Here is a 51,085-nt window from a genome sequence, read left to right as displayed (position 1 = left end):
CCCCCAGCCACCAGTCCGGGCGTGCGAGCCTGCCGTCCTCCAGATAGGATTTCCAGTCCGCCATATGCATGAACAGGCTGAAAAACGTCAGCGTCTCGTCGGCGGGCTGCGGTGCGGTGTGACCCGGTGGCGGAGGCAATGTCATCCGGTGACGCACCAGCACGAAGCCGGTCGAGTACAGCGCCCAGCGCGAGTCCTGTCTGAACTGCAGGTGCGGATAGCGCCCGTCGATCCGGTACGCGACGATCTCGCCATCCGCGTGCAGCCGCACGCCACCTGACTGATCGACGCACGCTGCGGACATCGCGCCAAAATGCACGCCGCCGTGCGGAAAGCCGTTCACGCCAAGCGGAAAGAAGCCATCGGTCATCTGCCCGAGCGCGTGATAGAAGACCTGCGGATCGGTGACTTCGCCGCCGCCTTTGCGCGGGAAGGGATAGCACCACTTCAACGCAGGCGGTGGCGCAACGACGTGTGCCGGCGCAGTGGACGAATGAGCTTGGTGTTTTGTTTGAGTAGTCATGCTTATTATCAGAAAGAACTAACCGGAAAATTTCGAACCGTGGCTTGCGAGATCGGACAGGTCATGCGTGTAAGGCAATGCGTCGCGTGTGAGCTTGCCGTCCGGGTCCAGCCGGCTCCAGGACGCTGCCCGCTCGATGTAATCGCCAGGCGTCGCGTGGGTAATAGCGTTTGGCGTAATGCGGTAGTACGAGTGACCGCAGCGCAACAGAATCTCCTTGTCGGCGTCGATCACCACGCGCCCGTCTGTACTCCGCAGATGCATGTCACGTTGCGATGCCATCGCGAGCTCATCGGTTTGAGCCTGGATCTGCACCGGGCCTCGCGCCGCAACCAGCTTGATGCCAAGGCTCTGCGCGAACAGCGATAACGCTTTACCCGCCGCAAGCACGATGTCCTTCATCGCACTGACAGCGAACCGGGACGACGTCGCGACACTCGCGTCTCCGCGCGCCGAAACCATCACCCGACCATCGGTGGCCATGCCGATCCCATGCGGAGCAGACAACGCGATCACGGCCTGCTTCAGGTCTTCCAGTTCTTCTTTCAGCCATCGGTTTTCCGCCTTGACGTCCGTGACTTCGGCTTTGGCTTCTGTTGCCACATCAGCCAGCGCTTGTGCCTGAGCCTGGGTCAACTCGAAGCGCAAGGTCGCCTGCTGCATGTCGGTCTGCTCGCCAATCGCCCCGGCCTGCCTGTCGGCGGACATATGCAGTCCACCACCGCCCCGCACGTTCCCTTTCATGTCGGTTCGGAGTTCGAATCCTTCACCACGGGTGTTGCCATTGCGATCGACTGTGTAGCCGAGATTGAGCTGCGTCTTGCCATGCTCGGTCGCAATCTTGATGTGCTCGCTTGCCTCACGGTCTTCGAGTTCGATCGTATTGTTCGAGCGCGTGCGGATCGTATTGCGTGTCTGCCACGGCGAGCCCGCGACGATTGGATCGGTTTCCTGCACCGTATGCAGCACCTGGCTGATATACGGCAGATCCGGATTGCCCCACATGAAGGCCACCGTCACCACCGTCCCCTCCACCAGCCCGAAATGGAACCCGCTCTGCCCCGCGCCCGCGAACGGCTTCGCGAGCCGCATCGGGCAGCTGTTCAGCCCCGGCGTGCGCGTATCCCGATCAAGATGCAGGTCGACGATATAGCGCCCCTGTTCGTCGAGATACGGGTCCCTGCACCCGCCTGTCGACGCAATCCGCCCGGTCACGACACCCTGCACGCGCGGCCATTCATGCTCCAGTAGCGGCAGCCGGTAGAGCCGGTCCGACGGCATCGCGCTGAACGTCACGCGATAGCCCCGGTTGCGCGCGGCGCTACAGGTCATGCGCACCACGAGCAGTCCGTGCTTCGCATCCGGCAGCTCCCGGTTCGACAGCTTCACCACGCAGCCCGGCGCGATATCCAGCATGTCGCACGTGCCGCGGTATCCGATCTGCGCGGCCCGTGCCGCCTCCGCGCGCAGCTGCGCTTCCTCGCGCGCCTCCTGCGGGCTCAGGTACGGCGCCCCCCACGCATACACTTCGCCTGCCGTCGTGGCGTCGTCACGGATCTCGTACGTGCCGTCAACCGGCCGGTCCAGCTCGCTCTCGGCGCTGAATGTGCGTACCGTGTAGCGCGTCGGGATCGTCTTCGTATGCATCTGGAGCGTGTCGACCGACTCCACCCCGCCGCTCTCCAGCCCGCTGTGCGGGCGGTACGCCACCGTCAGCGCCGGGCTGCGCCGGTAGTGCGTGAGGTCATCGCCAAAGCGCACCTTCTCGCAGCGCCGCCCTTCCTCGCAGACGTACCAGATGCCCGAGCGCCGGCACAGGCGCGTGACAAACGCGAGATCGTCCTCGTGCCACTGCATGACGAACTCGCGCTTGCGATAGGTGCGGTACAGCGTGAATTCAAACTCCGCGAGCAGCCGGTCGAAGCCGTTCTCGCGCAGGATCTGCGCGATGATGTCGGGGTCGTTCATGCCGAGGAAAAACCGGCACTTCGGGTTATTGCGCAGCAGCCCCATGCGCGATTCCAGCACCACTTCATACCGGGATTCGTCGACACTGCTGTCCAGCAGCGCGAAAGCGGTCGTCACGCCCGACACGCGCCGCGCGGGCTCGGGCTCGCCCCACTGCGGCGGCGGCTGGATGATGAACGTGGCCGGTTTGTTCAGGTATTCGCTACGCGACAGGTCGTGCCGCGGATGCGTAAAGCGGATCACGTAGCGCGTCGGTTCGCCGATCGCGCGTTCGCCGTCAAACGAAAGCACCTCGGCCTGCGCCGAACTGCGTGCCTGCGGGATATCGATGCGGTAGGGCTGCGGGTGGGGGTCGCCCGTGCGCGCCAGCGCGTCGGGCGAGGCCGGTGCCGGACTCACGGGTCTCTCTCCTCTTCAATCGCATCAGGCTAGATATCGCCTGACTGGTTGAAGCGGATGATAAGGGCCGGGCAAACGGAACGGATCGTTGTGGACACAATTTGACATCCGCCCTAAGACTGTCTGATAGGGCGGTGCGATCGACCCGCAGAACTTCAGAAAAGACCAGACGGCGATGCGCAACATGCAACGCACGTGCATCGATGAGCGGCAACATCGGCGCGGCACGGATCGAAACCCGTCGCGCCGTGTTATCAACAGAATCGCTTGATAAGGATGTGCATAACCTGCGCATGACATGCGCAAGTGCTTGATGTATCTCGGATTCGCTGCCGTGCTCGCAATACGGCAACGCCTGTTCGCCGACGCTTCGCGTTATCCACAGTTCCAGCGGACAAGCCTGTGGACATCCTGCGTAGGACTATGCCAAGTGCTTGAAGCGATTGATATTCAGGTTCTGCGCTGCAAACCGTGCAGACACGGCGCAGGTCGTCGCGCTGGTTGCTCAGACAACGTTCTTCTCGACAAATGGCCGGTTCTCGAGCACGCGATCAAAACCGAGCATCGACAGGTCGAGCGTCATGTATCGCCCGTGCAAGATAAGTTCGCTAACCCCTCGCCCGGTCGCCGGCCCTTGCTGCAACCCATGCCCGCTGAACCCATTCGCAAAAATGCAGTTCTCGACGTCGGGATGCAAACCGATAATCGCGTTCTGATCGAACACGTTGTACTCGTAGTACCCGGACCACGCATGGAGCACGCGCAGCGCTTCAAACTGCGGTACGCGATGCGCGAGCGTCGGCCAGATCACGTCGTCGAAGAGCGCATGGTCCACCTGGTCGAGCGGCAAGTCGTCGGGGTCGTTGTCCGCACCCGGCGACGTGCCGCAAATATACGTTTGCCCTTCCGGCCGGAAATACACGCCGCTCGGATCGATCAGCAGCGGACACTGTTCGAGCCGCGCCGGCGAACTGACATTGAAGATGCTGCGGCGGCGCGCGAACACCGGCAGTTCGATATCCAGCATCGCCGCGACGCGGCGTGACCACGCGCCCGCCGCATTGACCAGCACATCGCACGGATACACCGTTGCGCTCGCCGTCGTGACTTGCGTCACGCGCCGGCCATCGCGTATCAACGCGGTCATGTCATCAGCGACGTAACGCGCACCGAGTGCTTGAGCCTTTTTGCGCAATGCCTGCACGAGCCCGTAGCCGTCGAACCAGCCCTCACCGCTTTCGCCTAATGCGCCCGCCGCAAGGTCTTCGACGTTGAGCCACGGAAAACGCTTCATCAGCGCACCCGGTTCGAGCAAACGAATATCGGCGCCGAGCCGCGTTTGCAATGCGTGATTGTCGCGTAGTGTCGTAACACCGGCCGGCGTCGCGAGAAACAGGTAGCCGCCTTCATGCAGATCGATCGACGGCCTGGCGCCGTCGACTGCAAGACGCTCTCCAATCGCGCGCAGAAACTCGATGCCGAACAGCGACATCTGCACCGACAGCGGCGTCGAGAACTGCTGGCGGATCGACGCGGCCGATAACGCCGATGACGAACGCGCATAGCTCGGATCGCGCTCGATCACGGTGACCTCAACCGTCGGGTCGGCCGCTCGCAGAAAATACGCAACCGAACTGCCGATCACGCCCCCGCCGACGATGACAACTTTCTCCCTCACCTGTCCCGCTCCAACGATGACAGCAATGTCAATAACGACGACAACAGCGCGCCGCGGTTTTCAGCCCTGTTTTTCAGCCATGCTAATCAGCCGAGATTGAAGTCAATACCCTGCGCGAGCGGCAGCGCCGACGAATAGTTGACGGTATTCGTCGCGCGCCGCATATACGCTTTCCACGCATCGGAGCCGGACTCACGGCCGCCGCCGGTTTCTTTTTCGCCGCCGAACGCGCCGCCGATCTCCGCGCCGCTCGGCCCGATGTTCACATTCGCAATGCCGCAATCGCTGCCGGACGCGGACAGAAAGCGCTCCGCTTCGCGCAGGTCGGTGGTGAACGCGCACGACGACAGCCCATGCGATGCCGCATTATTCGCGTCGATGGCCGCGTCGAAATCTTTATAGCGCAGCACGTAAAGAATCGGCGCGAATGTCTCTTTCAGCACGACCGCGCTCTGCGACGGCATTTCGACGAGCGCCGGGCGCACGTAATAGCCGCCTTCATATCCTTTGACTTCAACGCGCGCTCCGCCGGTCACCTTGCCGCCTTCCGCTCGCGCCTGCTCAAGTGCGCGCTGCATCCGCTCAAACGCTGGCTTGTCGATCAGCGGCCCCATTAGCGTGCCCTTCTCGAGCGGATTGCCGATCGGCACCTTCGCATAGAGCTGCTTCAGGTTTTCGACCGTTTGCTCATACACGCTCTCGTGAACGAACAGGCGACGCAGCGACGTGCAACGTTGCCCCGCGGTGCCGACCGCCGAGAACAGGATCGCGCGCAACGCGAGTTCGCGGTCCGCGCTCGGCGCGACGATGCCCGCGTTATTGCCGCCCAGTTCGAGCAGCGACCGGCCGAAGCGCTTCGCGACTTCGGCGCCGACCGTGCGGCCCATCTCGGTGCTGCCGGTCGCGCTGACGATCGATGCGCGCGGATCGGCGACCAGCTTCGCGCCCACGTCGCGGCCACCGGTGACAAGCGCGGTCAGCCCGGCCGGCGCATCGCCGAATTCGCGTAACGCGTCGTGCAGAATACGGTCGACCGCGATCGCGGTGAGCGGGGTTTTCTCCGAAGGCTTCCACACCACCGCGTTGCCGCAGACGAGCGCAAGCGCCGCGTTCCACGACCACACGGCAACCGGAAAGTTGAACGCCGAAATCACGACGCAGGTGCCAAGCGGATGCCACGATTCCGCCATCCGATGGCCGGGACGCTCGGACGCGATCGTGAGGCCGTACAGCTGCCGCGACAGGCCAACCGCGAAGTCGCAAATGTCGATCATTTCCTGCACTTCGCCGAGCCCTTCCTGCAGGATCTTGCCGGTTTCGAGCGAAACGAGGCTGCCAAGCGCCTGCTTTTTCTCGCGCAGCCGGTTGCCGAGCAGGCGCACGAGTTCGCCGCGGCGCGGCGCGGGTACATTGCGCCACACGGCAAAAGCCTGTGTCGCGGCGGCGAGCGCCGCATCGACTTGCGCGGCCGAGCGGTTCGGCGCACGGCCGATCAGCTCACCGGTAATTGGCGAATGGACGGCGATGTCGCCTGCTTGCACCGCGTCGGCAATGCCGAGTTCGGCGAGGATGGTCGAGGCGTTCATCTTGGCTCCCTTTAAATTTCCAATACGAAACAAAAGACGGTTCGGAGACTATACACGCCGGGTTTTCTGGCGACAAGGTGGTCGTCGGCGTACTGGCGTGACAACCGTAACATGCCGTAAATAAGCGGAATCGAGGGTTTTCCCGGGTATCCCGGTCGACGCGGACATGGGCTGCGCAGCGACCGCACGGCATCGACCGAATGTGTTTCTTATAGGAAATTAACAGGGAGCGGCCCGCACCGGTCAGGCACGGGGAAAGCGCAGTTCAAAGCGCACGACGCTTGGCGCCGGACACGACACCGACGCGCTGCCGCCGTGCAGATTCATGATCGCCTTGACGATCGCCAGGCCGAGGCCGCTCGACTCGGTAAAGCTGCTGCGCGCGGTATCCGCGCGATAGAAGCGATCGAACAGACGCGCCATCAGGTCCGACTGAATCTCGCCGTCGTTCTCGACGACGACCGTCGAGCCGCGCTCGTCTTCCTCGCCCGTCAGCCTCACGACCGAATCGTTCGCGCCATAGCGCACCGCATTCACCACGAGATTGTTGATCGCGCGCCGGCACAGCATCGGGTTTGCCCACAGCGCGCCTCGTGCATCGACGGCAAAACGCATGCCGCGTTCGTCCGCAATGCCTTCGAAATACTCGGCGATCTTGTTCAGTTCGTCGGCAAGCGTGACCGGTTCGCATTCGATCGCGAGCGCCGCATGATCCGCGTGCGCAAGAAACAGCATGTTTTCCGCGAGATGGCTAAGGCGGTTCAATTCTTCGAGATTCGATTCGAGCGTCTGCTGATACTCATCGACGTCGCGCGTTTGCGCGAGCGTCACCTGCGTCTGGCCAATTAGCACGTTGACCGGCGTGCGGATTTCGTGCGCGAGATCCGCGGAAAACTGCGACAGGCGCTGATAGCCTTCGGCCAGACGATCGAGCATCGCGTTGAACGCTTCGGTGAGCTGCCGCAGTTCGGCCGGCGCCTGGCGGCTGTCGAGGCGCATTGACAGGCTCGTCGGACTAATCTGCGCGGCGCGCATCGCAATTTCGTGGACCGGCCGGAACCCGCGCCGCAACACGCCGTATGCAAGCAGCGTCGCGGCCAGCGCGCCGGCCAGCGTCGCCGCAATGATCCGGACGCGATACTCGGCAAGAATGCGCACCTCGCTGGTCATCGGATGACCCGCGATCACGGTGACCGGCTGGCCGTCCTCGCGCGCGACGGTGGTCGCGTACGTCCAGTGCACGCGTACGCCGTTCGGTAGCGACGTCTCGGTAATGCCGGCCGGGCCCGGCTCACGCGCGCGCGCGTCCCCGAGATCGGGCACCGGCACGTGATCGGGATTCACGTCGATAAACGGCGGCTCGCCCGGCCGGCGAAAAATCAGCACGTCCTGTTCGGCGCCGAGCATCGATTCGAACAGCAGCGGCCGCGCTTTCAATTCGTTGACGGTGTACAACTGCCGGACCAGCCGGCTGAAGTGCTCGGCACGGCTCATCAGCGCGATGTCCGCGCGATGTTCAAGCGCGATACGCTCCGAATGATAGAAGTAGGCCCCCAGCGCGGCGATCACCGTGCAGGCGATCACCGCGAAAAAGACCGTCGTCCGGACGGTCAACGAACGGGCTGCCCAGAATTTCATGTCCCGTCGTCAAGCGTGTAGCCGATGCTGCGCACCGTATGAATCAGCTTCTTTTCGAACGGGTGATCGATCTTCGCACGCAGCCGCTTGACGGCGACGTCAACCACATTGGTGTCGCTGTCGAAGTTCATGTCCCACACTTCCGACGCGATCTGCGAGCGCGATAGCGCCTCGCCCTGGCGGCGCACCAGCAGATGCAGCAGCATGAACTCCTTGTTGGTCAGCGGAATCTCGACGCCTTCGCGCGTGGCCTTGCGGCGCAACACATCGAGCTTCAGGTCGGCGACCTCGAACACGTTACTGTCACGAATCACACCACGACGCAGCAAAGTGCGCACGCGCAGCACCAGTTCGGTGAAGGAAAACGGCTTGACCAGATAGTCGTCCGCGCCCAGTTCGAGCCCGCGAATCCGGTCGCTGACATGATCGCGCGCGGTCAGGAAAATCACCCGCACGTCGCGCTTCGCGCGTAGCGTGCGCATGATCTCCCAGCCATCGATGCCGGGCAGCATCACATCCAGCACCACGAGGTCGTACGGGTGCTCGAGCGCCATATGCAGGCCGTCAGTGCCGGTGCGCGCGAGATCGACCGCATAGCCGCTCTCGCGCAGCCCCTTCTTCAGATAGTCGCCGGTCTTCGGATCGTCTTCGATCACGAGAATGCTCATGTCGCTCGCTGTCATCTAATTGACTTCCCCGATTTTATGCTCCGCACACATAACGTTCATGACGTTTTTGTCATCCACCGGTCACCCTGAAGAGCGTTTGCGGCCGTTACGCTGGGCGAATCCTCAATCACAGACAAGGCAACCGATGAAGCTCGTTTCTGGCGGTTTTATGCGCAGTATCGTCGCGCCGGCCATCGCGGCCAGCGCACTGCTCGCGGCAGGCACCGCCGCGTATGCGCAGAATGCCCAGCCGACCGGCGTGCGCGGCACGATCACGTCGTTCACGGGCGATGACCTGAAGGTGCATACCCGCGATGGCAAGGATCTCGACGTCAAGGTCCCGCAAGACACGGCGGTGCGCGGCGTCACGCTCGCGAAAATCAACGAGATCAAGCCGAACAGCTACATCGGCACCGCCGCGATTCCGCAGGCGAACGGCACGCTGAAGGCGCTCGAAGTGCACGTGTTCCCTGAAAGCATGCGCGGCACCGGCGACGGCCACCGTCCGTGGGATCTCGGCGCCAATAGCTCGATGACCAATGGCACGGTCGGCAATGTGGTGGTCAGCAACGGCCGCACGATCACGGTCAACTACAAGGGCGGCGAAAAGAAAATCTACGTGCCGGAAGACGTGCCCATCGTCGCTCTCGAACCGGGCGACAAGTCATTGCTGGTGCCGGGTGCGAAGGTCGTCCTGTTCGCGCACAAGGAAGCTGACGGTTCGCTGACGGCCAATTTCATTTCCGCTGGAAAGAATGGCGTCACGCCGCCGATGTAAGCAGCGGCACGGTCGCAGCACCGGGTAGCTGACCCAGCAGGCGAGACGGAACGCCGGCCACCGGACCCGCGATGGGAACGGCCGCCGGCTTCGCCATTTCGCCATTCCATTTCGCAATTCGATTGCAGCGGGAATCACTCGATGGCAGAAAAAGCGCTCAATGGCACGCGCACGCAACGCGTTATCGTCCATTCGCTGATCGTGCGCGTCACGCACTGGGTCAACGCATTCGCGATGGTCTGCATGGTGATGAGCGGCTGGGCGATCTACAACGCGTCGCCACTCTTCCCGTTCCGCTTCCCCGCATGGGCGACGGTCGGCGGCTGGCTCGGCGGCTCGATCGCGTGGCATTTCGCGGCGATGTGGCTGCTGGTCGCAAACGGCCTCGTCTATCTCGCGCACGGCTTTGCGACGCGGCATTTCCGCAAGCATTTCCTGCCGGTCCGTCCGCGCGACGTGTTGCACGACGCGCGGCTTGCGCTGACGCTCCGTCTGCCGCACGAAACGGGCGTGTACAACGCGGTCCAGCGGCTGCTCTATATCGTCGTGCTGCTGTTCGGCGTACTGCTCGTCGCGTCGGGACTGTCGATCTGGAAGCCGGTGCAACTCGCATGGCTCACCGGCCTGTTCGGCGGCTACGAGTTCGCGCGGCGCGTGCATTTTGCTGCGATGGCGGGCGTGGCCGGTTTTGTCGTCGTGCATCTCGCCCTTGTCATGCTTGTCCCGCGCACGCTGCCATCCATGATTACCGGCCGCGCGCGGCGCGTCGTTCACGGAGTCACCGACGCATGAGCCAACCGCGCAAACCGATGGATACACCCGATACCGACGCGCGCGATTCGCGTGCGCAACCGCTACGCGAGCGCATTGTGCTCGCCGATCACAAGCCGCAGCTGGAGCGCGTGCAGCGGCGTCTGTTTCTGCGCTCATCGCTATCGCTCGGCGCGCTCGCGATGCTGTCCGGCTGCAACATGCAGGACGGCGATTCGGTCGACAAGGTGTTGTGGGCCATGTCGCGCTGGAATGACCGCGTGCAGGGCTGGCTTTTCAACCCGAACCGGCTTGCGCCGACCTACGCGGCAAGCCAGATCACCAAGCCGTTTCCGTTCAACGCGTTCTACCCTGAGTACAACGTGCCGGAGATCGACGGCTCCGATTACGCGCTCGAAGTTTCCGGCCTCGTCGCCGACAAGACCGACTGGAATCTCGCGCGGCTGCGCTCGTTGCCGCAAACATCGCAGATCACGCGGCACATTTGTATTGAAGGCTGGAGCGCGATCGGCGAATGGCGCGGCGTGCCGTTTCACACATTTCTCAAGCGAATCGGCGCGGATACGTCGGCGCGCTACGTCGGCTTCAAGTGCGCCGATCACTATTACACCAGCCTCGACATGGCCACCGCGCTGCATCCGCAGACCCTGCTCACGCTCGACTTCGGCAGTGAACCGCTGCCGCCGAAGTACGGCTATCCGCTCAAGCTGCGCGTACCGACCAAGCTCGGCTTCAAGAACCCGAAGCATATCGCGGCGATCTTCGTGACCAACGACTACCCGGGCGGCTACTGGGAAGACCAGGGCTACAACTGGTTCAGCGGCTCCTGACCCATCGCGTGATATGGGTGTGTCGTTCGTCCCGCGCGAATCGCACTGTGTGAGGAAGAAACGATAAAGTGCGCTCCGTCATGAGTTGCGCGGCCTGCGCGATAGCTGTCGCTCGACGGCGCGACAGCTATCGCGCTCGGCAACCGCGACCTATTCGGCCTGGAATAACGCCGGGTTGATGGCTGTTTAGATAGACGACTCTCCTGTCAAGGATCCACGCGTCGCGGTCAATCGTCATACTTCGCAGGGTGCGGGTGCGATACAGGACCACGTTTACCGTTTCTTGAAGTTCAGCGAATTCACCATGTCCGATGTTCTGAACAAAATCATTGCCGTCAAGCGCGAAGAAATCGCCGCGAACCGCCAGGCAAAGCCCATCGAGGTCCTGCAACGCGACGGACAAGCGCAGCCGGTACGCGATTTTGTCGGCGCGCTGCGCGCAAAGCACGCGAGCGGCCTGCCTGCCGTGATCGCGGAAGCGAAGAAAGCGAGCCCATCCAAAGGCTTGATTCGCGATCCTTTCGAACCGGCGCACATTGCGGCGTCGTATCAACGGCACGGCGCGGCCTGCATGTCGGTGCTGACCGACCGCAACTTCTTTCAAGGCTCCGCCGCAGACTTGAGCGCAGCGCGCAACGCGTGCGCGCTGCCGGTGCTGCGTAAGGACTTCATGGTCGACCCGTATCAGATTCACGAAGCGCGCGCGATGGGCGCCGACTGCATTCTGCTGATCGCGGCCGCTCTCGAGCCTGCACAGATGCGTGACTTCGAAGCGCTTGCGCACTCGCTGAACATGGCCGTGCTCGTCGAAGTCCATTCGCGCGAAGAACTCAATATCGCGCTAACACTAAAAACACCGCTGGTCGGCATCAATAACCGCAATCTGCGTACTTTCGAAGTCACGCTCGACACGACCCTCGGCATGCTGAGCGATATCCCGGACGATCGGATCGTCGTCACCGAGTCGGGCATTCTGCGCCGCGCCGACGTCGAACGGATGCGCGACGCGGGCGTCGACACATTCCTCGTCGGCGAGGCATTCATGCGCGCGTCAGATCCGGGCGCGGAACTCGCGCGACTCTTCTTCGACGCGTGAGCATCGTGGCCGCACGCCGCAGTGCGGCCACGACAGGTCTGGCACGCGTCTGGCACGCGTCACGTTACTAAACACGCGTGCCGCGTCACTAAACAAACAGGAGAAAATCGAACACGTCGGGTGCAAAACTCAAAGGCGCCTGAGCATCCTTAAGGACCTCATTCGTTTGCCGTCCATCGCGTTCGAACACTTCGATTCCAGCCCTAATTGAATGCGCCGCCGCCGCTGCAGCAATGGCAGCGCTCGGCTATACTGCCCCGCTTGGTTGCGCACTTGCGGCGCCCATCCGCGTCACAAGCGCGGGCTAGCAATTAGAGGGCGTTCCGTGTCCGCCAGGGTTGACTCAACGGGTCAACTCAGCGGCCGACCGGAACACTGAAGGCCGAGCCAGGCTGGATATCCTTGATGGCGAAAACGTTCGACTACCTGAACAAACTGCTGCGCTCAGGGTGGGCCTATCCATCGCTCCTGCTGCGCTACGCGATCATCGCTGTGGCGATCGGCGGGATATCGTTCGCATACGCCTTTTCCGCGGGCTGGGTTGGCTGGCCCGTGCACCGTGCTCCGCTTTCGGCCACCCGCGTCGTCAATGCCTTCGAAGCGACCACCGGCTTGCACCCAGGTTTTCGCCGCAACCACGCCAAAGGGATCTGTGTGATCGGGCACTTCGAAAGCAATGGCGCGGGTGCCAGGTTGTCGCGTGCTCGTGTGTTCGCGCGTGGCGTGGTCCCGGTGGTCGGACGCTTCTCGGTGCCCGGCACCAATCCGGCGGTTGCCGACGGCGAATCGCGGCTGCGCAGTCTCGCACTTCGCTTCGCGGTGCCGGACGGCGGGGAATGGCGTACCGCGATGAATTCGGCGCCCATCTTTTCCGTCAGGACGCCCGATGACTTTGTCGCGGAACTCGCGGCGCACCGTGTGGACAAAGCAACCGGGAAACCCGACCCCGCGCGCATTGCCGCGTTCGAGGAACAGCATCCCGAAGCACGCGCATTTCGTGAATGGACGCGACAGCATCCGGCATCGTCGGACTTCGACAATGCCGCTTACTACAGCGTCAGTGCATTCCGCTTCGTCAGCGCGGACGGCACTTCGCGATACGTGCGTTGGAGCATGGTGCCCGATTCAGTCTACCGGCCGGTCACCGCATCGGAACGACGCGATCCGGATTTTCTCGCGCATCGACTGGTCAAGACGCTTGCGCAGGGGCCGCTGCGCTGGCATCTGATACTCGCGGTCGCGCAGCCGGGCGACGCGATCACCGATGCGACGCGAGTCTGGCCTCAAACGCCTGATCGCGAACGCGTCGATGCGGGCACGCTGGTCATCGACAGTGCGCAGCCGCAAATCGACGGGCCGTGCCGCAATATCGATTTCGACCCGCTGGTTTTGCCGGCGGGCATTGAACCGTCCGCGGATCCGCTATTGGCCGCGCGTTCAGCCACGTACATGGAATCGTTTTACCGGCGTATGTCGGAAGAAGTTCGTTTCGCAAGCAAACGTTAGCCTCAGAACAAGCAATGCTCAGCAGACTTTATTACGAGAAGTTAAACTCGTGTGTTACCGTGTGCCGCCAGCCGCGGTTGACTCAAGCGTCGCCTTGGACGACGCGCTTCGATTACTACAAGGGACAAACAAGGAACTCCGTCGATGACCGACGCAGACTTACCCAGCCTCCTGCCGGGCATGCTGCCGCGCCTGTGGGCGTTCGCGCTGCGCATTACCGGTGATCAGCACGATGCGGAGGATCTTGTACAGCGCGCGTGTGTTCGCGCTCTCGAGCGTGCTCATCAGTTAAGGCCCGGCACCGCCCCCCTTAGCTGGATGTTTTCGATTGTGCATTCGACCTGGATCAACGAATTGCGAGCGCGTAGCGTGCGCAGCCGTTCCAGCATGCAATGGGACGACGCATTGCTCGAAACCGTTGCTGATCCGGCCGCACGTTCGCCTGAAGATCATGTGATGAACGGACAGATTATCGATGCGGTCTCACGCTTGCCGGAAGCACAACGCGTCGTTATGCTTTTGGTAGCGGTGGAAGGCCTGAGTTATAGCGAGGCGGCAGAAGTCCTCGAAGTGCCAGTCGGAACGGTCATGAGCCGTTTGTCGCGGGCACGCCAGGCCATAGGCGCGCATTTCGGCGTGCGGGAAGGCCAGAAAATGAAGAATCCGGTTAAGAGCAAGGGCGAAGTCTCATGAAATTGGACGACATGCTATTGATGGCGTATGTCGACGGTGAGCTATCGCCTCTCGAACGCCAGGAAATCGAAAAAGAGATTGCGACGTCGCCCGAAACGGCGGAACGTGTCGCGCTCTTCTCCGCGTCACGTCTGCCATACGGCGACGCGTTCGCCGACCAGAAGCTGCCCCCCGTCCCGGAAAGCCTGGCGAAAAAAATCGAAGCGCTCTCGCGTGCGCATGCGGCGCAGCCCGCCGCCACGTCGAGCGAACCCGGCGCGAACGACGCGCATATCGAACATGACGCGCAGATGCCGCCATCAGCGCCGGTGCGCTCGCGTGTGCGTGTCGCGCCCGCGTGGCTCGCCGTTGCGTTTGTCGCGGGCGCGTTCTGCGTCGGCGCGGTGATGCGTCTCGCACCGGGGAGCCTCAATCCGGTGTCAGGCGCGTTCACGACGGCATCGAACGGTCCGTCTCCGTGGATACGCGCGGTGGTCGACTATCAGAAGCTGTATTCGCGCGAGACCGTCGCGTTCAGCACGGTCAGTACCGACGAGTCCGCGCAAACGGTCGCACAAATTCGTCAAGACGACCAACTGTCGTTGCGTGTCCCTGATCTAAGCGCCGCGGGGCTTACGTTCAAACGCGTGACGCGTCTGCGCTTCCAGGGCAAACCGCTTGTGCAAATCGAATACCTGCCGCCCGAAGGTCCACCGATCGCGTTGTGCGTGATGAAGGATATGCGCCCCGACCAGGCAGTGGCCGCGTCACAGGTGGCCGATATGAATGTGGTCACGTGGCGGCAGGATGAACTGCATTACGCGCTGGTCGGCGCCGACAACAAGAACATCGACCTGATGTCGCTCGGTAAGCAGATCTCCGGACAGGGTGTCGACCAGTTGTTCGGCAAGGTCGGCTCAGCTCCCACCCCCCACCACACCATCAGCTAGCCTATCGCGTGCCTCTTCGCACGCGCGCGCTTCAGCGGCCCAGCGCAACGCCCTCGTCGGGCGTTGCATGCGGACACCGGTCGTCCGTGCTGCGAATTTCGTTATCTTTATCGCTTTGCGCGCGGTTCGCAGTGTTCTCGCTTCGGCATGTCCGCGTCAGCGCTCGCGGCCTTTTGAGCCATTTATTTCGTCAATCGAATCGATTAATTTGCTTAAGCCGCAAAAAAGAAGGTGACGGCACTCATGCACCGTCACCTCAGGCATCCCGGTCCAGCCTCAAGCCAATTGCCGGCTAGCGGTTCAACGTATCGGAAGGCGCTTCGTTGAACTCGCGGCGATAGCTGTTGACAAGCGTCGAGCGGTTGCTGACACCCCACTTGTTCGCGGTCGCAAGAATGCCGTTCTCGTGCGCGCCTTCGGACGTCTGCAGCTCGGCGCGAATGCGCTCCATCCGCAGCCGGCGCACGATCTCGCTCGGCGTCGAACCGAGGCTGCTCTTGAACGCGCTTTGCAGCGCACGCTCGGTGACGCCGATTTCACTGGCGATCTCGCGAATCGACAAGTCCTTGCGGTCGAGGTTATCGACCAGATACCGGTACGCGCGACGATAACGCGCCGGCAGCCGTGCGCCGATATCGTCCAGTTGCTCCGGCACGCGCACCGTGCGCTGCGCGTAGCGAGCAAGTGCGCCCGCTTCGTCGCGGATGCAGCGCATCGCCGTGAGCGCGTAACGCGTATACACGCGCAGCGACTCCGCGTTGCGCTCCTGCTGATGGCGCAGCTTCGCAAAACAATACAGATATTCGAGCTGCCGATGGCTTTGCGGCATCCGTACTTCCGCGTTCAGCAGCGTGAGGATCGACTCGGCGAGCGCCGGCGCGCCACCCGCGAGGCTCGCGAGCACGATCTCGATGCGCACCGCGCCCTGGTAGCTCGCGATGCCCTGCTTGCCTGCCCAGTCCGCATGCGCACCGAGCACATGGCCGACATCGCGCTGGCCGTTCGCTAGTTGCATCAGTTGCTTCAGGTAATCGGTGCGCGCGCGCAGCAGCGGAGTCTGCACCGTGTACGTGCTGACCCGCGGCGTCGTGCCCTGCATCGGTGCAATGCGTGGCGCGCCTTCACCGGCGAGACCCGACTGCCAGTACACGTGATCGCTCAGTTCCGGGTGCGAGCGCAGTTCGCTTTGCGTCGCGACGTCGAAACGAACGGCGGTCAGCAGTTCGCGCCAGCCGCGCGCAGTCGTCAGCGTCGTGCTCGAGTCGTCGATCAGGTCATCGAGCGCGTCGAGCACACCGTCCGCGTCACGCAGCCGGCCAAGGCCGAACAACACGCCGAACATGCCGAAGTAGCCTTCGAGACGCAGCGACAATTCGCTGCCCGGCTGGTCGACGAGGCGCATGAAACACGACATCGCGGTGCCGTAGCGGCAGCGGAACAGTGCCTGCCAGCCGGCGTTGCGGCACGACGCGAAGCGCACCTGCTCCTTGGACGCGCGCATCAGCTTTTGCGCTTCTCGATACGACTCTTCGGCATCGACGTCCATGCCGACCGCCATTTGCAGATCACCGTGCAACTGCAGCAGGCCGGGAAGCAGATCCGGATCGCAGGTATCAACGTGTCGCGACGCCTGGGCGGCGGCCGCCTGAATCCGGCCCTCGGAAATCAGTTCGGTCAACGCGGGTGGGACCGACGTCGACGTCAACATCGACACGTAGGGGAAATAGAAAGTGGCAAGCATGGCGGGCTCCGTTGGCGATCCGGTGCGAACGCGTGACGCGTCCGGGGTGCCCGGGGGGAAACCCGAACACCGCAACGGAACCCAATGTAGCCAAATCGTCGACCAGGATTCTCAATAATCCTGGAACGTTAATTGAACTTGAGCATTGTTGAGAATTTGCGTCCGCAAATTTCGCTTCACGGCATTTTCTTTCATTTCTTCTACGTTTGCCGAATATCGTTAGCCTTTTCCTGAAAATTGGGAATTTGCATCACTTCAGTACGTGTTTCGGATGCGAAGTGGGAATACGCCCCCTCTATTACGTGTTGTGTTGGACAGAGCACGATGCGACGACTGCTCATAGCCAACGAACAAGGACCAGGGACCTGACGGGGTGAATTGCGCTTCACGATGAAGCGCGGCGATCGTTACGGAGAAATCATGCAGATTGCCTTTTACACACAAAACGACCATCTGTTTCGCGAGATCGACAAGGCATTCGAAGAGGACGGCAATTACCGCTGTATCCGCTTTTCCAGCGAGCTTCCGCTGATCCGCTTTCTCGAGCGCCATGACGCGGCGCTCGTGTTGTTCGACGCGGGCCGCAGCTGCGCGGCTGGCCGCGGCGTGCTGTCGTGGCGCGCCTGTCACTTCCGCCGCGACTTGCCGGTGATGATGATCGGCCAGTCGTGGGACACCGACAGCATCATCGAAGCGCTCGACGCCGGCGTCGACGAGATCGCGGTGGGTACGCCCTGCGCGAAGGAAGTGCTTGCGCGTGCGCGCCGCACGATCACGAAAAGCGGCGGCAGCGCGAACTCCGATAGCCGCATTACGCTCGGCGAATACACGATCGACCGCTCGACCAGCGCCATCAGCGTCAACGGCCAGCATATCAAGCTGACCGCGCGCGAACTCACGCTCGCGTGGCTGCTGTTCGCCAATGCCGGCACCCTCCTTACCCGCGAACAGATTGCGCGCGCGGTGTGGGGCAAGGAGGCCGTGATTGCGAGCCGTTCGATCGAGCAACATATCTATAAGCTCCGCAGCAAACTGTCGCTCGGTGAACACAGCAATCTCCAGCTTAAGACCGTCTATTCGATCGGCTACGTTTTCGACCTGGTCAGGACGCGGCCGGCAACGACCGCGGCTGCGAGGCTAAGCGAGCCCGTCGCGGCATACCCGTTTTAATTGCACGTCACGCCAGATTTGGTGTCGAGTCCCGCCAGGTTCCGGCACCAAACTGTCACAGGTGCATTTTTAGCCTATCAGTCGGGTACGCTCTGGCACAGTCGCGAAGGAGCGCGCGTCGACGCGAACCTGCGAGCCTCAATCCGGTCACGCCGCGGAATAGTCAGGCTAGTTGCCTGTTGGTAGGGCGGGTCGTGGGGCGGGCCATCGCCCGCCGAACATGTCAGTCATATGACGGCTGGGCGGGCGTCATGGCCGTCCACCGGTATTTCCGATGAGAAACGGACAACGCATCGCATCTCTCATGTAGAGACAACGTGCATCGGATGCTCGCCATCGGAATGTTATGATCGGAAACAGCTATTTCGCGCGCCTGCCGCACGCCGCCGCACACTTTCCCGCTGTTACGCCACGCCATGGATGCCACTTCAGCCAAACCCGCCGAGTCGTCGACCTCTGATCTCGGCCGGCGCGTCCGCGCCGCGCGGGTCGGGCTCGACCTGACGCTGGAGAACGCGAGCCGGCTATGCGGCGTGTCCCGCTCGACGCTGTCGAAAGTGGAAAACGGCCTGATGTCGCCGACCTTCGACGTGCTGCAAAAGATCGTGCTCGGCTTGCAGATCGATCTCGCCGATCTGTTCGGCGCCACACCGAAACCCACCGCGGGCGGCCGCCGCGCGCTGACGCGCAAAGATGCGGGGCAGCGTCACGCTTACCGCGGCTATCAGATGGAGTTGCTCGCGACGGACCTCGCGCACAAGGCGATGCTGCCGTTTCGCATCCGCATTACAGCGCACACGCTCGACGCGTTCGATGACTGGGGGCGCCACGAGGGCGAAGAGTTTCTCTATGTGATCAGCGGCAGCGTGTGCCTGTATTCGGAGCTTTATGCGCCGACGCATCTGAACGCCGGCGACAGCCTCTACTTCGACAGTCGCACCGGCCACGCGGCGGTATCGACCAGCGAAGCAGACGCCGAAGTGCTGTGGATGGCGACCGGCGGCGATCCGACACAGCCCGGCGCGGACCCGCCTAAAAAGTAGGCACGACGCGTCTGGCCATTTCAGTGATGAACCTCTGCGGAACCCGCCTCGCGCCGCGTTCCACCGTCGCTGGCAGTCGTACCCGCTTCCTGCGCGGTGCCGTCGTGCGACGCCCCCGCCGCTAACGCCCGCTGCGCGAGTTGCGCAATATGCAGCGCGTGCCGGCCCGTGCCGTGTTCGATCTGCTCACGGCAGCTAAAACCGTTGGTCAACACAATCGTTGGCAGTGACACGGCGCGCACAGCCGGGAACAGCTTGTCTTCGCCGATCTTCTCCGACATCGCATAGTGCGCTTCGTTAAAGCCGAACGAACCAGCCATTCCGCAACAGCCCGTGTCGAGCAGTTTCCACTGCACGCCAAGGCGCTCGAGCAGCGCGGTGTCCCCTTGCATGCCGAACAGCGCCTTCTGATGGCAGTGGCCGTGCACGACCACCTGCGCATCGAGTTTCGGCCACTCGAATGGCTGCCGCGCGACGAAATCGGAGAACAACCAGGTTTGCGCGGACAGGCGCCGCGCCGCGTCGCTATCGGGCAACTGCTTGAGCAACTCGTCCTTGAACACCGACAGGCATCCCGGTTCGAGCCCGACGAGCGGCACGCCCGCGGCGATGTCCTCGGCGAGATCGTCGAGCACATTCACCAGCAGTTCGCGCGCGCGCTCGATAAGACCATAGTCGTAGAGCGGCCGCCCGCAGCAGAGGCGCCTTTTCGGCAACACGACGTGAAAGCCCAGTCGCGTCAGCACATCAGCCGCGGCTGCGGCGACCTCCGGCGAGAAATGATCGTTGAACGTGTCGACCCACAGAATCACTTTCTGCGCCGATGCGTCACGCGCATCGCGCGTCCCCCGCGCATGGTCCGCGCGCTGCTCGTGCTGCGCGATCTGCCGATACGTGCGGCGCGCGAATGCAGGTAGCTTGCGCTTCTGCGCAATGCCCGCAACCCATTTGCCGAGCGTGCCGACGAGCGGCGCCTGGGTCATCAGATTCGCGAGCGGCGCGAAGCGCGCGGCAAGCGGCGCCCATTCGCCGATGCGCCCCATGAAGAGCGCCTGTCGCGGCCGGCGGTGCGTCTCATAGTAATGCGACAGGAATTCGGCCTTGTACGACGCCATGTCGGTATGCGTCGGACAGTCGGATTTGCAGCCCTTGCAGGCCAAACACGTGTCGAGCGCATCCCTGATTTCTTCGCTTTGCCAGCCGCCTTTGATGGTCTCGCCTTGCAGCATCTCCCAGAACAGATGCGCGCGGCCGCGCGTCGAATACGCCTCTTCGCGCGACGCCCGATAGCTCGGGCACATCGTGCCGCCTTCGAGCGAGCGGCATTTGCCCATGCCGATGCAGCGCTCGACCGCGCGCTGGAAGCCATCGCCTTCACGGCTCCTGAACGTAAGCTTCGTTTGCAGCGTGACCGGCCGGTAGGCCGGCCCCATCCGCAGGTTTTCATCGACGCGATACGGATGCACGACTTTGCCCGGATTCATCCGGTGCCGCGGATCCCAGATTGCCTTGAACTGTTCCATCGCCTGCATCAGTTCCGCGCCGTACATCACCGGCAGAAATTCGGCCTTTGCCTGGCCATCGCCGTGCTCGCCCGATAGCGAACCGCCGAACTCGACCACCAGATGCGCGGCTTCGCGCAGGAACTTGCGCCATGTGCCGATGCTTTCCGGCGTACGCAAGTCGAACGTGATGCGCGCATGCACGCAGCCATCGCCGAAGTGACCGTACAGCGACGTCTGGTAACCGTAGCGATCGACCAATGCCTGAAACGCGCGCAGATAATCGCCGAGCCGCATCGGGTCGACCGCCGCATCTTCCCAGCCGACCACCGGATCAGGGCTGCCGGGCTCGATCGTCAAGGCGACCGCCGATGCGCCGGTCTCGCGAATCGACCATACCTTGTTTTGCAGCGCGCGCGCTTCGACCCGCTTCGTCGATACGTTCGGCCCGGCTTCGCCCGCTTCGAAATAGCGCGCCGCTGCTTGCGCCATCTGTACCGCTGCTTCCTGTGTATCGGCGCCGAACTCGAGCACGACCCATGCGTCGCCCGCCGGCAGCAATGCGATTTCCTCGGCCTTCAGACCGCGCGCCTGCAGACCGCGAATCATCACGCGGTCGAGGCCTTCGATCGCGATCGGCTTGAAGCGCATGAAATGCGGCACGGCGTCGGCCGCGACGTAAATATTGTCGAAGCCGACCACCAGCAGCACGCGTTGCGCCGGGCTGTGGACGAGGCGTACCTTCGCCTGTAGCGTCACCGCGCAGGTTCCTTCGGTGCCAACCAGTGCGCGTGCGACGTTAAAACCGTTTTCAGGCAGCAACTGATCGAGATTGAAACCCGACACGCGGCGTTTGATCTGCGGGAATTTCGCGCGGATCTGCTCGGCGTAGCGATCGCGCAGCGCCTTCAACGCCGCGTAAATTTCGCCTTGACGGCCGCCCGCCGCGATGATGCGCGCGAGCTCTTCGTCGGAGGTCGGACCGACCCAGAAGCGCGCGCCATCATAGGTCAACACTTCGAGCGCTTCGATATTTTCGACCGTCTTGCCGGCCATCACCGAATGTGCGCCGCACGAGTTGTTGCCGATCATGCCGCCCAATGTGCAGCGGCTGTGCGTCGCCGGGTCCGGCGCGAACGTCAGGCCATGCTGCTCGGCCGCGTCACGCAGCGTATCGCAGACGACACCCGGCTCGACGATCGCGGTTTGCGCCGCCGGGTCGACTGACACGATGCGGTTCACGAACTTGCTTGCGTCCGCAACGACCGCGACGTTCACGCATTGGCCGCTTTGCGACGTGCCGCCGCCGCGCGGCAGCACCGGGACATCGTTGCGCTGGCACGCAGCGAGCGTTGCGACCAGATCGTCGACATCGCGCGGCACGACGACCGCGATCGGCACTTGCCGGTAGTTCGACGCATCGGCCGCATAGAGCGCCTTCGCGCCCGGGTCGAAGCGCACTGCGCCGCGCACGTTCCGCCGCAAATCGGCTTCGAGCCGCTGCAGCACCGCGTCACTGCCGTTAAACGGCGCGCCCGAGCGCGCGTGTGCGGCACGTTGCGTGTCGTCGATCGTCTGTTCTTCGATGGGATTCACACTGTCCTCTCTGACGCGCTCTGCGCTGTGGGCTGCTGCGCCGTCATCCTGAAGATGCCCTGCGCGTTGCCCGCATCGAATCGCAAATCGGTTTCCCAGCGGCGCGTCGCCTGATCGAAGTGACGCTTGCGCGTAATGAACTCATAAAACGAGCCGGGCACTTCGCGCGTGACGACGCCGCCGTTCGCGGTGCGGAATTCGCGCACCACGGTGTCGGCGCGGTACGCCGTCTGGAACACGCGCCCCGAGCGCGAGCATTCGACGTCGACCTTCATCGGACGTCCCTTTGCCTTTTCGGCTTCGGCCAGCTTGAACACATCGGCAACGCGATCGGTCGCGTGATTGAATGCATTGCCTTCGGTGGCGATCCAGGCCATTTCCGGCGATTCCTTTAGCAGCGTCTCGTAGTCCGCCTCGTCCGGCACGTCGTGGTGCCGCGCGAACGCGCCGACCAGCCCCGGCAGCAACCGCTGTGCGCCTTCAAGCGGCAGCACGCCGTCGCGTTCCAGTTCCCACAACTGCGCGAGCGCAGCGGGCGTCAGCGGATCGCGCGATGCCCCGACCACGTTCGTCACCGCCTGCTGGAACGGATCGGAAAAGCGCTCCGGATGCAATTCGCTGACGAAGAACTGCGCGATTTCATCGGGTGCGTCGTCGTGCGCCCACGCGCGGCCCGTCATGCCGAGCCGGTCGAGCGGGTAGCGTCCGGCGATCCGAAACCCCAATGCACGAAGGATACGCGCAAATGCCGCTTCGCCCGCTGGCAGCGCGCCGTTATGCGGCCAGCGCACGGTGCGCAACGCGCCATGATCGAAATGGACGCTGCCGCCCGCCGCAAGCGCGTCCTGCGTGTAGGCACGGCCGTTCGGCGAGCGCGCGAGCAAGCCTTCGAAAAGTGCCATGTTCAGCGCCTGCGCGAGTTCCGCGCGCGTAACGACGCCCTCTTCCCATTCGTTCAATAGCGCCGGGTGGTTCAGTGTCGCGAACAGCAGCGCGGTGCGGGATTCGCCGAAGAGCGTGTGCAGCAGGTGTTCGACATTCGCATTCAGCATCGTTCGCATGGTGATTGTCCGGCTCGCGGCGGAGGGCATCGGCATCGCTCCGCCGCATTGATAGCGGGAAGAAAATCGCATTATTCAAAATTCTTAACCCATGGTAAAGCGAGTTAATATCCAAACTTGATGCGTTTTTGGAATCAACATGCGCAAATTCAAACTGCCCAACATGGGCGCGCTGCTCGCGTTCGAAGCGGCCGCGCGTCATGAAAGCTTTACGCATGCGGCGCGCGAGCTGTTCCTCACGGAAAGCGCAGTGTCACGGCAAATCAATGCGCTGGAAAGCAATCTCGGCGTGCAATTGTTCGTACGCGTGAAGCAGCGGGTCGTGCTGACGAAGGCGGGCAAGGTGTATGGCGCGCAGGTGCGCCGCGCGCTCGAAGAGCTCGATCGCGATACGCTGTCGATCATCGCGCACGGCAGCGGCGGCGGCTTTCTCGAGCTCGCCGTGTTGCCGACGTTCGCATCGCAATGGCTGATTCCGCGGATGCCGGACTTCAACGCGCGCTTTTCCGACGTGCGCGTGAACATGGGGGTGCGCACGGGCACGTTCCCGATTGCCGACAGTCATTTTGAAGCGGCGATTCACTACGGCAAGCCGACGTGGCCCGGCACATCGGCCGACTTTCTGTTTCGCGAAGAAGTGGTGCCGGTGTGTTCGGCAACGCTGTTGTCACGGCCGCTCAGACAAGCGGCGGACCTGCTCGACTACCCACTGCTGCATTCGACCACCCGCCCCGAAAGCTGGTCGGTGTGGTTCGCGAATCTCGGCATCCACGATCCGCGCTCGATGCAAGGCGTACGCTACGAATTGCATACGATGCTGATCAGCGCCGCCGCAGCCGGCCTCGGCATTGCGATGGTGCCGCGCTTTTTTCTCGCGGGCCTGTTCGAGCCGCTCAAGCTGATGATTCCATTCGACGCGCCGATGATCGCCGACGCCGCGTACTATCTCGTCTACCCGACCGAGCTCAGTCACGGCAAACCGCTTGCGCGGTTTCGCGAATGGCTGCTCGACCAGGCGGCGCTGTATCAGCAGCAAAACCCGGCGCTCGTGGGCGACGATCGTGCTTCGTAAGCACATGGCGCGCGACGGCCTCGGGCTAAGGGTTCGCTTGTGCGCGCATTCATTGCGTGTTTGCGCGACGCGCCGGGTCTGATCCACATCGTTGCAGGCAGCGGAAGAGTCACGTAGCTTTCACAATGCCATTGTAAAGTCTCGCTGCGAGTTATCTCGCAACGAAACTCCTAGCAGTTCTTGAGGCCCGCCTACGCGGGCTTTTTTTCGTCTTGCCCATTCTGTGCACGGTTTTCGCGCATGGCAGTGGCCATCATTGCGTGATTGCCACCCGTGCATCAGCTGCGGTAATCGGAGCCGGCAGTATCGATTAGCCGCAGCGCGGCCTGCCAGGCGAGCGCGGCGATCCCTTCCGAGTCATCGCGCTGGAACTGCGCCGCGGTCCGTTCGCAGACAGCCGCCGGTGGAATCACGAGCTCCGCATTGCCGGCAAGCGCCTGCACCTGAATCTGACACGCGCGTTCGAGAAAATGAATTTCCTCGAACGCGGTCGCAGCGGATGGTCCGCCGACGAGCAGGCCATGATTGCGCAGAATCATCGCATTGCGGTTGCCCAGATCGGCAACCAGTCTCTCGCGTTCCCCGATATCGAGCGCAATGCCTTCATAGTCGTGGTAGGCGAGGTGCCCATAAAACTTCAGCGCGTGCTGGCTGATCGGCAGCAGCCCCTGCTTTTGCGCGGACACCGCGGCGCCGGCGGCCGTATGCGTATGAATGACGAAGCACAAATCCGGACGCGCAAGATGAACGGCGGAATGAATCGTAAAGCCGGCGGCATTCACACGATAGCGCTCAGGATGACGCGCCACCTGCTCGGGCGCTTCGACCAAGCGGCCATCACAATCGATTTTCACGAGATCCGACGCGCGCATTTCGTTGAACAGCACCCCGTATCGATTGATCAGAAAATGATGCTCGGGCCCCGGCACACGCGCGGTAATGTGCGTATCGATCAAATCCGTCATGCGAAAGTGCGCGACAAGCCGGTAGAGCGCGGCGAGGTCGCAGCGGATGGCCCGTTCTGCTTCGCTACAAGAGCGTGCGACCGTATCGGACACGGCGTTTGTCTCCTTTACCCGGCGTTGTGCAGCGCGTCGACCAGCGTTAGCGCGTTAACGCTTACGCATATCCGATGCGCCATTGCGCGCAATGGCCTATTAAGCAGCGTCGGCAATGCACGCGGCAAGTTCAGCGGTCAGCAGCGGAAGTGCTCGATATTCTGCCCGGCGTTGATCGCGCGCGTGAGCCAGTCCGGGCGCTCGCCCTTGCCGTCCCACGTATTGCCGTAGGCGTCGCGGTATTTTGGTGTGGCCGCGTCTTCAGTCAACGCGGCCGCTAGCGCTTCGATCGAGATGCCGTACTCTTCCATACGGCGCCTGATCCAGACGATCAGCCGCTCGCGCGCCTCACCATCGGAGTCGAACAATCGATGTTCCTCTCGCTCTTTCATAAAGTATCGATATCGCGGCCGGAATGACGCGCGTTATAAAAACACAAAGGCTTCGCCATTTCAGCGAAGTCTTTATACGAACCTGATGGACACGACAAGCCGCCCCAATAGTGCCGGAATAGCAGCCATACCCAACCAGTCTGATTGACGGCAAATGCCCGCCCGCGATCGGCCTCGAGCGTCAGATGAGCGGTGTGTGTGAGTCATGTGCCGAAGTGAGTCATGTGCCGAATGGCCGTTGCGAGCCTTCGCTGATAGAACCCTGGTGCATTGCGGGTTGCTTCTCTGATTTGCATGCGATTCTACACTCATTTTACGCAGCACCAGGTATGCGGCCGTCGTGCGGCGCGACGCCGGGAGGCGCACCGGCTCGACGTTTGCGGGCAGCAAGCCGCTTTTGCCCACGATGTTCTCTACAAATCAAAACGCAATGACAGTGCTTGGGCACAGCATTGGAGCCATTGGCGATTGCGCTCGTGCTATCGTGCGACTCTTCCCGCCGCATCCTGAGGAGAACCTCGCCATGACAGCCCAAGCCGCCATCGCCGCCATTCTTGGCGCGCTGCTAATCGGTGCAATGAGTCCCGGACCCAGCTTTCTCGTCGTTGCACGCAATGCAATTGGCCTGTCGCGCCGCGACGGTCTCGCCACTGCGCTAGGCATGGGCTTTGGCGGAGTCTTCTTTAGCGGCATCGCGCTTTTAGGCCTCTATACGGTGCTCGCCGCAGTCGAATGGCTTTATGTGAGCCTTAAGATTGCAGGCGGCCTGTACCTCATTTATATCGCGTCGAAGATCTGGCGCGGCGCGGCTGCGCCGCTGTCGTTCGACGGCATTCAGACCGGTGCGGGTGGCGACGCGCGCCGCTCGTTCTGGGTCGGTTTATCGACGCAATTAAGTAATCCGAAAACGGCGATTTTCTACGGCAGTATCTTTGCCGCGCTGTTGCCGCAGCACCCGCCGGCATGGTGCTACGCAGTCCTGCCGCCCGCGGTGTTCGCGATCGAAGCGGGCTGGTACACGGTCGTCGCGGTGTTCTTTTCGAGTCGGCACGCGCGCGAGTTCTATGTAAAAGCAAAGAAAGCGATCGATCGTCTCGCCGCGACGGCGATTGCGGCACTCGGTCTGCGGCTGATTTTCACTGCGCATCGGGTGGGACTGTGACAAAGTCGATTGCCTGTGCCGATTTGACGCGCGCACGTAGTTCGAATTTCTGAATCTTGCCGGTGGAGGTCTTCGGCAATTCGCCGAAGACCACGGCCTTGGGCACCTTGTAGCCGGCAAGCAACGCGCGACAGTGCGCGACGATCTCATCGGCCGTCACTTGCGCGCCGTCCTTCAACTCGACGAACGCGCACGGCACTTCGCCCCACTTCGGGTCGGGCATCGCAACGACCGCTGCGACCGACACCGCCGGATGCCGGTATAGCGCGTCTTCCACTTCGATACTCGAGATATTCTCACCCCCTGAAATGATGATGTCCTTGCTGCGGTCCGTGATGCGGAAGTAGCCGTCCGACATGAGCACCGCGATATCACCGGTATGAAACCAGCCGCCGCGGAACGCCTCTGCAGTCGCCTGTTCGTTCTTCAAATAGCCCTTCATGCAGATATTGCCGCGGAACATCACTTCGCCGAGCGTCGCGCCATCGGACGGAACCGGCTCGAGCGTGGCCGGATCAAGCACCGCCGCGGCCGCCTGCAGGTGATATCGCACCCCTTGGCGCGCGTTCATCCGCGCGCAGTCGTCATCGCACAGCGCGTCCCAACTCTGTTGCTTCGCGCACACGGATGCCGGCCCATACACTTCGGTCAAGCCGTATACATGCGTGAGATCGAAGCCGATTGCCTTCATCCGCGCGATCACGGCAGGCGACGGCGGCGCGCCCGCGACCATCGTCGACACCTGATGCGTGATCCCTTCGCGCCATTGCTCAGGCGCATTGGCGAGCGCGCTCTGCACGATCGGCGCACCGCAGTAGTGAGTGACGCGTTCACGGCGGATCAGGTCGAATACCGTCTTCGCGTCGAACCTGCGTAGGCATACGTTGACACCCGCGCGCGCCGCGATCGTCCACGGAAAACACCAGCCGTTGCAGTGAAACAGCGGCAGCGTCCACAGATACACCGCGTGCTTGGGTAAATCCCACTCCAATATGTTGCTCAGCGCATTCAGATACGCGCCACGATGGTGATAAACGACGCCTTTCGGGTCGCCCGTCGTACCTGACGTGTAGTTCAGCGCGATCGCATCCCATTCGTCAGCGGGCGGCGTCCAGGCAAACCGCGGATCACCATTGAGCAGGAATGCTTCGTAATCGGTTGCACGCGAAAACGCATGGGGATCGGCTGGCATCGCATCGCTGACACTGACAATGCGCAGCGCCGGTATCTCCAGCGCGGCGCGTTGCGCGAGTTCGGCAAATTCGGTGTCGACAATCAGCAGCTTGGCCTCGCCATGACGCAGCATAAACAGGATCGACGCGATATCGAGCCGTGTGTTGATCGTGTTGAGCACGGCGCCAGCCATCGGCACACCGAAATGCGCTTCGATCATCGCGGGAATATTGGGGAGCAGCACAGCCACTGTGTCGCCACGGCCGATGCCCTCCTGCTCGAGTGCGCTGGCGAGGCGGCATACGCGCTCATAGGTTTCGCGCCAGTTGCGCCGGACGTCGCCGTAAACCATCGCGGCGCGTTCGCCGTAGATTTCCGCGGCGCGCGCGATGAAATCGATTGGTGTGAGCGGCACGTAGTTCGCGTCGCGGCGGCTCAGACCTTCGTCGAACATCTGCGTCATCGCGTCTCTCCTTGAACGCTCGCACCGTTGCGTCGCAACGCTTGCATCCGGCTGTGCGACGCAATGCGCGCTTGTGTCAAACGACGGCGGAGCACCGCATCGGCGGCGGAACGCTCCGTTGCGCACCGCAATACAGGTAACAGGAGAGTCAGACGCGAGGTAGATCGTCGATAAATTTCTCGACGTGGCCGTCGGGAATGTCGGTGTCGATGCCGTCGAGGCCGTCGGTATGCGAAACCGTTTTGATCTTGGGCCCGAGCAGTTTCATCCCGCCTAGTGTAAATAGCGACCAGACCGCGTTCCCCGTGCGGATTGCGTGAACCACGTCCGCGATCTCGACGATTTCGTGCGGCGACATCCACTCGTTCGTTTTTGGGTTGACGAGCGCCCAGCGAACGTGGGTGACGCGGTCAGTCGTGGGGTTAATGCGCACGGCATCGATAGCATAGGTAGCCATTTCCACCTCCATCATCGTCGTCAGGGCATCGTAGCACTTCTGCGATGCGGAACGAACACCCCAACATTCACGGTGGATCGGCGAATACCTCATCCCGTCCGCATTTCTAAGGATGACGGAGATATCGGCGCACCGGCGCGTCGCCCGCGCTCAGAACAGCATCGCAGGCCGTATCGCCGCGACACGCGTGCCGCTGTCGGACAGCGCCGTCAGTTGCTCGCGTGCTGCGCCTGCCGCCTGCGCAAGCGCAAACCGCTGCGCGGGCGTAAGCGGCGGGGTGAAAACACGCTCGGTCAACGTAAGCGGGTCAACCGGCTGTTCGTTGATCCGCACTTCGTAATGCAGGTGCGGCCCGGTCGCGACACCACTACGGCCGACCGAACCGATGCGCTGCCCCTCGGCGACCTGCATGCCTGCGCGCAAACCGGGCGCGAAAGCGGACAGATGCGCGTAGCAGGTTGTATAACCGTTACCGTGGTCGATCACGATGTGCCGGCCGTAGCCGCTGCGCACACCGACAAACTCCACGGTGCCGGCCGCCGCCGACAACACCGGCGCACCGATGTGCGCGGTCAGATCAACGCCGGTGTGAAAGCGTTCTTCGCCCGACACCGGGTGCATCCGTTCACCGAACGGAGAACTGACCCGATCGTAATTCACCGGCATCGCAAACGGTTCGGCGGGCAGCAGGCTACCGTCGAACGTGTAGTACTCGCCATGCGTGCTGCCGGGTGCGATAAACCAGAGCGCCGTGTACGTGCGATCGCCAAGCCGGACTTCCACTGCGGTGATGCGCGGATGGCGCGACACCGCATCGGTCGGATCGCTGCGTTCATAAATGAGGCGAAATCCATCACTGGGCGCGGACGCCACGACCGGATCAAGACGCCCCGCAAACAGATGTTCGACTTGCGCGACGAGGTCAGCCGGCAAATCGGCTTGCGTCAGCGCGTCACTCAAATCGTGCTCGATGTGGCCCGTGCGTGCGATCGAGCGCGCGTCGTAGCCTGCGTCGGACAACGACCACGGCGACGCGCCTGCGAGCGGCGAGCGGGTTGCGTCACTTTCATTGTTCAAACCGGTAGGGTCATTCGCGTCGCTCGACGCGCTTGTGTTCAGTGCGTCGGAAGCATCGCGAGCCGCGTAAAGATACTCATCCGGTACGCACAGGGCAGGCGCCGCGGCGCACATCGACGCGAGAATGGGCGCGCCGTAGCGCAACGTCGTATCCGACTGTGAGGGGGTTTCGCCGTGGCTCGCCCACAGCGAGTCGACCGGGTCGCGCGGCGTATCGTCGGTGTCGGAGAATTCAGCAGACTGCTGCGCGCGAGATGCGCTATTCGCGGACGCATAGTACGGTGCCTGCTGCGCGGCGCGATCTGCGGCAATGAGCGCGGGTGCGCCCGATGCCGCGGGCAACCCGCAAGCGGCCGCGATACCGATCAGAAACGCCGCACGCGCGGCGGCAGTAAGAAGCGAATGGAATGCATAACGCGCCGGAAGCGCTGCGTCGCCAGACGTGCGCTGCCCGTGCGCGAGAAAAGAACGTCGGCGTACCGTCACGTAGATATCTCGCAGTCGAATCAGAAGGCTGCGGGCGTGAGCGGCAGTGCGGATACAACACGCACGGCATCAGCGCGACGTACTACGAATGAAGTGAACGGGATTCAACCCCACGAATATGATCGTATGAATTTCACCTCTTCACGTCGCGCAGCCCGGCAAAGGAAGTCGATATTCTAGGGGCATACGGCTGCTTCGGGAATAGGATAAAGCCTGGGTTTTCATACACATATGCTCCGAACCTGTGCAAACGCGGTGGAAACAGCGATGACTGCCTCTACAATTGAGGCCTACTGCACAGTTTTATTCTGTGCACGCGCTTTCACCGTGCAAAGTGCGCACGCGATGGCCTCCTCAATCCCTAACCGAAACACACGGTCATCATGTCTTTCACTGCCTGGCTCTTTTTTCTGCCCGCGTGCTTCGCGATCAACATGGCCCCCGGACCGAACAATCTGCTGTCGATCAACGTCGCGGCGCGTCACGGGTTCACGATCGCGTTCGTCGCGGGCATGGGCCGCCTGGTTGCATTCGCGCTGATGCTAGTGCTCGCGGCCACGGGACTCGCGGTGGTGCTGCGAGCCTCCGAACTAATTTTTTTCGCGATCAAGCTCGCTGGCGCCGCCTATTTGATCTGGCTCGCAATTCAGCTGTGGCGTAGCGACGCCGCGCCGTTGAACGCGCAGCACGAAGAAGACGACGCTTCCTTGCTTCGCATTGCGCGTCAGGAGTGCCTGGTCGCCGCGGGTAATCCGAAAGCAATCCTCGTCTTCACTGCGTTCCTGCCGCAGTTCGTCGATATCGCAAAACCGATGCTCCCGCAGTTCGCGGTGCTCGGCGCAAGCTTTCTGGTACTCGAGTGGCTTGCGATCGCCCTCTACTCCGGCGCCGGAATGTACCTCGGAAAATGGCTTACGCGCGCCGGCGTGCGGCGCTGGTTCAACCGCTGCTGCGGCGTGTTCCTCGGCGCAATCGGCATGAGCTTTCTGCTCGTGCGGCGCGCACAAGGTTGATCGGCCGCGCGGCACGTGACTTGCAAATCACACAATGCATGGGGGAAGGTTGCAGGGGTCGTCGGCATACATAAACAATTGCTAATGCAATTCGAGAGAAACTTTAACTGTCCTCAATCGTTGCCGCCCCCTATGCTCACCCTATCGCCCGTTACGGTTGCGTGACGTTGTTTGCGCGCTATCGCGCACGCGACACACGCCGCACGATGTCGGCATCGGCACGAACTATTACGCCGGCACGGCGGGCAAGCGGGTTTTCAATGTCATCAGGGCGAACATCATGAAGATCTGTGTTTTCGGAGCAGGGGCAATTGGAGCGCTGATGGGCGTGCAGCTCGCGCGGGCGGGCGCGGACGTCAGCTTTGTTGCGCGCGGCCCGCATCTTGCGGCAATGCGCGAGCACGGCGTGCGTGTGTTGATGGACGGCGACGAGGTTTCCGCCCGTGTGCGCTGCACGTCCGATCCAAGCGAACTGGGCGTGCAGGACTATGTGCTCATCACGCTGAAGGCCCATTCGGTGCCGGGTGTCGTCGACGCGATGCAACCGCTGCTCGGCAAGCACACCGCCGTTATCACCGGGGTGAATGGCATTCCTTACTGGTACTTCTATCAGCATGGCGGCAAGTTCGCCGGCACGCGGCTCGCGAGTATCGACCCCGACGGCACGCAGTGGGCCAAACTGGGACCAGAGCGCGCGATCGGCTGCGTGCTGTATCCGGCGGCCGAAATCATCGAACCCGGCGTGATCAAGCATGTGTACGGCAAAAAATTTCCGATCGGCGAACCGAGCGGCGAGCGCACGCCACGCATCCAGGCGCTCCATGAAATGATGACGGCGGCGGGCTTCGATGCACCGATCCGTGACAACATCCGCGACGAAATCTGGCTGAAGCTGTGGGGCAATCTATGCTTCAATCCGATCAGCGCGCTCACCCATGCGACGCTCGATCTGCTCGCGAGCGACCCCGGCACACGCGACGTCTGCCGCACGATGATGGCTGAAGCAAAGCGGATCGCGGAGCCGCTCGGCGTGCATTTTCGCGTCGATATCGAGCGGCGCATCGACGGCGCCGGTGCGGTCGGTGCGCACAAAACATCGACGCTCGTCGATCTCGAGCACCGGCGGCCGATGGAAATCGATCCGCTGCTGACCGTCGTGCAGGAAATGGGCCGACTCGTCGGCGAACCCACGCCGACCATCGATGTCGTGCTCGCACTCGTCAAGATGCGCGAGAGAATGGCACTGCGCAACGATTGATCGGCCTGCGCAAATCAAAGAGGATCGAGTGCGCGATGCGTTCGATCCTCTTTTTTTCACGTGCCACCACCGTCAGTGATCGAGCGCGAGCCAGATCGCCTTGGGCTCAGTGAAGTTTTCGATCGCCACATCACCGTGTTCGCGGCCGAAGCCGGAATCGCCCGCGCCACCCCACGGCAGACGCACATCGGTATAACCATAGGTGTTGATCCATACGGTGCCCGCTTTGAGCGCATGCGCAACCCGATGCACACGGCCGATATCCGCGCTCCAGACCCCCGCTGCGAGGCTATATGGCGTGCCGTTGGCAATGCGTATCGCGTCCGCCTCGTCGTCGAAGCGAATCACGCTAGCAACCGGGCCGAAAATCTCTTCCTGCGAAATGCGCATCTCATGTGCGACGTTCGCGAACACGGTCGGCTCGACGAAAAAGCCGCGCTCGCCGATCCTCGCGCCGCCTGTCACGAGCGACGCTCCTTCGTTCCTGCCGATGTCGATATAGCCAAGCACCGTCTTCATCTGCGCGGCCGAAATCAACGGCCCCATGCCCGTTTCGCGCTGGGTCGGATCGCCCACCTTGATCGACTTCGCGCGTGCCGCGAGCCGCTCGACGACGTCGTCGTAAACATCGCGATGCGCGAGAATCCGCGAACCCGCCGAACACACCTGGCCCGTATTGAAGAACACGCCGGAGGCCGCGGCGCGCACTGCGCTGTCGAGGTTCGCATCGGGAAAAATCAGGTTCGCCGATTTGCCGCCGAGCTCGAGCGTGACGCGCTTGAAGTTGCTTGCGGCGCCCTGCAGAATGCCGCGGCCAACCGACGGCGACCCGGTAAACGTCACCTTGTCGATGCCCGGATGCGCGACGAGCGCGTCACCGACCACACTGCCCTTGCCCGTCACGACGTTGAACACGCCCGGCGGCACGCCCGCTTCGAGCGCGAGTTCGGCAACGCGCAGCGCGGACAGCGGCGTGACTTCCGCAGGCTTCACGATCAGCGTGCAGCCACACGCGAGCGCCGGCGCGATCTTCCACATGCCGATCATCAGCGGGAAATTCCACGGCACGATCGCGGCGACCACGCCGACCGGCTCGCGCACCGTATACGTCAGCGCATCGGGCCGTACCGGCACCACCTGGCCGTTGATCTTGTCGCACCAGCCCGCGTAGTACGCGAGCGTGTCGATCGCAGCGGGCACATCCTGACGCAGCGCGGACGAGATAGGCTTACCGGCATCGAGGCTTTCGAGCCCGGCGATCTGCTGCTCGTTCGCGCGCAGCAAGTCGGCGAAGCGCATGAGGATGCGTCCGCGCTCGCCGGCACGTATGCGGTTCCATACCGTCAGCGCGGCGCGTGCGGCGCGCACCGCGGCATCGACATCGGTGGCATCGCCGCGCGCAACCTGTGCAATCGGCTGTTCGGTAGCGGGGTCGATATCGACTGAGTATTCGCCGCTGCCGGGCGGCACGCGTTCACCGTCGATCAGCAGGTCATGGCGTCGAAGGTCCGATTCAGTGCCCATGGCGGTACTCCTTGCAAAGAGAGGTCCCGGGCCTACCGAAGCATCGCACCACACGGTGCTCGATCGCCCGCGTCCGGTCACGATTCAGGCCGCGTTTCAAGCCTGTCTGGACGCGAGCAACTGCGCTGCGCCTGCTGGCGCGGCGGGCATAGGTCCGGGCGACACGTGCTCGTCCGCGGGCGCCGTATCGGACATGCGGCCTGACGCGCGGCCGCGGTCGGAGAAAAGTGACCACACGGCCTCGGCATTGGGCCGCAACGTCCGGTTGCGGTGTCGCACGAGCATCGTCGTGAACGATACTTCGGGCAGCAAGGGACGCGCCACGAGCCGGGCGGAGAGTGCCGGCCAAGGCGCGCCGATCGGCAGTACGCCGATCCCCAGCCCTAACTCGATCATACGCATCACCGCGGCGACGTGCCCGCATTCCTGCATGCGACGCGCGTGCACGCGATGCGCACGCATCGCGCGTTCGACCGCGGCGCGGCTGCCGGCATCGGCATTGAGCGTGACGAGCGCACTATCGCCAAGCGCGCTCCACATCAGCGTCGTGCCGCGTGCAAGCGAATGCTTGTCCGGTAGGACCGCGCAGAGCGGCGTGGAGAATAACGGTTGCGTGAGCAACGTATCGGCGTCGTGCGTGTCGAGATCGGACACGACGCCAAAATCGACATCGCCGTGCACGACGCTTGCGAGCACCGCTTCTTGCGGCTGATCCTTTACGTCGACCGTCAGGCCGGGGAAAACCACCGCGCAGCGGGCGATGCAATCCGGCACCCAGCTGGACGACAACACCGGGTTGCTCGCGAGCGTCACCACGCCCGTATGGCCATGGTGCGCGGCGCGCTCTTCACGCAGCGTCAGATCGATTTCATCGAGCAGTTGCCCGATGCGGCGCGCGAGGCTCGCGCCGGCTGGCGTCAGTTCGACCTGGCGTGTGGTCCGGTCGAACAGTCGCAGCGAGATCGCTTCTTCGAGTTCGCGCACGCAACGGCTCACGGCCGACTGCGTCAGATCGAACTCGCGTGCCGCGCGCGTAAAGCTGCGCTGGCGCGCGACAGCGACGAACACCTTCAGTTGCTGCAATGAAACATTCATGTGTCCGCCACTATGCTCCAGGTCAGGCTATCGGGTTACTCGCCGGTTTGCTCCGGCCACGTGCTCAGTCGCGACGGAGTGCCGCTTTTGCCGGCGTCGCGCAGCAGCGGATCGCTCGCCTCGATCCAGCGAGCACGCATCGGCGCAAGCACGAACTTCGCCGAGACACCAGCCGCGATCGTGACGACTGCCGACACGACGAACACGAGGTTCCAGCCGCCCGTGACCGCGAGGACCGATGCGATCGGCACCAGCAGCGATGCGGTGCCCTTTGCGGTGTACAGCGTGCCCGCGTTGGACGCGGCGTACTTGCTGCCGAACGTGTCCGCGCAAATGGCCGGGAAGATCGAAAAGATCTCGCCCCAGAACAGGAAGATCAGCGCGGCGAACGTCATGAACGCATACGGATTAGTGCCGTATTGCATCAACCCGAGGAGCGCCAGGCCTTCACCGATGAAAATCGCGAACATCGTGTTTTCACGGCCGATCTTGTCCGAAATGAAACCGCACAGCGGACGCGTGAAGCCATTGCAGATGTTGTCGATCGACAGCGTCATCGTGAGCAGCGGCAGCGTTGCGCCGAATACCGTCATCGGAATCTTCGCGATGCCGAAGTCCTTCGCGATCACGCCGAGTTGCGCGGTGGCCATCAGGCCGCCCGCCGCCACCGCGACGAAGCACAGATAGATCACCCAGAACACCGGCGCCTTGATCATCTGGCGAGGCGTGTAGTCGGTCTTCGCGGTGGCGAACTTGCTCTTGATCCGCACCGCCTTGTGGGGTTCAGGCTTTCTCATGAACATCGCGAGGACGAGGATCACCACGCCTTGCAAAATGCCAAAGAACAGAAACGTGTGCTCGTAGCCTTGAGCCGTGATCATGTTCGCAATCGGAATAACGGTTACCGCAGCGCCGGCACCGAAACCGGCCGCCGTCAGACCCGCGGCGAGGCCGCGGCGATCCGGAAACAGCTTCAGCGCATTGCCAACGCAGGTCCCATAGACGCCGCCCGCGCCGATACCCGCGATCACCGCCGCCGCATACAGTTCGGGAAGCGTAGTCGCGAACGAATTCATTACCCATGCAAGCCCCGCGCAGATTGCACCGACCGCAACGACCGGACGCGGCCCGAACCGGTCGACGAAATATCCTTCGAGCGGCACGAGCCAGGTTTCAGTCAGGATAAAGATGGAGAACGCAAGCTGAATCGACGCCAGACCCCAGTTATGACGCGCATTCATCGGTGCGACGAACAACGTCCATGCATATTGCAGGTTCGCAACCAGCGCCATGCACAAGATGCCGAGGAATAGCTGGAACCAGCGATTCCGCCAGAACGCGGGGGCCGGAGCCTGCCGAGAGATGTCTTCCATGTGCTTTGTCTCCGATATGTATTCTGCAACCGGCCGGATTGCCGGATTACATGCATACCAACTTATATTTGTGCCCCGATCGAATCGTCGGGTCTTAACGGCAATTGCCGTTCATTGCAATAAAAACCGCGTGAAGTGCCGTTTAATTCCGTTAGTCAAACAAAATATCGACTAAAGCGATCAGGCAGCCTGTCCTTTTCTTTCCTCCTTGCCGGCTACGCGTAAACCCCAGCATAAAGGGCGCTGTAAGCCGCAAATGAATGGCGGAAGCCGCCTTTTACATTGCATGCTAGGGTCATTGCTGAATTACTGATAATTAAAGTTTGTTACCATGTCGATTCACTCCTGCTTATACATCGGCCATGACGATGAGAAATGCGACACTCCGCCAGTTGAAGGTGTTTGAGACTGTCGCCCGGCATCTGAGCTTCTCGCGCGCCGCAGAAGAATTGCATCTGACGCAACCCGCGGTCTCCACGCAAGTCAGGCAGCTTGAAGAGCACGCCGGCTTGCCGCTCTTCGAACAGCTCGGCAAAAAAATCTACCTGACGTCGGCCGGCACGGAGATGCTTCACTACAGTCGCGCGATCATCCAGCAGTTCCACGAAGTGGATGAAGCGATGAGCCAGCTCAAAGGCGTCTCCGGCGGCAAGCTGAACGTCGCGGTCATCAGTGCGGGCGACTACTTCTTTCCGCGCCTGCTCGCTGAATTCACGCGCCGCTACTCGGGCGTCGAACTCAACCTTGCCGTGCATAACCGTGAAGAGCTGCTGCATCAGCTTGCGACGAATCAAACCGACCTTGCGGTCATGGTGCGTCCGCCACACGAAATGGACGCCGTCAACGAGGCGTTCGCGCCGCACCCGTACGTGATCGTCGCAGCGCCGAACCATCCGCTCGCCCACAAACGTCGGATCAAGATGTCGCAACTCGCCGACGAAGCGTTCGTCGTACGCGAGCGCGGCTCGGACACGTGGAATTCGATGGAAGAAGGCTTCGCGGGCCGCCTCACCAACCTGAAGATCGCGATGGAGATCAAGAGCACCGAGACGATCAAGCAAGCGGTGATCGCCGGTATGGGCATCGCGTTCCTGTCGGCACATACGATCAGCCTCGAGCTGCAGGTCGGCAACCTTGTCGTGCTCGACGTCGAGGGGTTTCCCGTGATGCTCAACTGGTACGTCGTGCATCGCAAGAACAAACGCCTGCCTCCTGTCGCGCTCGCCTTCAAGCAATTCCTGATGGAAGAAGGCGCCAGCCATATCGAAGAGATCACGCGTGTCACGCGGCTGATCACCCATAAGCAATGCTGAATGGAATTCCAATAAAACTTTAACTATTGCAAATCCATCGGGGCTTCTATGCTTGAGGCGAGTCTTATCACTCGCCAGCTCAGGAGTCCTGTCATGAATCACGCTTCGGTTGCCACGCTTACCGCTTCGCCCGCTGCTCACGTCGCCGCGAGCCGATCCGAAGAAGCCAGTCTGTGCGCCTACAACAGCGCTTTCAGTGACCTCGGCCTGCGTTTTCGCTGGGACAGCGAGACGCTCGACGTGCTGAAGCAGGAGTTCAACACCGAGATCGCACGCATCACCGCCTACATCGAGCGGTTTCATGCGCATCTGTTGAAGGCCTACGACGCCGACTTTCTCGCTCAATTGATCTTTCAAAAGAAGACCGAGTTCTACCGCGAAACGGCGGCTGAATGAGGCGCTTTGCCGCGCTTGATCGATTGCCGGACGCGGCACCACGGGCGCCCGTGCGTGTCGCTGAAATTCGCGCGGAGGCCGCGTCATCGTGCGTGACTCCGCACCCGTCCGGCATGACGCCGGCGGCCGCGATGGCGCGCAGCGCCGTGGCTGGCCGCGCCGTCGCGCGTCGCCGCAACGGCTAGCGTCCAGCGCTGCGAAAAGTCGTCCGAGGGCAGCATGTTCATCGCATCGGCACGCCATTCGACGCGAAATAACGTCGCGCGCCGCCGCAAACCGCAGCTCGCACGGGTCGCGCGGTTAGGCGAACTCCAGCGGCGTCCGCTTGCCGCAGCATGCAGCAGGCCGTAACGGTCATCCACGGTCGCGGCCAGATGCACGCCCAACGCCGCTGAAAGTCCGCTCGCCGCGAGCAGCACCGAAAGCCCGAGTGCCGGCGACGCTTCGGTCACGAAGCCATAGCCGAGCCAGATACACAGCAGCAATGCAGTCAGATCGACGATGGCGCAGCCCGGGCACGCGCTGACATGTGCGCGTACCGCGTCGCGCATGGTATTGCGTAGCCTGAAGAACGCGAGCGCCGACGCCGCGACCAGCAACGCACCAGCGAACACCGCGACATACAGGCCGATCCGCTGACCGCTCTGCTGCGACGCCATCGTCGACGGCAATGAAAAATACCGCACGAAAGCGCCGGCCAGTGAAACGAGTCCCACGCCGCAACAGGCGATAGTTGCAAGTGCAACCAATGACTGGCGGCGCCGGACGTCCTCGTCGCCGATACCGCGCTGGCCTGAATCGGCTACTCCATTCGGCATGTGCTCTCCTCGATCCGTGCAACCGACCCTGTGTTCATGCCGTTTCAACCCGCGCTCGCAGCGGCGGATGCCGGCTGCCGAGCGGCCAGGCCCGCTGTCACAAGCTGGTTCGTCAAGGTGCCGATCCCGTCGATCGCAATCGACACCGATCCCCCCTCCTTGATCGAGCCGACGCCCAACGACGTACCGCATGCAATCACGTCGCCGGGTTCGAGTGTCATGTCCTGGGAAATCATGCTGACCTGCTCTGCCGGCGTGAATACCATATCCGACAGCGGATAATTCTGGCGCTCGACTCCGTCGAGTGTCGTGACGACGCGCGCCGACCGCCAGTCAAAATCCGTCGCGATCGCGGGTCCGAGACAACAGAAGGTATCGAATCCCTTCGCTCTGCACCATTGAGGAAAGTGCGGATTTTCGTTAAGGAGTTCTGCGGCTGTCACGTCGTTGACGATCGTGTAGCCGAAGATCGATGTGGCCGCTTCAGCAACACTCACATCGCGGCAACGCTTGCCGATCACGATGCCGAGTTCGCCCTCATAGGCGATCTTCCCTGCATAGTGGGCGGGCCGCAGAATCGGCTCACCGGCGCCGATCACGGACTCCGCAGGCTTGATCAGAAACAGCGGATGCGCAGGAACAGGCTTCTCCAGCTTCGCGGCCAATGCGTGAAAATTGTTCCATAGCGCGACGACCTTGCGCGGTGCGCAAGGGGCCAACGCCTTCAACGCGCTCACCGGCAATACCGCGCCCGTCGGCACCGGATGCTCGAGGCTCAGGTGTTCGTGCAGATTTCCGTCTTCGACCTTACCGAACACAATACGATCGTCAGTCGATAAAAAACGCATCCAGGTTTCCATACGTACTCCGTTACGCAGCGCACCGCGGTTTAGCTGACGAAGCCGCGCCGGTGCTTGTTGCATACACAACGATCGGCCTCGCGTCATATTCGCCCCGCGCCGCTCGCCCACTGATACTTCGCACCGGATACCGCGACCGGGATCTCAGTCGAATAGGCTCGAACGCGCGTCATCGAGCGTCACGGGCGCGAGGCGGAACGTGATGTCCTTCAGCACTTCGCGACAGCCTTGTGCGGCGCAGCCGTGCGATTCGACAAGTGAGCGCCGCCGCGATCCTGCAGCGAAAGGGCGTCTTCGTAGGCCATATCGTCTCGTCTCCGATTCTGGTTATGAAGTCGCCCGGCCTGCCAACTGCCGATTCTCCACACGCGCACCGCGGCCGCTCAGATCGCACCCTCGGACCGCAATACGTCGATCTGCTCCGGCGAATAGCCGATTTCGGCCAGCACTTCGTCAGTATGCTCGCCAAGCAGCGGCGAGCGCGTCACGTCCGTCGGGCTATCGGATAGTTTGATAGGATTGCCAACTGTCAGATACTTGCCACGCACCGGATGATCGACCTCGACAATCGTGCCGGTCTTGCGCAGCGACTGGTCCTCCGCGATCTCCTTCATCGACAGGATCGGACCGCACGGAATGTCGTACTTGTTCAGGATGTCCATCGCCTCGAACTTGGTCTTCGTCATCGTCCAGCGTTCGATCTCAGCGAAGATTTCCTGCAGGCGCGGCAGGCGCGCACTCGCGGTTGCGTACTCGGGATCGGTCGCCCACTCTTCCTTGCCGATCACATTGCAGATCTTCGCCCACACCGGCGCTTGCGTAATGAAGTAGATGTACGCATTCGGATCGGCTTCCCAGCCCTTGCACTTCAGGATCCAGCCCGGCTGGCCGCCGCCCGATGCATTGCCGGCACGCGGCACCGCTTCGCCAAACGTACCGTTCGGGTACTGTGGGTACTCCTTCATGACGCCGGTGCGTTCGAGACGCTGCTGGTCGCGCAGCTTCACGCGGCACAGGTTCAACACACCATCCTGCATCGCGGCGAGCACTTTCTGGCCGCGCCCGGTCATCGTGCGCTGGTACAGCGCCGTGACGATGCCAAGCGCAAGGTGCAGACCGGTGCCGCTGTCGCCGATCTGCGCGCCGCTCACAACCGGGGGACCATCGTCGAAACCGGTCGTCGAGGCCGCGCCGCCTGCGCATTGCGCGACGTTCTCGTAGACCTTGCAGTCCTCGTAAGGCCCGGGGCCAAAGCCCTTCACCGACGCGACAATCATCCGCGGATTCAGTTCCTGGATGCGCTCCCATGAAAAGCCCATCCGGTCGAGCGCGCCCGGCGCGAAGTTTTCGACGAGCACATCGCAGCTCTTGATCAGCGTTTCGAGAACCTTTTTGCCTTCCGGATTCTTCGTGTCGATGGTCACCGACCGCTTGTTATGGTTGAGCATCGTGAAGTAAAGGCTGTCCGCATCGGGAATATCGCGCAGCTGTTCGCGCGTGATATCGCCTGTGCCGGCCTTTTCCACCTTGATCACATCGGCGCCGAACCATGCCAGCAACTGCGTGCAGGTTGGACCCGATTGCACGTGCGTGAAATCGAGAATGCGCACACCGTCAAGTGCCTTACCCATGATCTGTCTCCTCCCTGCTTCACTTGTCGATGGTGGGGTGAATCGCGCGCTGCGCGTTGCCGCGCGCCGCGATGCCGGTATTGGGGGATAAACGTTGTGCGGACATAGTCGTCTCCAGTTTCGACAGGAGTTGGCGCGTTCGCGCTTGCTCCGGTCCCATGCTCGTAGCGATCGATCGTTTATCTGGCAGCAATCGATGGACACGGCCGGAATTTCCTGGCTTGTATGCGACGGACATCTCGCACGCCCCGCTCAATACGGTATGTGATATATCACAACGCGGCAAGTGTATTTTGATGCTGCGTCGCGCCACCGTCAGATGCAGCAGAGCCTTTCCCGGCAAGGCTTTCCGCCCATTTTCAGGGCACGGATTGCCGTCGACCGAGGGAAAATACCGACCATTCCTTCGTCTTGAACCATTCTGATATATCACATACCATATTTCACATCCCGTCAAGACATGTTTCCCCACCGCCCCAGTCCCGCAACCAACCCAGTGAGGAGTCTGTGAACATTCACGAATATCAGGCGAAGGAACTGCTGAAAGGCTATGGCGTCGCGGTGCCGAACGGCCGCGTCGCGTTTACACCGGACGACGCGGTCGCAGCGGCGCGCGAGCTCGGCGGCACGGTATGGGTCGTCAAATCGCAGATTCATGCGGGCGGCCGCGGCGCGGGTCGCTTCACGAACGATCGCAACGGCCCCGGCGGGGTGCGGGTGGTCAAGACGGTCGACGAGGTAGGGAAAAATGCCGCGCAAATGCTGTCGTCCGTGCTGGTGACGAAGCAGACCGGGCCTGACGGGCGCGAAGTGAAGCGCGTCTATATCGAAGAAGGCTGCGCGATCGAGCGTGAGCTGTACCTTGGCATGCTGATCGACCGCGCGACATCGCAGATCACGCCGCGCAGTTTCTGAAGGACGCGCGCACGAACAAGCCGGTGGTCGGGTTTATCGCCGGCACGAGCGCGCCGCCGGGTCGCCGGATGGGTCACGCCGGCGCCATCATCTCGGGTGGCAAGGGAACGGCGGGCGCGAAGATCGACGCGATGCGTTCAGCCGGCATGCATGTCGCACAATCGCCGGCGGCGCTCGGCGAAACAATGGTGCAGGCGCTGCGCGCACATTGAGCGAAGCGCGGCAACCGCGCAAACAGGAAGGACGGGCGCACCGCATCGGGCGGATGCGCCCCCCACAACAAAGACAAACAAGCGGGTTCGCAGATGCAAGGAAGGCCAGCGGGCGACAAGCCCGCTGGCCTTCCTTTCCATCGTATCGACTGAAACGAACCGTCGGCGCGCACCACGCGCCCTCGTCAGCCCCCGCAGTCAATCAATCAGTCCAGAAAATCGCAGTTCGCTTCGACGAAGTCAGCGAGATCGAGCGAATGCTGACGTACGAGCCGCTCGGCAAGTTCAGTGTCGCGCTGTTCGAGCGCTTCGATAATGCGCAAATGGTCGACGATCGAACGCGACGCGCGGTCGCTCTGCGAAATTGTCATGCGGCGAATCGCGCGCACGTGGATGAAAATATTCTTGATCGTCTCAAGGATAATCTGCGACTTCGACAGTTCGACGATCGACTGATGAAACGCGATATTCGCGTCCGAATACTCGGCGATATGCTCGGCGGGCGTCGCATCGCGGAAGCTGTCGAACATATGGCGCAGCCGTGCGATTTCGGCGTCGGTCGCGTGCAGCGTGGCAAGGCGCGCGGCCATGCTTTCAAGCGCCGCCCACATCTGGATCATCTCGACGATTTCACGCTTGCTCTTGCGCACAATATAAATGCCGCGCCGCGGCACCATGCGCAGAAAACCTTCCTGCTCGAGCAGCGTCATCGCCTCGCGCACCGGCGTCCGGCTCACGCCGAGCGTCTCGCTGAGCAGACGCTCGTCCAGCCGGATTTCTTCCTTCGACTGATAGATGTCCGCGTCGGCAATCGCCTGGCGGAGCATCGCATAGGCCTGATCGCGCAGGCTGGCGCTCGCATTGATCGGCTGCAGCGCTAGCGTGAGCGGGGTGGCCACTCCGTTTTCAGCTTGAAGTTCCGACGACATTCATCGCCTCTTTTTTAACAGATGCACGCAACGGCGCCGGCATGACCGCGTCACCGTTTCCGCCCGCAAGACCGGCGAACCGGCCATGCCTGGCAGCGATCGATGCAACGTTCTGCGGCACCATGTTCGCCAGCAAAACAGTCGCGGCAGCGCCGAGACCGACGAAACCCACAGCAAGCAGCGCCAGAGACAAGAATTCCATGGAATGCTCCACACGATTGAGTGATCAGAATGACTCAATCATATGCTGCGCCGCGACATGCGTCAATAACTTTGTATGTAGTATATCAGTCTGTGTTGCTTTTTGAACTCGGTGAAACACCTAGCCGGCGTGATGCGATCTTTCCAAAATCCCATCGACGCGGCGATGTTCCACAGAAGATTACGTTGCAGTGCGACTGAACGCAGGAAACCGCCCTGTCTGCTTCATATCTCAGTGTGTCAAGCAAAATTTCGCAGTGCATCATGACGGCGGCGCATGGATCATATGTTGCTATCGGTCATATTGCCAACTGGCGGGCGACGAAATATCGTCTCGCAATCGCCACTTTGGCGTTTTGCGTCAACGCGTCATATGCAGTCAATCAGCATATAACATTGATGAGTTTTCGGCCTGCCAACGCAAACGGCGACGAAAAGCTCAAGTTAAGACAGCTGATGACCGATAACGAACAAGACGTACCTCACCGGAGACCACCGCATGAGCAGTATTGCAAAGCCAGACGACAAAACCGGCTCGCCCCCTTTCTTTTCCAAGCAGGCAACCGTCGCCCGCCCAGGCTTTTCGCGCTGGATGGTGCCGCCGGCCGCCCTCGCCGTGCACCTGTGTATCGGCCAGGCCTATGCGTTCTCCGTGTTCAACGGACCGCTCACGAAGATCATCGGCATTACGCAGTCCGCACCGGATGACTGGTCGCTGACCACCCTCGGCTGGATCTTCTCGCTCGCGATCGTGTTCCTCGGCCTGTCGGCCGCGTTCGCCGGCAAGTGGCTCGAGCACGTCGGTCCGCGCCGCACGATGTTTACCGCCGCGTGCTGCTTCGGCGGCGGCTTCATCGTCTCCGCGATCGGCGTGTGGACCCACCAGATCTGGCTGCTGTACCTCGGCTACGGCGTGATCGGCGGCATCGGTCTTGGCCTCGGCTACGTGTCGCCCGTATCGACGCTGATCCGCTGGTTCCCCGACCGCCGCGGCATGGCGACCGGCATGGCGATCATGGGCTTCGGCGGCGGCGCGATGATCGCCGCGCCGCTGTCCGTCGCGCTGATGAACCACTTCAAGAGCGCGACCAGCGCCGGCGTCGCCGAAACCTTTGTTGTGCTCGGCATCGCGTACTTCATCTCGATGACGATCGGCTCGCTCGCGATCCGCGTGCCGCCGGCGGACTGGAAGCCAGCCGGCTGGACGCCGCCCGCCACGACCACGACGAAGATGATCACGCGCAACCACGTGCACATCGACCAGGCATTGAAGACGCCGCAGTTCTATCTGATCTGGCTCGTGCTGTTCCTGAACGTGACGGCCGGCATCGGCATTCTCGGCCAGGCATCGGTGATGATCCAGGAAAGCTTCAAGAGCACGGTGACGGCCGCGGCCGCGGCGGGCTTCGTCGGCCTGCTGTCGCTGTTCAACATGGGCGGCCGCTTTATCTGGGCGTCGTCATCGGACTGGCTGGGCCGCAAGAACACGTACTTCATCTTCTTCGTGCTCGGCGCGGTGCTGTACTACTTCGTACCGACCTTCGCGCAGGCGGGCAATATCGCCCTCTTCGTGCTGTCGTACTGCGTCATCCTGTCGATGTACGGCGGCGGCTTCGCGACCGTACCGGCCTATCTCGCCGACATGTTCGGCACCGCATTCGTCGGCGGCATTCACGGGCGTCTGCTGACCGCATGGGCCGCGGCGGGCGTTGCAGGCCCGGTGCTCGTCAACTACATCCGTGCGTATGAAGTCGCGCACGGCGTCGCGAAAGCGGACGCGTACACGCTGACCGTGCACCTGATGGCCGTGCTGCTCGTGATCGGCTTTATCTGCAACCTGCTGGTGAAGCGCGTCGACGACAAACACCATATGACCGAAGCGCAACTGGCCGCCGAGAAATAAGAGGACATTCCTATGAACACGACCAATCAGGAGCATCCGTCCAACAAGGGCCTGCTCGCCATTTTCTGGCTCTATGTGCTGATTCCGCTCGCATGGGGCGTCACCAACACGCTGATGCAGGCGATCAAGCTGTTCAACTGAACGGCGCTACTTTCGATCACTGAATGAAATCCAGGCCGGGCGCGCTGCCCGGCCTTTTTCATGGGCGGCACGCCTTGCTTGCCGTTCAATCGTTGCGCGCGCATACGCCGGCGCATTAGTTGCCCACCGCGAGATCCAGCGGAAAGGTAATCTCGAAGGTCGTGCCCTCGCCTTCGTGCGACGCAAATCGCAAGTCGCCGTGCAGCACGCGGCACAGTTCCCGCACGATCGCAAGGCCGAGTCCGGCGCCCGGCACGTCGTCCTGATTCGCCCGCTCGAACTCCCTGAATACGCGCTCCTGATCCTGCTCGCCAATGCCGACCCCAGTGTCCGACACGCGCAGGCGCCAATGTGCGTCGCCGCACGTGCGCATATCGAGTTCCACTTCGCCCGCCTTCGTATACTTCGCCGCGTTGGTCAGCAAATTGAGCGCGATCTGCTTGAGCTTCAACCGGTTCGACGTGATCATCCCGAGCGGCGGGTCGAACCGGTGCACGAGGCGTAAGCCCTTCGCTTCGACCAAGGGGCCACACGACGCCACCAGCTCGTCGAACAGTCCACGCAGGTCGAACGCCTCCACGGCGGGCGCATTGGTGTCACCGAGCACGATCGAGTATTCGACCAGCTCGTCGACCAGCGTTTTCATATCCGCCGCCTGCCGGTTCGCCAGCGCGAGCGCGGCTTCGGTCCGCGCCGGTGCGCGCGCGATCATCTGCAGCGCCATCGAGAACACATTCAGGAAATTGCGCAGATCGTGCACGACGCTGCGCGTGATCTGCATGCGCGATTCATGCAGTTCACCCACCAGCTTCTGCTTGAGCAGCAGTTCATGATTCGCACGCTCGAGCCGGCCCGTGTATTCGTCGATTTTGCGGTCGCGTTCGGTCACGACCTCGCGGATTGAAGTGAGCGTGACGAAGCTGATCGCCTCGTCGATGAAATGCCGCGCGCGCTCCTCATGGCGCCGCGTAAACGCCGGGTGGCCCTCCGCAAACCCGACGATTGCGCCCATCAGAACCTGGCGCAAAAGATCGAGCTCGCGCGTCAGTTCATCGATCCGGTAGCCCTGCTTCCAACGCAGTCGGCCGTGCTGTTTCGCACTGCACTCGATGGACGGCTCGACCTGGTCGAGATCCTGGTCTTCGAGCGCGCTGGAGATTTCTTCGAGAATCGCCGGGACGTGATCGGACAGCTGCTCGTAGGTGAGCCGATCGGACTCCGTCAGTTCCGTGTCGTTGAACACCGCCTTCATCCATCGTTCGGTCAGATTGACCCGTTCCTGACGGAGGTATTCGGCAAAAAGGCGCAGTGGTCGTGACGGTTGGATGGCCATGGCGGGACCTTGCGACGAAGCACGACGGATGCAAGCGGGCCGGCGCCGCACAGGCCGGACCCATCAGCGACGTCCATCGTACTACGACTTGAGCCGGTAGCCGGTTTTGAAGATCCACGCGATCACCACGAGAAAAATCGCGAGAAACAGCGCGGTCATGCCGAGGCTGATGCCGACGCTCACGTCGGCGAGCCCGTAAAAGCTCCAGCGAAAGCCGCTGATCAGATAGACGATCGGATTGAAAAGCGCGACGACGCGCCAACCCTGCGGCAACATCGCGACCGAGTAGAAACTGCCGCCAAGAAAGGTCAACGGCGTAATGATGAGCAGCGGCACGATCTGCAGCTTCTCGAAGTTATCGGCCCAGATGCCGATGATGAAGCCGAGCAGACTGAACGTCACCGAGGTCAGCACGAGGAACAGCACCATCCATAACGGATGCTGGATATGCAACGGCACGAACAGTCCCGCAGTCGCGAGAATGATGAGACCGAGGACGATCGACTTGGTCGCCGCCGCACCGACATAGCTGATGACGATTTCCAGATACGACACCGGCGCCGAAAGCAGTTCGTAAATGGTGCCAGTGAAGCGCGGAAAATAGATGCCGAATGATGCGTTCGAAATGCTCTGCGACAGCAGCGAGAGCATGATCAGCCCTGGCACGATAAACGAGCCGTATGACACCCCTTCCACTTCCCGAATCCGCGAGCCGATCGCCGCGCCGAACACGACGAAGTAAAGCGATGTGGAAATCACGGGCGCGACGATGCTTTGCATCAGCGTACGGCCGGTGCGCGCCATTTCGAAGCGGTAGATCGCGCGGATCGCGTAGAGATTCATGATTGCCTCCGCACCAGACTCACGAAGATGTCTTCGAGCGAGCTTTGCGACGTTTGCAGGTCCTTGAAGCGGATGCCTGCATGATTCAGATCGTTCAACAGCGTGACAATCCCCGCGCGCTCGCGCTCCGAATCGTACGTATAGATAAGTTCGGAGCCGCCGTTGCCGAGTTCGAGCCCGTAGCCGGCCAACGCCACCGGCACCACCGCGAGCGGCGCCTCGAGATGCAGCAGCAATTGTTTCTTGCCGAGCTTGCGGATCAGTTCGCTTTTCTGTTCGACGATCACAATCTCACCCGCGTTGATCACGCCGATGCGGTCGGCCATCTCCTCCGCTTCCTCGATATAGTGCGTGGTCAGCACAACCGTCACGCCGCTTGCGGTCAGCGAGCGCACGAGGCGCCACATGTCGCGCCGCAGCTCGACATCGACACCTGCTGTGGGCTCGTCGAGGAACAGCACGCGCGGCTCGTGCGCCAGCGCCTTCGCGATCAGCACGCGGCGCTTCATGCCGCCCGACAGCGTCATGATGCGGTTATCGCGCTTTTCCCACAGTGACAGATCGCGCAGCACTTTTTCGACGTACGCCGGGTTCTTCCGCTTGCCGAAGAGCCCGCGGCTGAACGACACCGTGGCCCAGACGGTTTCGAACGCGTCGGTGGTGAGTTCCTGCGGCACGAGGCCGATCAGCTCGCGCGCGGCGCGATAGTCGGTCCGGATATCGTGACCGTCGACGGTGACCGACCCTTCGGACGCCCTGACAATCCCGCAGACGATGCTGATCAGCGTCGTCTTGCCCGCGCCGTTCGGCCCGAGCAAAGCGAAGATCTCCCCGCGCTGGATCGACAGATTGATCTGCTTGAGTGCGTGAAAACCCGAGGCGTACGTTTTGGACAGGTTGGATATCGATATGATTGGCGGCATGCCCGCGACGATATCAGATATGTCCCTGCTTTGCCGACGCGTTCATCGAAGATTCAACGTCAAGAATTGGGGTGCGTAAATAGGCACGACGAGCGGTTGGCCGTTTGTACGCGGATGCGCCGATTTGTCGCGACGAGGCGCGTGTGCCCGCCGTGCCGGGCGTGTGCGCCCAACACGCGCCGCCAATGGAACACCCATTGCTTGACTTGCGAGATTGCGGAGCTACCTTTTGGGTTGAAGACCTAAGTTTTTACTTTTGAACCCGATCACGCGCGTGAGCCCATCGCGCGCATTACGGTGAGCCAAGCAGGACAGACGTCGCGCCGAACCACCGACTCACTTTATGGGAGGTTTTATGCGTCTGTCGATCCTGATCAATACGCCGGACCCGACTACCGGCCACGAATATGCGGTGCTGTGGCTCGATACCGAGAACCTCGACTGGTCGGTCGACACGCGCCACGGCATCGAGCTGCCCGTAACGGGCGATATGCACGACGTCGACGGCGTACTCACGCTGTGCGAACACGGTTGCGACAAGCCGTTTGTCACGTTGCACGGCATGCACATCGACCGGCACGGCAACATCCATTCCGCGCAAGGCGACGCAAACTGGATCTCCGGCGTGCGGCATCAGTCGGTGAACGGACACTGGCGGCTGCGCGCGGTGAAACGGCCGGACCCATCGCAACACATACCGCCGGCCGGCGCCCGTGCAGGCATCCGGCACTCGGGAGAACCGGGCCGCCCGCGCGGCCGCTAAGTACCGCATTCGCGTCATCATCATCACCCGTCGCGACGCCGTCGGCGTCGTCCGGTAAATGGGTGGCCTTCAACACGTCGCGGCCCGCGCCAAGCGCCGCGATGACCTTCAGATCCTTGAACGCCTCGAGCACGAAGTGCAGCGCGTCTTGCGTCATGACGGCCGCGGGCAGCAAGAGTAAAGCCCTGTCATCCGGCCACCGCGGGTCGCCGCGCGGCGTGCCGCCATTCGGTCCGCCATTCAACCGGCACGCGCAACCTGCTCGAGCATCGGCCCACTGACGTCGAGCGTCGCGCCGCACCCGACCGAGTCACTCGTCCGTTGCGCGTCGCGCGCAATATCGCCGGCGATGTCGGACAGCCGCTCCCGCGCACGCACGCGCGTAGCGGCGCTCATCGCGGCATAGCGCGCTAGCACTTGCGGCGCGAGCACCATGCTCAACGCACAACGCGCATCGAGAATATTCATCTCCGCCGCCGACGCGATCCACGACACCTGAAGCGTCAAGCGTCCAGTCGAATCGGCCACATGCGTGACCGATGTCGACGACGAAGCGAAACGTCGCGACAACGCATGTTCGAGTTCGGTCAACCGTTGCTGCATATCGATCGATTGATCCATGTCCATCCTCCCTGCTGGGTATCCGGGTATGCCACTGGACTGTCACGCATCCGCCGTTCCCGCGCACAGCCGATGCGTATTCCAGCACGCGGCACAGCGTTTGCGCGATGAAAGGCGAGACGAGCAACAACCGCTCGCGTTTATGAACCCTTCCCGGAGGATCCGACGATGAAAAGCACTGTGAAGAAGCTTCTTGCATCAGCGCTGGTGATGACACTGTCTGGCGGCGTCTTTGCTCAAGCGGGCGCCGGCGGTGCGGGTGGCACAGGTGGGGGCGGCACCGGTGTCGGTGCTGGCGGCGGCACGACGGGCGGCGCAGGCGGCGTCGCAACACCGGGCACCGGCGTCAATGGCGGGATGAGCAACCCGGGGATGAATTCGAATAGCGGCTACGGCAGCCCTGGTGTAACGGGCACCGGCGGTGTCGGTACAGGCACCGGCGCATCCCCACAGCAACCGTCGATGAACCGCGGCATGGTGCCGGGCAACAGCGGCATGGCGCCG

Annotated in this window: 46 protein-coding genes and 3 pseudogenes (1 of these 49 only partly in view); 21 read left to right on the top strand and 28 right to left on the bottom strand. The window is 62.3% G+C overall.

The genetic code is table 11. The features are described from left to right. From HV796_RS24735 to HV796_RS24710, 6 genes and pseudogenes are all read right to left on the bottom strand, one after another. A pseudogene (locus tag HV796_RS24735) lies at nt 1-523 on the bottom strand (lytic transglycosylase domain-containing protein); the annotation flags it as partial. Nucleotides 524-541: 18 nt separating this feature from the next. Beyond that, on the bottom strand, nt 542-2,890 hold the full coding sequence (locus tag HV796_RS24730; RefSeq protein ID WP_175229130.1) for a type VI secretion system Vgr family protein: 2,349 nt from the start codon (nt 2,888-2,890) through the stop codon (nt 542-544). Nucleotides 2,891-3,395: 505 nt separating this feature from the next. Next, nucleotides 3,396-4,568 carry an NAD(P)/FAD-dependent oxidoreductase gene (locus HV796_RS24725; protein WP_175229129.1) on the bottom strand — a complete coding sequence of 391 codons (1,173 nt, stop codon included), beginning with the start codon at nt 4,566-4,568 and terminating at the stop codon, nt 3,396-3,398. 86 nt (nt 4,569-4,654) lie between these two features. Continuing rightward, nucleotides 4,655-6,154 carry an L-piperidine-6-carboxylate dehydrogenase gene (gene amaB / locus HV796_RS24720; RefSeq protein WP_175229128.1) on the bottom strand — a complete coding sequence of 500 codons (1,500 nt, stop codon included), beginning with the start codon at nt 6,152-6,154 and terminating at the stop codon, nt 4,655-4,657. 243 nt (nt 6,155-6,397) lie between these two features. After that, the gene (locus HV796_RS24715) at nt 6,398-7,792 is read right to left on the bottom strand and encodes a heavy metal sensor histidine kinase (RefSeq protein WP_175229127.1); all 1,395 of its coding nucleotides are present in this window, start codon (nt 7,790-7,792) and stop codon (nt 6,398-6,400) included. Beyond that, nucleotides 7,789-8,460, bottom strand: a complete 672-nt coding sequence (locus tag HV796_RS24710) for a heavy metal response regulator transcription factor (RefSeq protein WP_175229139.1) — start codon at nt 8,458-8,460, stop codon at nt 7,789-7,791. Before HV796_RS24710 ends, HV796_RS24715 begins: the two co-directional genes overlap by 4 nt. Before the next feature lie 145 nt (nt 8,461-8,605). On the opposite strand from HV796_RS24710, the gene HV796_RS24705 reads away from it, so the two are divergent. The 7 genes from HV796_RS24705 (at nt 8,606) to HV796_RS24675 (ending at nt 15,063) form a co-directional block, all read left to right on the top strand. Then, complete coding sequence (locus HV796_RS24705; RefSeq protein ID WP_175229126.1) at nt 8,606-9,238, top strand: hypothetical protein; 633 nt, start codon at nt 8,606-8,608, stop codon at nt 9,236-9,238. Between the two features lie 141 nt (nt 9,239-9,379). Then, nucleotides 9,380-10,030: a cytochrome b/b6 domain-containing protein gene (locus HV796_RS24700; protein WP_175229125.1), complete on the top strand. Its 651-nt coding sequence runs from the start codon at nt 9,380-9,382 to the stop codon at nt 10,028-10,030. A gap of 17 nt (nt 10,031-10,047) precedes the next feature. Beyond that, complete coding sequence (locus HV796_RS24695) at nt 10,048-10,839, top strand: molybdopterin-dependent oxidoreductase (protein WP_246356025.1); 792 nt, start codon at nt 10,048-10,050, stop codon at nt 10,837-10,839. A 304-nt stretch (nt 10,840-11,143) separates the two neighbouring features. Beyond that, complete coding sequence (trpC, locus tag HV796_RS24690) at nt 11,144-11,935, top strand: indole-3-glycerol phosphate synthase TrpC (RefSeq protein ID WP_175229123.1); 792 nt, start codon at nt 11,144-11,146, stop codon at nt 11,933-11,935. A gap of 405 nt (nt 11,936-12,340) precedes the next feature. Then, a complete protein-coding gene (locus HV796_RS24685) occupies nt 12,341-13,441 on the top strand; it encodes a catalase family peroxidase (protein WP_175229122.1) in 1,101 nt (366 codons plus the stop codon). A 144-nt stretch (nt 13,442-13,585) separates the two neighbouring features. Next, nucleotides 13,586-14,134 (top strand): RNA polymerase sigma factor, encoded by a 549-nt coding sequence (locus HV796_RS24680; protein ID WP_175229121.1) that lies wholly within the window; start codon nt 13,586-13,588, stop codon nt 14,132-14,134. Next, complete coding sequence (locus HV796_RS24675; protein ID WP_175229120.1) at nt 14,131-15,063, top strand: anti-sigma factor family protein; 933 nt, start codon at nt 14,131-14,133, stop codon at nt 15,061-15,063. The genes HV796_RS24680 and HV796_RS24675 overlap by 4 nt, the downstream gene beginning before the upstream one ends. A gap of 292 nt (nt 15,064-15,355) precedes the next feature. Here HV796_RS24675 and HV796_RS24670 read toward each other — a convergent pair whose 3' ends face one another. Beyond that, the gene (locus tag HV796_RS24670) at nt 15,356-16,804 is read right to left on the bottom strand and encodes a helix-turn-helix transcriptional regulator (RefSeq protein ID WP_175229119.1); all 1,449 of its coding nucleotides are present in this window, start codon (nt 16,802-16,804) and stop codon (nt 15,356-15,358) included. A 420-nt stretch (nt 16,805-17,224) separates the two neighbouring features. Between HV796_RS24670 and HV796_RS24665 the strand changes: the two genes are divergently transcribed. Next, entirely contained in the window at nt 17,225-17,974 is a 750-nt protein-coding gene (locus HV796_RS24665; protein WP_175229118.1) for a winged helix-turn-helix transcriptional regulator, read from the top strand. A gap of 416 nt (nt 17,975-18,390) precedes the next feature. Next, a complete protein-coding gene (locus tag HV796_RS24660; RefSeq protein WP_175229117.1) occupies nt 18,391-19,017 on the top strand; it encodes a helix-turn-helix domain-containing protein in 627 nt (208 codons plus the stop codon). 20 nt (nt 19,018-19,037) lie between these two features. Here the strand turns inward: HV796_RS24660 and HV796_RS24655 are convergent, their stop codons facing one another. Further along, nucleotides 19,038-22,106, bottom strand: coding sequence for an FAD-binding and (Fe-S)-binding domain-containing protein (locus HV796_RS24655; protein ID WP_246356024.1), 3,069 nt, complete (start codon nt 22,104-22,106; stop codon nt 19,038-19,040). A gap of 5 nt (nt 22,107-22,111) precedes the next feature. Beyond that, on the bottom strand, nt 22,112-23,167 hold the full coding sequence (locus HV796_RS24650) for a DUF1338 domain-containing protein (RefSeq protein WP_175229137.1): 1,056 nt from the start codon (nt 23,165-23,167) through the stop codon (nt 22,112-22,114). Between the two features lie 148 nt (nt 23,168-23,315). Between HV796_RS24650 and HV796_RS24645 the strand changes: the two genes are divergently transcribed. Continuing rightward, nucleotides 23,316-24,248, top strand: a complete 933-nt coding sequence (locus HV796_RS24645; protein WP_175229116.1) for a LysR substrate-binding domain-containing protein — start codon at nt 23,316-23,318, stop codon at nt 24,246-24,248. 278 nt (nt 24,249-24,526) lie between these two features. Here HV796_RS24645 and HV796_RS24640 read toward each other — a convergent pair whose 3' ends face one another. Together HV796_RS24640 and HV796_RS24635 are read right to left on the bottom strand one after the other, a co-directional pair. Next, entirely contained in the window at nt 24,527-25,306 is a 780-nt protein-coding gene (locus HV796_RS24640; protein ID WP_175229115.1) for a class II aldolase/adducin family protein, read from the bottom strand. A gap of 137 nt (nt 25,307-25,443) precedes the next feature. Continuing rightward, nucleotides 25,444-25,698, bottom strand: coding sequence for an H-NS family nucleoid-associated regulatory protein (locus tag HV796_RS24635; protein ID WP_175229114.1), 255 nt, complete (start codon nt 25,696-25,698; stop codon nt 25,444-25,446). A gap of 523 nt (nt 25,699-26,221) precedes the next feature. Here HV796_RS24635 and HV796_RS24630 point away from each other — a divergent pair. After that, the gene (locus HV796_RS24630; protein ID WP_175229113.1) at nt 26,222-26,860 is read left to right on the top strand and encodes a LysE family translocator; all 639 of its coding nucleotides are present in this window, start codon (nt 26,222-26,224) and stop codon (nt 26,858-26,860) included. Here HV796_RS24630 and HV796_RS24625 read toward each other — a convergent pair. From HV796_RS24625 to HV796_RS24615, 3 genes are all read right to left on the bottom strand, one after another. After that, on the bottom strand, nt 26,835-28,496 hold the full coding sequence (locus HV796_RS24625) for an acyl-CoA synthetase (RefSeq protein WP_175229112.1): 1,662 nt from the start codon (nt 28,494-28,496) through the stop codon (nt 26,835-26,837). The two genes, HV796_RS24630 and HV796_RS24625, sit on opposite strands and share 26 nt — an antisense overlap. A gap of 148 nt (nt 28,497-28,644) precedes the next feature. Then, on the bottom strand, nt 28,645-28,953 hold the full coding sequence (locus HV796_RS24620) for a hypothetical protein (RefSeq protein ID WP_175229136.1): 309 nt from the start codon (nt 28,951-28,953) through the stop codon (nt 28,645-28,647). Between the two features lie 150 nt (nt 28,954-29,103). Beyond that, nucleotides 29,104-30,516 carry a M23 family metallopeptidase gene (locus HV796_RS24615; RefSeq protein ID WP_175229111.1) on the bottom strand — a complete coding sequence of 471 codons (1,413 nt, stop codon included), beginning with the start codon at nt 30,514-30,516 and terminating at the stop codon, nt 29,104-29,106. Between the two features lie 383 nt (nt 30,517-30,899). Between HV796_RS24615 and HV796_RS24610 the strand changes: the two genes are divergently transcribed. Together HV796_RS24610 and HV796_RS24605 are read left to right on the top strand one after the other, a co-directional pair. Then, nucleotides 30,900-31,529, top strand: coding sequence for a LysE family translocator (locus HV796_RS24610; protein ID WP_175229110.1), 630 nt, complete (start codon nt 30,900-30,902; stop codon nt 31,527-31,529). A gap of 280 nt (nt 31,530-31,809) precedes the next feature. Next, complete coding sequence (locus HV796_RS24605; RefSeq protein WP_175229109.1) at nt 31,810-32,787, top strand: 2-dehydropantoate 2-reductase; 978 nt, start codon at nt 31,810-31,812, stop codon at nt 32,785-32,787. Between the two features lie 72 nt (nt 32,788-32,859). Here HV796_RS24605 and HV796_RS24600 read toward each other — a convergent pair whose 3' ends face one another. The 3 genes from HV796_RS24600 to oxlT form a co-directional block, all read right to left on the bottom strand. Continuing rightward, nucleotides 32,860-34,311, bottom strand: coding sequence for an aldehyde dehydrogenase family protein (locus HV796_RS24600; protein WP_175229108.1), 1,452 nt, complete (start codon nt 34,309-34,311; stop codon nt 32,860-32,862). Nucleotides 34,312-34,407: 96 nt separating this feature from the next. Next, a complete protein-coding gene (locus HV796_RS24595) occupies nt 34,408-35,406 on the bottom strand; it encodes a LysR family transcriptional regulator (protein ID WP_175229107.1) in 999 nt (332 codons plus the stop codon). A 35-nt stretch (nt 35,407-35,441) separates the two neighbouring features. Further along, the gene (gene oxlT, locus HV796_RS24590; RefSeq protein WP_175229106.1) at nt 35,442-36,779 is read right to left on the bottom strand and encodes an oxalate/formate MFS antiporter; all 1,338 of its coding nucleotides are present in this window, start codon (nt 36,777-36,779) and stop codon (nt 35,442-35,444) included. Nucleotides 36,780-37,141: 362 nt separating this feature from the next. On the opposite strand from oxlT, the gene HV796_RS24585 reads away from it, so the two are divergent. Together HV796_RS24585 and HV796_RS24580 are read left to right on the top strand one after the other, a co-directional pair. After that, entirely contained in the window at nt 37,142-38,092 is a 951-nt protein-coding gene (locus HV796_RS24585; protein WP_175229105.1) for a LysR family transcriptional regulator, read from the top strand. Nucleotides 38,093-38,185: 93 nt separating this feature from the next. Beyond that, nucleotides 38,186-38,488, top strand: a complete 303-nt coding sequence (locus tag HV796_RS24580) for a hypothetical protein (RefSeq protein WP_175229104.1) — start codon at nt 38,186-38,188, stop codon at nt 38,486-38,488. An 83-nt stretch (nt 38,489-38,571) separates the two neighbouring features. On the opposite strand, the gene HV796_RS24575 is transcribed toward HV796_RS24580, so the two are convergent. The 5 genes from HV796_RS24575 to HV796_RS24560 all read right to left on the bottom strand — a co-directional run bounded on the left by HV796_RS24575 (nt 38,572) and on the right by HV796_RS24560 (nt 42,035). Then, nucleotides 38,572-39,306, bottom strand: coding sequence for an NAD(P)(+) transhydrogenase (Re/Si-specific) subunit beta (locus tag HV796_RS24575; RefSeq protein ID WP_175229103.1), 735 nt, complete (start codon nt 39,304-39,306; stop codon nt 38,572-38,574). 44 nt (nt 39,307-39,350) lie between these two features. Next, nucleotides 39,351-40,166 (bottom strand): fumarylacetoacetate hydrolase family protein, encoded by an 816-nt coding sequence (locus HV796_RS24570; protein ID WP_175229102.1) that lies wholly within the window; start codon nt 40,164-40,166, stop codon nt 39,351-39,353. Nucleotides 40,167-40,249: 83 nt separating this feature from the next. Then, complete coding sequence (locus tag HV796_RS45880) at nt 40,250-40,339, bottom strand: hypothetical protein (RefSeq protein ID WP_377692075.1); 90 nt, start codon at nt 40,337-40,339, stop codon at nt 40,250-40,252. Nucleotides 40,340-40,549: 210 nt separating this feature from the next. Beyond that, nucleotides 40,550-41,797 carry a formyl-CoA transferase gene (gene frc, locus HV796_RS24565; protein WP_175229101.1) on the bottom strand — a complete coding sequence of 416 codons (1,248 nt, stop codon included), beginning with the start codon at nt 41,795-41,797 and terminating at the stop codon, nt 40,550-40,552. Between the two features lie 19 nt (nt 41,798-41,816). After that, nucleotides 41,817-42,035 (bottom strand): hypothetical protein, encoded by a 219-nt coding sequence (locus HV796_RS24560; protein ID WP_175229100.1) that lies wholly within the window; start codon nt 42,033-42,035, stop codon nt 41,817-41,819. Nucleotides 42,036-42,304: 269 nt separating this feature from the next. On the opposite strand from HV796_RS24560, the pseudogene HV796_RS24555 reads away from it, so the two are divergent. Together HV796_RS24555 and HV796_RS24550 are read left to right on the top strand one after the other, a co-directional pair. After that, nucleotides 42,305-42,697: pseudogene (locus HV796_RS24555) on the top strand (ATP-grasp domain-containing protein); the annotation flags it as partial. Further along, nucleotides 42,691-42,924, top strand: a pseudogene (locus HV796_RS24550) (succinate--CoA ligase subunit alpha); the annotation flags it as partial. The pseudogenes HV796_RS24555 and HV796_RS24550, both read left to right, overlap by 7 nt. 206 nt (nt 42,925-43,130) lie before the next feature. On the opposite strand, the gene HV796_RS24545 reads toward HV796_RS24550, so the two are convergent. Together HV796_RS24545 and HV796_RS24540 are read right to left on the bottom strand one after the other, a co-directional pair. Beyond that, entirely contained in the window at nt 43,131-43,853 is a 723-nt protein-coding gene (locus HV796_RS24545) for a GntR family transcriptional regulator (protein ID WP_175229099.1), read from the bottom strand. Next, nucleotides 43,831-44,055: a hypothetical protein gene (locus HV796_RS24540; protein ID WP_175229135.1), complete on the bottom strand. Its 225-nt coding sequence runs from the start codon at nt 44,053-44,055 to the stop codon at nt 43,831-43,833. The genes HV796_RS24545 and HV796_RS24540 overlap by 23 nt, the downstream gene beginning before the upstream one ends. Before the next feature lie 498 nt (nt 44,056-44,553). On the opposite strand from HV796_RS24540, the gene HV796_RS24535 reads away from it, so the two are divergent. Further along, nucleotides 44,554-45,957 (top strand): L-lactate MFS transporter, encoded by a 1,404-nt coding sequence (locus HV796_RS24535; RefSeq protein WP_175229098.1) that lies wholly within the window; start codon nt 44,554-44,556, stop codon nt 45,955-45,957. Between the two features lie 12 nt (nt 45,958-45,969). Then, entirely contained in the window at nt 45,970-46,098 is a 129-nt protein-coding gene (locus HV796_RS24530; protein WP_175229097.1) for an MFS transporter small subunit, read from the top strand. A gap of 115 nt (nt 46,099-46,213) precedes the next feature. Here the strand turns inward: HV796_RS24530 and HV796_RS24525 are convergent, their stop codons facing one another. From HV796_RS24525 to HV796_RS24515, 3 genes are all read right to left on the bottom strand, one after another. Further along, entirely contained in the window at nt 46,214-47,431 is a 1,218-nt protein-coding gene (locus HV796_RS24525) for a sensor histidine kinase (protein WP_175229096.1), read from the bottom strand. 81 nt (nt 47,432-47,512) lie between these two features. Continuing rightward, a complete protein-coding gene (locus HV796_RS24520) occupies nt 47,513-48,274 on the bottom strand; it encodes an ABC transporter permease (RefSeq protein ID WP_175229095.1) in 762 nt (253 codons plus the stop codon). Further along, nucleotides 48,271-49,197, bottom strand: a complete 927-nt coding sequence (locus HV796_RS24515; RefSeq protein WP_175229094.1) for an ABC transporter ATP-binding protein — start codon at nt 49,195-49,197, stop codon at nt 48,271-48,273. Before HV796_RS24515 ends, HV796_RS24520 begins: the two co-directional genes overlap by 4 nt. 355 nt (nt 49,198-49,552) lie before the next feature. On the opposite strand from HV796_RS24515, the gene HV796_RS24510 reads away from it, so the two are divergent. Next, a complete protein-coding gene (locus tag HV796_RS24510; RefSeq protein ID WP_175229093.1) occupies nt 49,553-49,960 on the top strand; it encodes a DUF3564 family protein in 408 nt (135 codons plus the stop codon). A gap of 240 nt (nt 49,961-50,200) precedes the next feature. Here the strand turns inward: HV796_RS24510 and HV796_RS24500 are convergent, their stop codons facing one another. Then, the gene (locus tag HV796_RS24500) at nt 50,201-50,581 is read right to left on the bottom strand and encodes a DUF3022 domain-containing protein (RefSeq protein WP_175229092.1); all 381 of its coding nucleotides are present in this window, start codon (nt 50,579-50,581) and stop codon (nt 50,201-50,203) included. Nucleotides 50,582-50,749: 168 nt separating this feature from the next. On the opposite strand from HV796_RS24500, the gene HV796_RS24495 reads away from it, so the two are divergent. Then, nucleotides 50,750-51,085: the 5' portion of a hypothetical protein gene (locus tag HV796_RS24495; RefSeq protein ID WP_175229091.1), read on the top strand. It continues 60 nt past the right edge of the window; 336 of the gene's 396 nt are visible here — the first part of the coding sequence; the start codon lies at nt 50,750-50,752; the stop codon falls past the right edge of the window.

Source organism: Paraburkholderia humisilvae, assembly GCF_902859855.1.
Taxonomy (GTDB): Bacteria; Pseudomonadota; Gammaproteobacteria; order Burkholderiales; family Burkholderiaceae; genus Paraburkholderia; species Paraburkholderia humisilvae.
Note: the sequence above shows the minus strand (reverse complement) of the source record. Positions and strands in the feature narration are given on the sequence as shown.

Bases quoted from the DNA above. Each gene is read 5' to 3' on its own strand.
- HV796_RS24650 (WP_175229137.1), bottom strand. From the start codon at position 23,167: ATGCTGAATGCGAATGTCGAACACCTGCTGCACACGCTCTTCGGCGAA.
- HV796_RS24645 (WP_175229116.1), top strand. From the start codon at position 23,316: ATGCGCAAATTCAAACTGCCCAACATGGGCGCGCTGCTCGCGTTCGAA.
- HV796_RS24605 (WP_175229109.1), top strand. From the start codon at position 31,810: ATGAAGATCTGTGTTTTCGGAGCAGGGGCAATTGGAGCGCTGATGGGC.
- HV796_RS24585 (WP_175229105.1), top strand. From the start codon at position 37,142: ATGACGATGAGAAATGCGACACTCCGCCAGTTGAAGGTGTTTGAGACT.
- HV796_RS24535 (WP_175229098.1), top strand. From the start codon at position 44,554: ATGAGCAGTATTGCAAAGCCAGACGACAAAACCGGCTCGCCCCCTTTC.
- HV796_RS24665 (WP_175229118.1), top strand. From the start codon at position 17,225: ATGCAGATTGCCTTTTACACACAAAACGACCATCTGTTTCGCGAGATC.
- HV796_RS24545 (WP_175229099.1), bottom strand. From the start codon at position 43,853: ATGTCGTCGGAACTTCAAGCTGAAAACGGAGTGGCCACCCCGCTCACG.
- HV796_RS24530 (WP_175229097.1), top strand. From the start codon at position 45,970: ATGAACACGACCAATCAGGAGCATCCGTCCAACAAGGGCCTGCTCGCC.
- HV796_RS24500 (WP_175229092.1), bottom strand. From the start codon at position 50,581: ATGGATCAATCGATCGATATGCAGCAACGGTTGACCGAACTCGAACAT.
- HV796_RS24525 (WP_175229096.1), bottom strand. From the start codon at position 47,431: ATGGCCATCCAACCGTCACGACCACTGCGCCTTTTTGCCGAATACCTC.
- amaB (WP_175229128.1), bottom strand. From the start codon at position 6,154: ATGAACGCCTCGACCATCCTCGCCGAACTCGGCATTGCCGACGCGGTG.
- HV796_RS24625 (WP_175229112.1), bottom strand. From the start codon at position 28,496: ATGACGCAGATGTTCGACGAAGGTCTGAGCCGCCGCGACGCGAACTAC.
- HV796_RS24595 (WP_175229107.1), bottom strand. From the start codon at position 35,406: ATGAATGTTTCATTGCAGCAACTGAAGGTGTTCGTCGCTGTCGCGCGC.
- HV796_RS24705 (WP_175229126.1), top strand. From the start codon at position 8,606: ATGAAGCTCGTTTCTGGCGGTTTTATGCGCAGTATCGTCGCGCCGGCC.
- HV796_RS24560 (WP_175229100.1), bottom strand. From the start codon at position 42,035: ATGTCCGTCGCATACAAGCCAGGAAATTCCGGCCGTGTCCATCGATTG.
- HV796_RS24630 (WP_175229113.1), top strand. From the start codon at position 26,222: ATGACAGCCCAAGCCGCCATCGCCGCCATTCTTGGCGCGCTGCTAATC.
- HV796_RS24675 (WP_175229120.1), top strand. From the start codon at position 14,131: ATGAAATTGGACGACATGCTATTGATGGCGTATGTCGACGGTGAGCTA.
- HV796_RS24695 (WP_246356025.1), top strand. From the start codon at position 10,048: ATGGATACACCCGATACCGACGCGCGCGATTCGCGTGCGCAACCGCTA.
- trpC (WP_175229123.1), top strand. From the start codon at position 11,144: ATGTCCGATGTTCTGAACAAAATCATTGCCGTCAAGCGCGAAGAAATC.
- HV796_RS24570 (WP_175229102.1), bottom strand. From the start codon at position 40,166: ATGGAAACCTGGATGCGTTTTTTATCGACTGACGATCGTATTGTGTTC.
- HV796_RS24660 (WP_175229117.1), top strand. From the start codon at position 18,391: ATGGATGCCACTTCAGCCAAACCCGCCGAGTCGTCGACCTCTGATCTC.
- HV796_RS24515 (WP_175229094.1), bottom strand. From the start codon at position 49,197: ATGCCGCCAATCATATCGATATCCAACCTGTCCAAAACGTACGCCTCG.
- HV796_RS24580 (WP_175229104.1), top strand. From the start codon at position 38,186: ATGAATCACGCTTCGGTTGCCACGCTTACCGCTTCGCCCGCTGCTCAC.
- HV796_RS24620 (WP_175229136.1), bottom strand. From the start codon at position 28,953: ATGGCTACCTATGCTATCGATGCCGTGCGCATTAACCCCACGACTGAC.
- HV796_RS24510 (WP_175229093.1), top strand. From the start codon at position 49,553: ATGCGTCTGTCGATCCTGATCAATACGCCGGACCCGACTACCGGCCAC.
- HV796_RS24635 (WP_175229114.1), bottom strand. From the start codon at position 25,698: ATGAAAGAGCGAGAGGAACATCGATTGTTCGACTCCGATGGTGAGGCG.
- HV796_RS24575 (WP_175229103.1), bottom strand. From the start codon at position 39,306: ATGCCGAATGGAGTAGCCGATTCAGGCCAGCGCGGTATCGGCGACGAG.
- HV796_RS24670 (WP_175229119.1), bottom strand. From the start codon at position 16,804: ATGCTTGCCACTTTCTATTTCCCCTACGTGTCGATGTTGACGTCGACG.
- frc (WP_175229101.1), bottom strand. From the start codon at position 41,797: ATGGGTAAGGCACTTGACGGTGTGCGCATTCTCGATTTCACGCACGTG.
- HV796_RS24685 (WP_175229122.1), top strand. From the start codon at position 12,341: ATGGCGAAAACGTTCGACTACCTGAACAAACTGCTGCGCTCAGGGTGG.
- HV796_RS24680 (WP_175229121.1), top strand. From the start codon at position 13,586: ATGACCGACGCAGACTTACCCAGCCTCCTGCCGGGCATGCTGCCGCGC.
- HV796_RS24520 (WP_175229095.1), bottom strand. From the start codon at position 48,274: ATGAATCTCTACGCGATCCGCGCGATCTACCGCTTCGAAATGGCGCGC.
- HV796_RS24710 (WP_175229139.1), bottom strand. From the start codon at position 8,460: ATGAGCATTCTCGTGATCGAAGACGATCCGAAGACCGGCGACTATCTG.
- oxlT (WP_175229106.1), bottom strand. From the start codon at position 36,779: ATGGAAGACATCTCTCGGCAGGCTCCGGCCCCCGCGTTCTGGCGGAAT.
- HV796_RS24700 (WP_175229125.1), top strand. From the start codon at position 9,380: ATGGCAGAAAAAGCGCTCAATGGCACGCGCACGCAACGCGTTATCGTC.
- HV796_RS24715 (WP_175229127.1), bottom strand. From the start codon at position 7,792: ATGAAATTCTGGGCAGCCCGTTCGTTGACCGTCCGGACGACGGTCTTT.
- HV796_RS24610 (WP_175229110.1), top strand. From the start codon at position 30,900: ATGTCTTTCACTGCCTGGCTCTTTTTTCTGCCCGCGTGCTTCGCGATC.
- HV796_RS24540 (WP_175229135.1), bottom strand. From the start codon at position 44,055: ATGGAATTCTTGTCTCTGGCGCTGCTTGCTGTGGGTTTCGTCGGTCTC.
- HV796_RS45880 (WP_377692075.1), bottom strand. From the start codon at position 40,339: ATGACGCGCGTTCGAGCCTATTCGACTGAGATCCCGGTCGCGGTATCC.
- HV796_RS24600 (WP_175229108.1), bottom strand. From the start codon at position 34,311: ATGGGCACTGAATCGGACCTTCGACGCCATGACCTGCTGATCGACGGT.